Source organism: Terriglobales bacterium (assembly GCA_035651655.1).
In the GTDB taxonomy this organism is placed as follows: domain Bacteria; phylum Acidobacteriota; class Terriglobia; order Terriglobales; family Acidobacteriaceae; genus DASRFG01.
On sequence record DASRFG010000010.1, the window covers coordinates 57672 to 103457 of the forward strand.

Sequence of the window (45786 nt, forward strand, 5' to 3'; positions counted from 1 at the left end):
TGTTTCCGAACTCGCGGGATACGTTAAGAGGGTCCACCCACGGTTACCATTGGTCAGAGGCAGGTATGTATGTGTTGGGCGTTCCATGGAATCCATGAAATGCGAATACGAGTCAGCAAGGTTTTGATCCTTGGCCATCGCCTGCTTGCCGGTGCCAAAATAGTAACCATACGTGGTCGCCCCTGATAGAGGCCGTGTCATTTGCGTCAGGTAGGCATTGGATGGGTTCGAACCAATTGAAGACGGAGGATTGGAACCGTTGTCGTTGTAGAACCTATCAACAAAACTGAACGTAGTTGCTGGATTATTTCTCGGATCAACTGTCTGCACCAATTGTCCAGTGGTGTCGTAGAAATTAGTTGTGCTCAGAAATGTTGATCCCGTCAACCAGCGCTGGACCAACGTTACGTTTCCTCGAATGGTGTTCCCTGTCCCATAATTTGTATCGTCATGCTGGACAATGCCCGTCTTTGAGGTCAGAGCGGTGGAATCATAAGTATTTCTCGTTTGCGCAAGTTGGGTACTAGCGCCATCCTGCACAGTGAAGACTGCGACTTTATTCAGAATGTTCTTTGCCACGTACTGCGTATAATTCGTATAGCCAGAACCCGATACAAACGACCAAAAGTATTTCCTGTCCGGATTTGGCGGCTGGGTTCCGATGTAATATTTCCACTCAAGAACTGAGGTGATATTTCCGAACTGTGCGCTGTCGTAGGAATATGTCTTTCTAGTGTTGACGTTTCCTGCAGGCGTAGGCAGCATTACGACAGAACTGGTAAGCCGAATGAATGAGGGCTGGGACATATCGTAATTCAGAGTGGTGTCCCGAAGTACCGTTCCAGTGGGTGGGCCAGAGTATTCGACAGTGTGAGTGTTCCAGGCACCATAACTGTTAAGCGTGAAGGTATAGACAGTGGCATCGCCACTCGGCTTGGTAACAGTCACCTTTTGTTTGCAATTTTCCGTGCCCGGTGCACAGGTAGTGATCACGGCGGGAGTATAGGACCATGTGCCACCGGCAGCAATGTAGCCGGTAGCCCAACGATTTATGTTACCTTTTGCATCCTGGAAGTTCGTATAACTGAACGTAACCGTCCCTCCTGTGGGCAAAACCATACTAGTAAGCTCGCCGTAGGAGTCATAGTGAAACTGATAGCTTGTCCCATCAGGCAATGCGATCGATTGAGTCTGCGCTACTGTGCTTGAGCCTTCGGTAACTCCTGACTGTCCAAAATTAGTAGTGATGACAACGCTTGTGAATGGTTCCGAATAATCATTCGTCGTATTTTGTGAATTTGAAAGTGAGTAGGTGCATACACCGCTCAAGCAAACAGCAGGGTGTACGGGTTGCCGGTATAAGGTATCTATCACATAAGTAGTGCCATCGTTTGGGTCAAAGCTGATGAAGTTGCCATTGGCATCTCCCGTAATCGAGAATCCACTAATTGGATCTGGAGGCGTGAACTGGGTCCCATCGGGATAGTATACAGTTGAAGAAGTTGGACCAACCGAAATCATGAATCCAGACGAATCGTTTGCGTATGCGGTGGGAGTTGAAGGCGGAAGTGTGCAACCACTAGGGGGATTGCCGTCTTCCACAATCTGCGCGGCAAAGGTGTGCGTAGTGCCGTTTTCGTCTATCCAGGTGTAATTCGATAAGATATAGTACCCGGACGCGCCGCAGGGGACAAATGTTACCGAGTTGTTAACGGAAACGTCGGCGTAGCCATTGGAAAAGCGCCAGCCATCAGTACTCGCTCTCCAAATTTTAGAGGGACCGGAGCTATCGATGTACCATATGCGGCTGTTATATACGAACTTCTCCTGAAGTGTCCTGCCTCCCCGTTGAGGAAAACCCCTCACAGGAATCTCGATATGGAGGTTTCCATTGGCCACATTGATGACGCCATTCTTCACCGGCAAGGCTGTAGTGAATGTGGGAAGCCCCGTAGAGGAAAGATAGTTTTGAGAATGGGCGCTCGGCAATATCATACAAAGCGTAACCATGAGAACAACCAAGCGAATGTGTTGCTGACAAATCGTATTCATTGCCAATGTCCTTTCCACAAAACAATCTCAGAACGCTTAAAAGCGAAAGTCCGCATCAGTTAGTCCGGTGTTGAAGGTGACACTATTTAGCTGCAAGGACCAAGTGCGGTTTGTATCGAGCGTCTCGGCAATGGAGAACGGTACTAGGCTCCCGTTTACGACTCGGAAATCGGAGTAGTAGACGGCATGTGGAATATCCCGCGTCATCGTTTCGTTCGGGTGTGTCTGATTGTGAACAGCGACGATGGCGAAAGTGTTCGGGTCGATGAAGTAGTTCATGGCAGCAAGATGGCTCAGTTTGTTATCGGGAAGCTGCGGTTGGACAGCGACCTCGTGAAACTTCCCGCCGCGCATAGCGATTGTCTTGGCAGAGATCGTGAGGTTATGCCCGAGAGCCGCCTCCATCATTCTCAGCCCGGGAAACGTTAGCGCTCTTAGGCCTATGGCATTGTGATAAGGAATTTGCGAGATGGTACCGTCGATTTCTTTCACCTGACCGAAGTCATTGCTTACGGCCCAAGAACGCACTCCTCCAGCCACTTTGGCATCTAAGCGAAACTGGGCTGTGCCCCGGCCTCGGATTGTGGCCTCACCCTTTACCTCCTTGCCCGCCCAATAGTAGGTGATAGTGCCGACGCCCACGTAATCTCGGATTTGACTCAGCGCAGCGGTTCCTCCGGCGGCAGCTAAGCTTGCTTGTAGGACCTCGGCCGCTTGCGCACGGGTCATGGGCGTGGCTGAAAATGTGCTATGCGAGGATTTCTTTGCAGTCTGAGCAATTGCCAAGCTGGCAAAGGGCAAGAGAACCGCGAGCAGCCGTAAAGCTCTCATATTTTCACCTCAGATCAATCTGGCTACGCAGCCGCGATGGCTGCTTTGGTGTCGGGCAGGGGAACATTTGCCGTCGTGGGACTTGGAGACATAACCGGTGTGGCAGCGCCAGCCAGTACCTCCACGAGCGTCGCCAGCTCTTGCGGGTTCACCGGCTCGTCCAAATACAAGTCGGCATATGGGTCACCAGCCTGGAATGCCTCCGCCAATTTTCGTGAAATAACAACAACCGGCGCACTGCCGATCTGCTTCGCGGCACGGAGCACACGCAATCCATGCTTGTGTTTCGTGTTGTAGTCAGTGACGACAACATCGAAATGGTCGTTTCCGAGCTGCCTGATCGCCTCTCGTATGGAGTAACAGCCAGTCACTTGGTGATGAGCTGTCTGCAAAATGCGGGAGATCTGTGATACGTGACTCCGTTTTTCCGCGAAACAAAAGACCGTAGCCATCGAACTGCCTCCGGTTTAGCGCACACTCCAAGCGCGACGCGTGTTTGCTTTGGTTGCGTGGTCCCAGATCTGAATTAGGAACTCAAGCTTCTAGGCGGAGATTTGCTCGGGCGGACAACTGTGGAAGACAAATTGGAACGCAGATTACAGAAAGAGTTCTGGCGCTGAGCGTTCATTGGGACTGCCTCCAGGATTACGGGGGCCCGTTCGTTATGGCGGGGAGCGCGGCAGGGGAAGCCACAACCAGGTACTCTGGCGAGCAACTCTGGTTCCAACTGTTGGTGGATTTCAAAATACGTCGATATGTTATTTCTTCTTAACAACTTTCAGCACAAGTCGAATCGGTGACACTGGCATCCGGCGGGTCGTGCCTTCACACATTTGTGGCATGAAAGTGCTCATCTGTGGAATGCGTTCTGTTTGTAGAATTCTAATGTGTCTCACAAGAAGACGACAACAATGTGTACGCCTTTCTTATGCGGGGACCGACGGCGAACGGCGCTTGTCTATTTGCTGCTCCCAAAATTGGATCAACCCGCGGCCCGGCCCCAGATAGCGCTGTTTCGCCCAATCTAACGCCTGCGAGGTAGAATCGGTCTGATCGTCGTGCTTGCTTTTAGGGAACGTGGTTAGTTCATGAAGGTATTCAGCTAGCCAAACTGCTTTTGGAGGCAGGAACACAAATCCGTTCTCAATGGTGGCGGAGGCCGAGTGCAAGCGCATGATTTTGTCCATGGTGGGTGCGTAGCGAGTCACGCCATGCACCCGTTCGTAGACCAGCTCCTGAATCAATTGGGTTCCCGAGGCTTTGTCCTCAATTAAGACGTTGATGGGACGAAACTCTTCCGCTTGGGCATGCACAGCCCGTTTGAGTTCGGGATAATCCATGCGTTTGCGCAATACATGCAGGAGGTAAAGCTGTCTATTTTGCATTCCCCAAGTGGTACAGACGCTAAAATCGCTCAATTCAGTGTTCTTGTTTGCGGTATCCCAACTCTGAAAAACCAGCTCAAACGTGGGAGGCAGATCAGCGGGAGTGTAGTACTGGAACCAGGACTGTTTTATCATGCCCCCGCCGAGCGGAGCGGGCGCCTGCTGATACTGACCAGCAAAGTTGTATTCACCTTGGGTTTCGCGCAAATGCTGGAGTAGCTCTAATGGTTCCCGCTGGGGATGGAGTGCTTCTCCAAGCCTGCGTCGGACCGTTCGACTCTTGAACAGCGTAGGAATCACGTGGATCTCGTCTTCTTCCGCAATGGCTGGAAAGCAAAGCGATTCCCACGATTCTTGAGCTTTGACATGCCCCACCAGGTCATCTTCGTGGAGCCGCTGCATGATAAGAATGATGCAGCCGTTGCGCTTGTCGTTGAGGCGGCTGTAAAGGGTGTGATCGTACCAATCGTTTACCGCCGTGCGTTGAGACTCCGATAAAGCTTCATCGGGTTTGAGCGGATCATCGATAATGAGGAAATCTGCACCTCGACCCGTTAGCACGCCCCCGACAGAGGTCGCCAGTCGGAAGCCCTTCTCGGTAGTCATAAACTCCTGTACAGCCTGTCTTTGTGGGGAGAGTCGTGCCCCCGGAAAGAGCCGTTGGTACCAGTCGCTGGCCAGCAGGGCGCGGCAGTCAATGGCGTGCTTGTTGGCCAGATCTTGCGCATAACTGGCGCAGATCACCTGAGTGCTGGGGTTATGGCCGAGGAGCCAGGCTACGAAAGCGACCGATGCGCAGTGCGATTTTAGCGAGCGAGGCGGAACATTGATGATGAGCCGCCTGGTTTCGCCGCGACGGCAGGACTCCAATCCGGCGGCGATCTTCTCGATGTGCCAATTGGGCCAGAAAGTAGTTTGAGGATTCAGCTCATGGAAGCTGCGCTCCAGGAAGGTAAAGAAGTCCCGGCGCAGAATGACACGGTATTCCTCGGGGGTCACTTCAGGATTCATGCGTTCCGCCTTTTCCCTCGTCTTCTCGAGTGCTTACTAAGCGCTTGCGAACACCTTCCAGTACCTTTAAATCGGCATCTTCCATTGCAGCGGGTTCCGATTCTTGCCCCTGCGGAATTGGCATTTCCTCCGCCGATCTTTTTACTTGCAAAACCTGCATGATGGCCCGGAGATCGCCGGACGCCGCCTTATTGGTTAGTTGTTTGATTGTCGCTTCAAACTTGGTAATCCTCTTCCGTTGACCGTTTTCGTTGATGAGGACCCTTTCATTAAGCGTTTTGGTAAGCACTTTCGAGAGGTTATGCTTACCCTTGGGACGGCCTTGCGGGTTGCCCGACTTTCCTTTCTGGAAGCGGGTGTGCGTCGGAGGATTGCAGTAGCCGATAACTTCGGGGATCGAACCTTCCTTGCGCTTTGGAGCGGCAGTGCGGTCTTTGTTTTCTGGCCCGGATAGAGATTGTTCTTGTTGTCCACGCTGACGATCCGGGATCTGGCCTTCAATCTTTCTGGGCATTGTGTGACCTCCTGGGCAGCGGTTTCCTCCAATTCCGTGAAGCTCCGGCCCGAATGGCCGTGTAACGCGCTTTGTCCGCTGAAAGACTGCCAGCGACGAATAATGGCGTCGACGTAGACAGGGTCGAGTTCGATTCCGTAGCAAATGCGGCCGGTCCGTTCCGCTGCGATTACCGTGGTACCGCTACCCAGAAACGCGTCGAGAACGATCTCGCCCCTTGCTGAGCAATCCATGATGGCATCCGCTACTAAGGCGGCTGGTTTGACGGTGGGATGCAGGGCAAGCAGATTACCTTCCGAAGTTGATCGTGAGAAGGAGTTCACGCCCGGGTAGCGCCAGACATTGCTACGATAGCGACCGTACTGGCCCAGTTGGACATTGTTGCGGTGAGTCCCTATGCCGCTCTTGAATACGAACACCAGCTCATGCTGGCTGCGGTAAAGCGAACCCATCCCGGCATTGTTCTTGGCCCAGACACAAACGTTCTTGAGCTCAGAGTAGACCTGAGCGCCAGCACTGAGCAGCTCGCCCATATGCCGCCAGTCCATGCAGACAAAGTGAATCGAAGCATCAACGCTGTGGGCCGAGAGCAGTCCACAGGCCGCAGTCAGAAAATCCATGAACTCCGGCTGGGTCATTTCACCGGAGGCCATTTTGAAATTGGCGTGCTGAATGGCCCCCAGTCCGCTGGCGTGTCCTGCGATGGGTACGTTGTAGGGCGGATCCGTAAACACCATCGCAGCACGCTTGCTATTCATGAGATTCGCGTAGCTGCTTTGGTTGAGTGCGTTGCCGCAATAGACGCGGTGCGGTCCGAGTAGCCATAGATCTTCATGGTGGCTGACTTGGGCGCCTGCTTCGGGCAAGGAGTCGGCATTATCCATTCCACCCTCGACCGCCGGCTCGAGCCCCTCGATGAGTAGGTCGATCTCGCCCATCTCAAAGCCAGTTACATCGATGCTGAAATCGATGTCGGCTTCAGAAAGAGCCTTGAACTGCTCGGCCAAGAGACCGCCGTCCCAGTCGGCATTCTCGGTGAGCCGGTTATCGGCGATCAGGAAGGCCCTCGCTTGGGCTTCCGTCAGGTGTTCGAGACTGATGGTCGGCACTTGGGTGAGTTTAAGCAGCCTGCAAGCCTGAAGTCGGCCGTGACCTGCGATGACGCGCAGCTGGGCGTCGACTAGGACCGGAACATTGAAACCGAAGACTTCGATGCTGCGGGAAATTTGTCGGACTTGCTTATCGCTATGTAGTCGCGGGTTCTCAGGATTGGGCCTCAGATCTTTAATGGCACGATAGGTGATTGACAGCCGGTGATGAGAGTGTGAAGGGGATTTGAGCTGCTTGCGGGAAGCCATTGGCGCGGACATCGCAAATCCTTTCCGGATTCACATTTTCCGCGCCTTAAAAACTGGGGTGGACATAAATATAGAACTGCTTCTCCTCAGGCCACAAGAGCAATCCTCAAAAAAGATTGCTCAACATGGTTCAGGACCAACCAACAGCTAGTACCTGCGCTTGCCCCCCTGCACCGGGTGCGAGCCACATGTCGGGCCTCAAGACAACGCCCTCAGATTGGACTTGACTTCACCCGGAAAGGAAGCGGGAATGCTTGCCGGAGCTGCGCCCATGGCCGACAACACCATCCGACGCCTGTTGGAGTTAACACAGATGACCAACGCCGAACTGCGTGCCGTTTGGGGTGCACTTTTCGGTAAGCAGCCACCCCAGCATATGTCCAAGAGTCTCATGCTTCCGATTCTTTCCTATGGCATTCAGGTGCAAGCTTATGGCGGGCTTAGCGCCTCGGCTTCCCGACGCCTGCGCCAGATTGCTCACGCACTTGAAGCCGATCCCGATACTCCACTCTCACTCGCACCTCGGGTGAAGCCAGGCACCCGTCTGCTTCGCGAGTGGAGGGGAGAGACCCACACGGTTACGGTTGAGGACGATGGTTATGAATACAAGGGCGCGTGCTACTCGAGCCTGTCGGAAATCGCTCGCCTGATTACGGGGACCCGTTGGTCCGGTCCACTCTTCTTTGGCTTGAAGATCAAAGAAAATAATGTGAACAAAGCGGAACGTACCCCATGAGTGCGGGGCGCAAATCGACCGTACGCTGTGCGATCTACACTCGCAAATCATCAGAGGAGGGTCTTGAGCAATCTTTCAACTCCCTCGACGCGCAGCGAGAAGCCTCTCAGGCGTTTGTCGTCAGCCAGCGACATGAGGGCTGGCGCGCTCTGGAAACTCATTACGATGATGGCGGGTACTCCGGCGGCAACATGGATCGCCCAGCGCTCCGGCGTCTCCTCGATGATGTTACGGCCCGCAAGATCGACACCGTGGTGGTCTACAAAGTCGACCGTCTGACCCGCAGCTTGGCCGACTTTGCCAAGATCATCGAAGCCTTTGACGCACACGGGGTCAGCTTCGTTTCCGTCACCCAGCAGTTCAACACCACGACCTCAATGGGAAGGCTGACCCTCAATGTATTGCTGTCGTTCGCGCAATTTGAACGGGAGCTCACCGGCGAACGCATTCGCGACAAAATCGCTGCCTCTAAAAGCAAAGGTATGTGGATGGGTGGCAGAGTGCCGCTCGGGTACGATCTGAAACAACGCAAACTTCTCGTTAATTTGGAAGAGGCAAAACTCATCCGCACCATCTATCAGACCTATCTTGAACTGGGATGTGTCTCAAAGCTCAAAGTTCATCTCGACCGTCAGGGGGTTCGGAGCAAGGTGCGAATCAGTGCATCTGGAACCAGGGCGGGAGGAGCCGTGTATTCGCGAGGTGCGCTCTATGCGCTCCTGCAAAATCAAATCTACTTGGGCGAGATAACTCATGGCGAACAAACCTATCCTGGCGAGCACGAAGCGATCGTCTCGCGGGAGGTGTGGGACAAAGTACAGACACAACTCAGGACCAATCATTACCCAAGACGAAACCGTCCCAATCTAAAATCATCAAACCTATTGACAGGGTTGCTGCAGGATGCCGCGGGCAATCGATTCACGCCATCGCACACTGTCAAAGCGGGCAAGCGTTACCGCTATTACGTTTGCCAGCAACATGTGAAGAACGCTGGTCGGCCACAAAGTGCGCCAGCTCGCATTCCGGCATACCACATTGAAAAACTGGTGTTGTCCCGGCTTCAGTCTTTCCTCCGATCAACAAGAGAAGTAGTCGACGGGTTAGGGACGGCTGAGGACCGTGCATCGGTGACTCAGGCACTCGTCGCCGCCGCATCTTCCATGGCCCATAAATGGTCTGACGGGTCGGCATATCAGATGCAAATCGTGGTAAGGAATATCATCGCGCGGGTGATCGTCTACGGAGAGAAGATCGAGCTGTTCCTCCAACAGAGAGCCCTTCGCGCCGTGCTGTTCGGTCAGACTGATGTCCACGCACTACCGGCAGTTAAGGAAAACAAGAGTGCCGAGAATCTGCTTCGGCTAGATATCGAAACTCGATTCGAGCGCCATGGCGGTGAGATCCGAGTGGTAGTTCCGCCTAAAGGGGAAGCGCCTGCAGAGGTGATCCCCTCCATGCTAAAGGCCGTTGCCCGCGCCCATCAATGGTACGAACGCATCATTCACGGTGAATCGTCGAGTATCCACGCGCTTTCCCGAGACATCAGGCTCAACGAACGTTATGTCAGTCGCGTGTTGCGATGCGCATTCCTCGCTCCTGATATCGTCGAGGCCATCCTCAATGGTCGGCAACCAGCGGATCTGAAACTGAGCCAATTGTTCCGACATCTGCCCCCGAACTGGAGTGAGCAGCGTCGGCAGCTTGGGTTCAGCCCAACAAATCGGTTCTAAAGACCCTGCAATGAACACGTATCAGTGAAAACGAATCCCTGATAATTCCCTGTTACGATTCCGCTATTGAAGCCGCCTCTCGCTCCGATGTAAAGCTAGAGCAACCACTTACGGCAGAATTACTGAGGCCCCCTCCCCAAAATACGGGGCTTTTCCCTGTTAAATTCCCTGTTAGCAGGGAGACAGGTTAGCGTGAGACTGCTACCTCCGCCATCGCCCCAAAGATTCCGTCTAGTCTTTCTCGTGATAGGTACCGAACTTCTGCGCCACTGGCTTTAACGTGGGATAGAACTGCACAAATGAGTGCTCCACCGCTGCGTGCTCCTCATGGCATTGCCAGCAGGCTTCTTTGGGGTTGGCTTTCGCGGCACGTCCCGTAGGGCCGAAATTAAAGTACGCCCATTTGTCGGGAAACTTGGCGTCCTTGACCTCAACTCCCATGCCCGCAAAATCGGTTTGGAAATGCCCGCTCTTATTAATAGAGCCCTTGGTCTGGGGTTCCCGTTCTTCTACCACGAACATGGTTTTGTCCGGCCATTTTCCGCTGCCCAGGAATTCGCGATAGGCCCACTGCGGAACGAAGACGTTCGTGAACAATTGATGGGAGCCGGGAGTCGCGGAATAGTTCATGCCTAAACCTGACGAGAGATAGACCCAGTCGCGGTAACTCTCCGGCCGGACTAGCTCGTTGTCTTTTGTGTACTGCGAATGGTCAGACGAACTGCTCTCAGGACCGGCGTTCAGGGCAGCGGTTATGTTTATGGCAATCACACCCAGGGCTACAGCACTGAGGACTTTCAATATTTGGGATCCCGTCATATGTAAGCTCCGTTTGGCGGCCGAGTGCTTGCCTCAAATATCAGCAGCGCTGATTGGCTGTTAGACGCGGGTCGGGTACAAATGTCTCGCCAAAAAAGCTAACCGGTTTCTTCAGGTCATGACCCGCAAGTTGGCAACTATTGACGAGCGAAATATTCCTTCTGTGTCGCGATGTGCGCATCCTGATGGTTAGCTCTCACCTGCAGCGAGTGCACGGCTCCGCCGACGTTCTGTGGCACTGAATAGGAGAGCGCATACGAGCCCTTCAGCCGATTGGCAATTGCCGCCACGGCATCGGAGAAATCCTTCTTGGGATTCAACCAAACTCCACCACCCGTTTCCACCCCCAGGCGCTCCACATTGTTACGTCCGGCGTTGTATTGTCGGTTACGCAACTTATCCATTTCCTGGTCGTAAACCCGTTCTTGTCCACCTTGACCGGTAAGCGTCGGAGCATAGGTTCGGCCCAAATCAGCCGGGGGCGGAGCCACACGTTCTTCCACTCCGATGACGTACAACGCCGCCCATATCTCTTGTGCGTCAGCGATAATTTTGTTGTGCCGGGCCTCTATGATCTCGTGAAATCTGCTGTCCAATCCCGGGCTGTGCCCCCACGGGTTACGAAACAGAACGATCGCCCGCCGCGCTGGCCTTAAGTCGGTGTCCATAAACTTCCAAATGAAATCGAACACATTCGGCCCGCCGCTGGCAATTTGCTGAATATTCATACGCGTGGTGGCAACGGAGTAATTGCTCAGGTCGAAGTTGAATGGGTCCGGCAGGCCAGAGTCCTTGTCTAGCGCGTGAATTGCCGCTTCAACCCGATCGGCGTCCGGCAACCATTCGAGCTGTGAAGTACCCCCCTTTTCGCCTCCCGCCGCGAGCACAAATGCTTTATCAACATTGGGACGCAACACCTTATGAGCCAGGTCAATGGCAGCCTTCTGTTCTTGTGCGAAATGGGTTTTCGAGCATAGAAGAACCATACCCAGATGAAGCGGCAGCTCGGTTGCATTGCGAACCTCCTGCACCGTTCCTGGCTGATTGTTATCTACCACCGAAACCTGGTCCTTGGTCAGGCTCTGCAGCGGGTTGCCGCCACGATCGACTGCGCTCACGAAAATTGTGACTTGCCTCTGGGCAGAAACAGCAGGCGTAGCTGGGGGTCCGGGCACTTGAGAAAAAGCTGCCAAAGAACTTAATAGGAACCCCACTGTGATTGGCGATTTCATCGTATGTTCTCCCACCGGAACTGATGCTCATCAGCGAATGCATCTTTAGCTAACCTTTGTCCCGTTGCAAGCAAAAACTTAACTTTTGTTCTGAATTTCGAAATGGCCGTAGGCGTAATTACCTAGAAGGATCCAGCTTTTGACCTCATATATACGAGGGCTTGCGATCTGGGTATCAGTTAATGTAATATAACTAACTGGTTAATTAGGAGTATTCCTTGCCCACGCTCACCCACAAAACCAGCCGCAAGCCCCGCCTCGGTACTCGCGGCCAGCCGGAGCAGACGCGCGCCGCCATTCTCGATGCGGCGATGCGCGAGTTCGCGGAGGAGGGCGTGGCCGGCGCGCGTACTGACGCCATAGCCAGGGCGGCCGCGGTCAATAAAGCGCTGCTCTACTACTATTTCAAAGACAAAGAAACGCTATACGGCGCGGTGCTGGACCATGTTTTCGCAGGACTCGCCGAGCGCGTCCTCAACGTCCTGAAACACCATCTGCCGCCGAAAGAGAAGTACCTGGCCTACGTCGGTGCGCACTTCGATTACCTGGCTAGCAACCCGCAGCTGCCGCGCATTGTGCAGCGTGAGTTCATGCGTGCGGGACGCACCGCTTCGCCGCATCTGCGCCGCATCGCGGACCGGTACCTGCGACCGATCTTCACGGGAGTTTCCAGCGTACTTAGAGAAGGAATCGAGCGCGGAGATTTTCGCCCGGTTGATCCCGCGCAATTCATTTCCTCAACCGTCGCCCTCATCGTTTTTTATTTCAGCAGCAGCATGGTTTTTGCTCGCATGGTGCCCGGCGACCCACTTTCTCCGGAACGCGTTGCTGCCCGCCGGGCGGCCGTGCTCGACTTTGTTTCCGCGGCCCTGTTTCAAAATTCGCAGTCGTCCGAAGGCCAGGCCGAGAAGCGAAGTCAGAAAGGTAGCCAGCCGTGAGTGCGCGTAATAAAGTTCTCATACTTCTTGTGGTCATCTTTGTAGGCGCGGGTCTTTATTACGCTTTCTCCACCAACCGCACCAAAGATCTGGAACTCATCGGCGTGGTGGACGCGAATCAGGTAATCGTGAGCGCCCGCATCCAGGGCCGCATTGATAAGTTGCTGGTCGAAGAAGGCACGCAGGTCAAAGCCGGGGATGTGATTGCACTGCTCGATCCCGCCGAATTGCAGCAGCAAGAGCGCGCCCTTGCCGCCACCACAAAGGGGATGCGCTCCAAGGTGGCCCAGACCGAAGCCACGGAAGCCGCTACTAAAGGAACTACGTACAGCGATGTCGGCATGGCGGAAGCCAAGCTGCAGTCAGTGCGCTCACAGCTCGCGCAAGCCGAAGCCGATCTAGATCGAATCCGCGCCGACCGCGACCGCATCGTTTCGTTGGCTGATCAAGGCGTGGCTTCGCAACAGGACCGCGATCATGCCGAGTTACAACTGAAGGCTGAGCAAGCCGCGGTCAGAGCTCTGCAAGACCAGGTCCGGGCTGCACAAGCGGATTTGAAGTCAACCGTGGCCCGCACTCACCAGGCGCGAGCGGCCGCCAGCACCGTTGCCGCCACCCGTGCGGACATGCTCAGTGCTGTGGCGCAACGTCAGCAGGCGGAAGTCCGCCTGGGCTACACGCGCATTGTTGCCCCGGTGAGCGGCACCGTCTCGGTGCGTGCCGCGCGCGAAGGTGAAGTCGTCAATCCGGGACAAGCCATCGTCACCATCGTGGACCTGAACGACTCCTGGGTCCGCGCCGCCATCCCGGAAACCTACGCCGATCACATTGCTTTGGGAGATACCTTCAACATCCGGATGCCCAGCGGCCAGGTTATTCCAGGAAAGGTTTACTTCAAGGCCGTGGAAGGCGATTTCGCCACGCAGCGCGACGTCAGCCGCCGTAAGCGCGACATCAAGACCGTCGCCCTGAAGCTTCGCATCGCGAATCCTAGCGAACTGTACGTTCCCGGCATGACAGCCGACGTGCTGGTGCCGTACGCGCATCTTGAATCTGCACGCGCGGGCACGGGGCCGCACTTCCAGCCTGCACAGTCACCACAAGCAGGCTCTGGACAACAACCATGATTGCGGACTCCCAATCCGGCAACGGCAACACTGGCTTCTCGACTGTTGATGCCAGCGGCGCTCCTCTGCCCAAAGCCATAGAAGTAGACCACATCGTCAAAAAGTACGGCGATTTCACTGCGGTGGACGATGTCTCTTTTACCGTCTATGAGGGCGAGACCTTCGGGCTATTGGGGCCGAACGGTGCCGGCAAATCCACGCTGATCCGCATGATGACGACCCTCCTACCAATTACCGCCGGCGCGGCGCGCATTGCCGGCCACGACGTGAGCCGCGAGCCTGATGCAGCCCGCCGCTGCATCGGCGTGATTCCGCAGGCCCTCACCAGCGACCTCGATCTTTCGGTGGAAGAAAACCTCAATATTTACGCCAAGCTCTACGACGTTCCTGCCAAAGATCGGAAGCGCAACATTGACGAACTGCTTGAGCTGGTTGATCTCACCAAGTGGCGTGCCGCGCAAACCAAAACTCTTTCCGGTGGCATGCGTCGGAGGTTGGAGATCGCTCGCGGCCTCGTCCACAGTCCCAAAATGTTCTTTCTCGACGAGCCTACCACCGGCCTTGACCCGGTCTCGCGCGTTGCCGTCTGGGAGATGCTGGGTAACATAAAAAGCCGGCGTCGCCTGACCATTCTGATTACTACCCACTACATGGACGAGGCGGATCGCTTGTGCGACCGCATCGCCATCGTGGATCACGGCAAGCTGGTCGCTCTCGACACTCCCAAGGCACTCAAGGACAGCGTACCCGGCTCCAACGTAATCGAGGCCCAGTTTTCCAGTCCGCCTGCGGATTGGGAACAGCGTCTCCGCAGTTTGCCGGAGGTGAATTCCGTGCAGCCCGAAGGTGGGAATATGTACCGCGTCCTCACCAGCAATGGGTCGCGTACCACCATGGAATTGGTGGAGCTGGCGGTCAAATCGGGAGTAGAAATCCGCTCCCTCACAGTGCAAAACACCACGTTGGACGACGTCTTCGTTCATTACACCGGACGGCAATTACGCGACGAGGCGGTCAAAGCCTACGGCTTCGTCATGCCGGAGCGGCCAGGGTTACGCCCATGAATCGAATGCTGGCAATCGTTGAACGCGAACTCCGCAAATTCGTGCGCTCGCCTGCTCTGATGATGGTCGCCATGGTCTTTCCCCTGGTGCAGCTCATCGTGCTTGGAAATGCTTTCGGGGGCAAGATCCGCGACGCTCGCCTGGGGGTTGTGGACCAGGACAACGGCACCCAGTCCATAAAGATTCGCGAGGCTTTCAATGCCGTGCAAGCCAACTTGCGCACCTTTGCTCCCGTGTATTACCAGAGCGAGAGCCAGGCCGTCGAGGATGTGCGTAATGGCCAAATCCAGGGCGCAGTGATAATCCCGCCGGAATATTCCCGCCGTGTTTACGAGCAGAACCATCCCCGCATCGCGCTGGTCGTGGACAACAGCGACAATTTCATGAGCTCGACATTGGAGCAATCGCTTACAACCTTAACCAATGCGCTCAACCAGCCCGATATTGAACCCCGAGTGCTGCAGAAGACGGTGCTCGACGTTGTGGAACTCTATCCCTATATCGAGTACATGAAATATCTTTTACCCGGCTCCATCGCCCTGGCCATGTTTGTGTCGGTGATGATCGGCGGCGGCATGCTCTACATTGACGACAAAGCACGCGGTGTTCACGAGGGATATCTGGTGACGCCGATTACCAAGACCGAGTTGGTGCTGGGCCTGAATGTGGCCGGCGCGTTGAAGGCGATTGCCTCCGGCATTGTCATTACTGTGGTGGGCGCCATGCTGGCCGGAGTGGGCACGATCTTCGATCCCATGACCATTCTCTGGCTCTTCGTGCTGATTACCCTGACCTCGCTGGCCTTTAACGGAATGATGTTTCTGCTGATGGTGCGCGTCGAGGATCCCCTTGTGCCTCGCGCCATCTTCGGCATTCTTAACACTCTGCTGTTTTTTCCTAGTGGCTCAATTTACCCGATCCAGGCCTTCCCATGGTGGCTGCGAGGGATCGCGCGCGTGGATCCCTTCACCTATGCCGTTCACGGTTTCAAATCCTTGCTGCTAAAAGAAGCTGGAATCGTAGCCATCTGGCCAGATTTTGCTTACCTCATCCTATTCGCCATCACCACCCTGAGCATTGCTACCCCGCTGTTCAAGCGCACCCTCTAGGTTGAACCATATGGTTCGAATTAGTTCTCTCTAAGGTGACCCACCGATTGTCTCGCCTGCAGTTCTGCCGGATGATTCCTGAAACTCATGTACCGGCGATTACTAACAATACTTCTGGCGGGGATCTGTGTCACAGCCTCCGCCCAAGCCACATCTTTTCCAGGTGCGGCTTTTCAAGGTTCGGCTCCGTTTTCTCGTGCCAGCGCTCTGCTCGGGCTCGCGGCCAGCGGTTGCTCCCGCGGTGTGGGAATGTTGTCCTCCTCTTTATGGGGCGGCTTTAGCCTGCGCATTGCTCCTGCGAGCAGCCAGCAACAAGCTGAGCTCGCGCCTTGTCAGGCAGAAATCCGCGACTCCCACGGTCGCGTGGTTTTTCAGACTGGCAACTGGGCGGTGCGGCTCCATCCCATCACCGGTTCGGACCTCAACCACGACGGCTCACCCGATGTCGTTCTCGAAGCGTACTCGGGTGGGGTCCACTGTTGTTGGACGTATTCTTTTGTGTCGCTCAGCAATCCGCCGCGGCTTCTAGCGGAGGTGATGAACGAGGCGCGCTTTGATTTTCGGCGCGGGACAAAGAGTACCGAGGTTTGGACCCGCGACGGTGGCTTCGATTATTTCGAAACCTCTCATGTCTTTAGTCCGATGCCCCGGCTTGTAGTCCACCTGCGCGGTCGCCAGTGGTTCAATGCCAGCAGTGCACACTTGCGCGATTATGACCGCCAAATTTTGGAAGCTCGCCGTCGCCTCACGCCGCAAATGATTCGTGAATTTCAAAATTATAAGGCTGGGAATTTATTCGCGCCGGAGTTCGACCGCACCAAGGGTCTGGTTTTGAGCATTGTCGTGGCCTATCTGTACAGTGGCCGCGAAGCCCTGGCCTGGGCGGAGTTGCAAAATATGTGGCCCATCGCCGACCGGGCCAGAATCAAAGCCGCTATCCTTCAGGCTCGCGATCACGGGCTGCTTTCCCGGTTGCATCCACCTGCCCACCGCTCCGCTCTCCGGGCAGAGTGGCTGCAGTTGGCGCCGCAACGTGCGCCCGCAGCTTCGCAATCATCGCCTTTCGGCCGCTAATTCCCACCAAGCCTCCTCCGGACTATAATGAAAACCTGTTTCCGACCGCTGCGACCTGGGCATACCTTGGCTGCGGTGGCGGCGCCTTCTTCAGCGAAGAAGGCCGAGGGTGCTGGTGGAAACGCCCGCGCCTCCCGTGCTTCGTGAGAAGCCTTTGGAAAGGAAACGAGCGGGGCATCTCCTGCCTTGTTTCTATTTCTCTTCCCACGAACCCAAGACTTTGATGAATTTGACCGACAAATTCGGCCGGCCTATCACTGATCTCAGGATTTCCGTCACCGATCGCTGCAATTACAAGTGTGTCTATTGCCGCACCGGCAATCAGGGCGCGATATATGCGGATCTGCCCTTCTCTGATTACTTTCGCATGGCCCGGATTTTCGCCAGTCTGGGGATTAAGAAGGTCCGCATCACCGGTGGTGAGCCTCTGCTGCGCAAGGGTCTGGTAGATTTCGTGCGCGACCTGTCTTGGGTTCGAAACAGCGACGGGGAACCGCTCGATCTGGCGATCACTACCAACGGTCATTTGCTGGCCGAGATGGCACAGCCACTCAAGGACGCCGGTCTTAACCGCGTAACCGTCAGCATGGATGCGGTTGATGCTGAGCGCTTTGCACGGATTACGCGCGTGCATGACGGTTTTGAAAACGTGATTGCCGGCATCCGCGCGGCGCAACGCGCCGGTCTCTCGCCAGTAAAAGTTAATTGCGTTCTTCTGCGTGGTTTCAACGACGATCAGATTCCCGCGTTCGGCCGCTTCGCCCGTGAAGAAGGGGTAGTGCTCCGCTTCATCGAATTCATGCCGCTCGAGGAAGACCGCGTGTGGTCCCCGGAGATCGTGGTCACTTTGCCCGAAATCCTGGAGCGTATGGCTGCCTTTCACCCGCTGGTAGAGATTCCGCATCAACGCAGCGAGACGGCACGCCGTTACCGCTTTGCCGATGGCATCGGCGAGATTGGCATTATTGCCCCGGTTTCGCACCCCTTCTGCGGCCAGTGCAGCCGCGTGCGCCTGACCTCTGATGGCAAGATCCGAACCTGCCTCTTCTCCGTCTGGGACCATGACCTCGCCGGTCTCATGCACCGTGGCGCCTCGGATGATGAACTGGTCGAATTTATACGCGGCGTGATTCAACGCAAAGAAGAGCGCCACCACATCGGCGAGCCCGACTTTGTTCCCGCCTCGCGCACCATGGTCCACATCGGCGGCTGATCCAGGACGAGATTAGTGAACTCACGTGGGGACAGCCGCCCCTGTCCGGGCGAGCCCTGCTCGCCAGCCCTGCGTTTCCATGCAGCGCTAGACAGGACTTTAGCCCCTGAGCTGCCGACCCTAATACAATGTCCACGAATGCGGACTTCTTCTGTGCCCTCCCCACCACAGACCATTGAGGCACTTTCTACCGGCCGGCAATACTTCCCTGCCATTTCCATAACTGCCATCACCGTTTCGGCAGCCGTTTTGCGATTGCTCTACCTCACCCGCAAGAGCTTCTGGCTTGATGAAGGCGTCAGCGTGATGATCTCCCGGCTTGACTGGCCCAACCTGCTGCACATTCTGTGGCGCCGCGAGGCCAACATGGCCTTCTACTACGGTCTGCTGCGTATTTGGCTTCACTTCGGCCAGGGTGAGTTTTTTGTGCGCAGCCTCTCGGCGATTTTCTCGGTCGCCGCTATTCCAGTCATCTACCTGCTGGGAAAAGATCTTTTGGGTCAACGCCCGGGACTCATCGCCGCGGCCCTGCTGGCGGTGCACGCCTGGCACATTCGTTATGCCCAGGAAGCCCGCAGCTACAGTCTTTTTTTCTTGCTCGCGCTGCTCTCGTCGGTGTTCTATTTGCGCGGACTCCGGTCCTCCACGCAAGGGAACTGGGTGTCATACGTCATCTTCAGCGCGCTTGCGATCTACAGTCATTTTTTCGCGGTATTACTGGTCATTGCCCAGTGGCTGGCTGCGTATTTTTTCCCTCGTCCGGCCGCACGTGCGGATTTTTCGCGAAGCCTCAAGATCATCGGGGTGCTCGTGCTTCCGCTCGGTGTATTTATTGCCTCGCGCGGTCTTGGTCCGCTGAATTGGATACCCCGCCCTGGCTCCGCCGACCTGCATCGCTTCGCCCTCCACCTGACTGGCAATGGCGGTAACCTCCTGCTGCTTATTTATGTTGCCAGTTGTGGGGTCGCGATTGCGTCTGGGCTGACGTCGTGGTCTGTCGTAGCGACCACGGTTGATGTTCTCACCCGCAACGCGGCGGCAGGTCGGGCTTTCTCACGCCAGACATTTGCGCGTCAGAAGTCTTGGGAAAGCACATGGCCGTATTTGTTTCTGCTCAGCTGGTTGCTGTTGCCGGTGGTTCTGACGCTAGGATTTTCCTTGATCAAATCGGTTTTTCTGCCCCGCTACATGTTCCCGTGTGTTGCGCCTTTAGTATTGTTGGCAGCAGATGGCGTCGCTCGTTTGCGCCCCCGACTTCTAGCCGTCGGAGTTTTGTTGGCGCTGCTGGCCTTCTCGATTCGCGGTACCCTCGCTTATTACCACGCTGATTTCGATCTCGCCAGGGAGGACTGGCGTAGCGCTACTTCTTATGTTCTTGCTAACGCTCTCCCCAGCGATGGCGTAATCTTCCACTCCGCCCAGGCACGCATGCCCTTTGAGTATTACGCGGTCAGCAGTCCTGCCCGCCAGCGGATACAGATGACCTTTCCATCCTCTGGCGAAAAACTTACGGCACAGGATTTCCTGGCAAACGCGAAAAATGCCGATCTCAGCGATCTTTCGTCGCATTACCAGCGCGTTTGGCTCGTGCTTGCGCACAACCGGTTGAAATATGGAGAGCCGGACAAAACCACAGAAGTTGTTCAGAATGTTTTGAAGAAAAACTTCACACAGGTAATGGGGAAGGAGTTTCCCGGCGGGATTGTGGTTACCCTCTACCGCCGAGAGCATTGATCAAATCTCAGACGCTACGCCCGCCCGATCGCACCATTCGTCTTTTCTGCTACCCACTCCCAAACACGCTTACCGTGCTGGTTGAGCAATGAACGCGCTTCACCGTATTCCACTAAGCGGTTGAGCACCGTGGTGACGGAGGCCAGCGGGTCCTTGTGATTCAGCAGCACACCTGAGAACTTTTGGTGCAAATGTTCACAGATTTCTCTGGCGGTCAGTGGGCGCTTGGCCTCCAGCAGCACCATGCGACAAGCGCGCGTGAACCCCGACTGACGACCGTTGCTCCTGCGCTCCACCAGGCTGAGCAGTTCGTCATCAAGCATCTCGTCGCCAAACAGGTTTGCTAAGCCGATGATGGTCTGCTTCACCGTGCCGATTCGCTTCATGATCTCCGCACGTTGCTGCAACAGGTCTCGCAGTTCCTGGTGTGCCGCGCGGATCACTTCCTGCACCGGAGGTTGTACCTCACGGTTTACCTGAACGTTTTCCATGGACTTCTTGCCCTCGCTGCCAGCCATTGCTGACCCTTAAAACTGGAGCGGATCGTTTGCCTTCCTTGCCGAACTACCTGGTTTCGCAGGCGTGCATGACCTTAGACTTTCATCCCCGAACATCAGTGACGACTTTTCTTGCTCAATTTGTGGAAAAGACATTGTGGCGGCGTGATGGTTAGGTATTAGCGCTGCAAACGTATAATCCCGACCGCGCTCCTTTTATTTCATTCATTTCAAGATTATTTAACGGTTACGCGGCGTCATGTCAGGAGACGAACCTGGATATAATTGCTTGACTAATGCAACTAGTTAGGCTATGATTTCCTCATGACCCAGGACCCCACTGCAATCTGGGCGGTCGAGTTGGAGCGCCTGGCGCGCTGTTTGGGACGCGTCGGTCCGGACGAGATCTGCTGCGAAGGCTTGACCTCGCGCCAATGCAGCATCCTGCGCACTTTGGCGGAGCAGGAGGGCGCCCGTATATCCGGACTTGCGTCCGCCGCCGGAATCACCCCCAGCGCCATGACCAGGGTCCTTGAGAAGCTTGAGGCCCACGATTTGGTGAAACGGGTACGCGGCAATGGAAGCGATGGCCGCGCTGCCAAGGTTGCGATCACCGCCCGCGGCCAGGAAGTACGCGCCAGCATTGACCGGCTAATCAAGACCCGTACGGAAACGATTCTTTCGGCTGTACCGGAGGGCTTGCGTCCGCAGTTGCTGGCAGCGGTTCGCGTCCTCAATCAAGTGCTCGAGCCGGGCGGTTGTTGCCAGATCACAGGTGAATGGCCCCACGTCGCCGTGAGTTGTGGTCTGGCGGAAAAACCGGCAAAAGCGAAAGGAAGGAAAAGCCATGCCCAGCAAGAATGCGGAAATTGTTGATGCCGTACGTGAGCGCTACGGCGCGATCGCGCGTGAAGCAGCTACGAGCAAAAAGACGCCAGGCTGTGGTTGCGGTGCATCGAGCGATGTAGGCCACGTGATCGGCTACTCCGAGGATGAGCTCCGGCTCGGCGAGGGTTCCAACCTCAGCTTGGGCTGCGGGAATCCGCTGGCTCTCGCAGGCATAGAGCCAGGTATGACGGTACTCGATCTGGGTAGCGGCGCCGGGTTCGACGCGTTCCTCGCCTGGCGAAAAGTGGGTGCCAGCGGCCGCGTTATTGGCGTGGACATGACGGACGACATGCTGGCACTTGCCCGTAAGAATGCAGCTCAACTCGGGGCCACCAATGTGGAATTCCGCAAAGGCAGAATCGAACAGCTGCCGGCGGAGTCCAGTTCCGTGGACCTGGTGATCAGCAACTGTGTTATCAACCTGAGCACCGACAAACCTGGCGTCTTCCGCGAGATCCATCGCGTGCTTAAGCCGGGTGGCCGCTTCGCAGTAAGCGATCTGGTGCTGCTGCGTCCTCTGCCAGCCTCGGTCGCCTCCGACGTGAACGCCTACGTCGGCTGCATTGCCGGCGCCAGCCTGGTCACCGATTACATCCGTATGGCGTTCGATGCTGGCCTGGAGAATCTTTCTTTGCCGCAAATCACTGTTGCCGAGAAACTTCTGACGGCTTACGAAGCTAATAAGTCGCAACCCACCAGCTGCTGCGGCTCAAACTCTTTTACGGAAGCCGCCTCCGCTGTGGTATCAGCCAACCTCCATGGTCGCAAACCGCTGTAGTATTCCTGCGGAGAACGCACATGAAGCTACGCATTGTGCCTGTTGCCACAACATGCCTGGCCTTGATAACCGTTGCGCTTCCCTTGACGGCGCGCGACAAGGTCACCCACATTCAAAAATACATCGCCGGCCTGGAAGACAGATGGGCGGAGGCCCAGCGCGACGGCAAGGCCGACATAGTCGCTCCCATTCTGGCCGAAAGTTTCGTCAACACCGACGCCGATGGTGTGACTTACGGTAAGAAGAAATTACTCGCTAACCTGAAGGGTGGGAAATGGGAACACAACGCCATCAGCGATGTGAAGGTCAGCGTCTATGGGAATAGCGCTATTGCGACCGGCCGGTGGACAGGAAAGGGAATTGATGGCGACGGCACAAAAATTGATCGTAGCGAGCGCTGGACTGACACCTGGGTGAGAATGCCCACTCGCGGATGGCAGTGCGTGGCCAGTCAGCAGACCTCAATCTCAAAACCCTAGGAGCGAGCCCCTACTCCGCCGCTTTTCCTTTCACCACAATTCCAATCAGCAGTGGATCGCCGGATTGCATTTTCAACTTTCCCACAAAAATCGTATGCGCCTGGTCGTCTTTGATCACCGCCGGTGCGGTGTCGCTTTCCGGCTGCGCCAGATTGATGGGGCCCGGATGTCGCGTTCCGGTCGCCTTGCGGCTGAGTTCTACCAGGTCATTGAACTTGAAGGTAGCGCTCGGATCCGGATCATCGGCCGCACGAACCAGCAGTACAAAGTCGCGGCTGTTGGCCACACCCAGATGGTTGCCGTCGTTGGGCAGAAGCTCATAGCGCATGGTGTAAACGCCCGGCTTGAGGCCCTGTCCTCTAAAATCCGTAGCTCCGGTTTTAGCAAACGAAATCACGCCAATCAGGGTGGACTCGGCCAATTGAGGAAAAAGCGCACCCTCCACATCACTCTTGCCGCTCGCTGGCACGCTATCTCGTAGCCAGATCTTGCACCATTCGCTCCCGTCTTCAAGCGTGATTCGGTAGCCCTTCGGTTCCAGGGCCTTTTTCAGAGCGTCTGGCAAGCCTGGTTCATCGGATGCCCCTATCTGTTCAACTTTGGGAGCGGTTGCGGCATGGATTGGTGCACCTGACAATACGAGGCCTGACAATATGAGGAGAGCAATAATCGCCATCCGACGGGTTTGCAACTTTTCCTCCCATCCAAAGAAAAACGCCGGGGAGCAGCATACCCCGGCGTCAAATTCGAACTCAACAGCCTGTTACTGACCGGCCTCAACCGCCGCCATAGTCTGCGCTTCACTAGTTGCAAAGCTGCCCACAAATGCGCTGCGTTTGCCGTGCGACTCCCAGGAGGTGCCCAGACCCGGTCCTTGATATTCATCAGTCACGGCTACGACGGGCATGGCATGTGTGGTTTGGGTTAATGGAGGATAAAAGGTGTACTCGTTGCCGCAGATGTGATCTTTGCCGCCGAGGGGCCGGGTCTCTACCGTGGCAAACTGACCTGCGCGCAGCAACGCAGTTCCGTGGTGCTGCGCCTCATGCCCTAATTCCAATGCTACCGGTGCAGCAATCACCCGCTCCACGTGGGCCAGCAATTCGCCGCCCATGTGATGAGCAAACGCTTCGAGGGCCGTGCGCTGTTCCGGCGTCGCCTGGTCGTCCACGATCAGCACCGATTTCGCGGGATACGGCTTCCCGTACGGATCACCGAGCGTCGCCCGTGCACGCACCGCGGCCACTACACTTAATCCGTCCAAACGCACTCCGTCCCATGCGCCATTCTGCACCCGCCAGCCCAGGATCGCCTCGTTGCCGACCAGACCCACTTCTCCATTAGCAAAGCATTGACCGGTGTAAATGTCGGCGCTACGGGTTTCAATATAATCACCGCTAATCTGCGAAGTATTGCTCTGCTGCGCCGCCATACTGCCCGCCAGCAGCAGGACCAGTCCACTCAATATTGCTGCAAAGATACGCGTCTTCATCTCTGACTCCTTAAAGCCTACTCTCTACTTTGACGCACGATAACACTATTTTGACGCAGAAAACGGTAATGAGCAAAGGCCGCAGTCAATGGACAGGCACAATCTGGACACGCTATCCTCCCATTGCCCCGAATTCCGTTACCGCATGTCTGCTGAGTCCCTGAACACCCTCGAGAGCGCGCGTGTCGAAACCGTCCCGCAGCCAGCAACTCGCGATCAGCGAAGTTCCTTGGTGAGCAGGTTCAGTTATCTGGTTTCACCCTGGGGTTTGGCCATCCTGGGTATCGCGCTTCGCCTGCGGCAGTACCTGTTCAATCGGTCTCTCTGGCTCGATGAAGCCATGATGGCGATCAACATAACCCACCGTTCTTTTAGCGAGCTCACTAAAACCATGGAGTACTACCTGGTCGCGCCGTGGTTTTGGCTTTTTACGGAGAAGGCCTCCAACCTGCTGTTCGGCAATCATGAACTGGCACTCCGGCTGCCGGTCTTTCTCTGGGGTTCGGCCGCCATGCTGATCCTGATTCCATTGGCGAAGCTCATCCTTTCCCAGCGCGCCGTTCCCATCGCGGTGGCTTTCTTTGCGCTCTCTCCCGCTCTGATTTATTACTCTTCGGAACTCAAACCTTACGGCAGCGATCCGGGAGTGGCATGCCTGGTTTGGCTCACCGGCGCATGGCTCATCCACCGCGGTCCTTCTCCGTGGAGACTCGTGCTGCTCGCCCTGTGCGGAGCGTTGGCTCCGTGGTTTTCACATCCTGCGATTTTCGTATTGGCTGCAGTGGCAGTAGCGATCGTTTGGCAATGCCTGGCTGCTCACGACCGGCATCGCCTTGCAGCATATTCGCCGGCGTTTTTTCTATGGATCGCAAGTTTTGCGCTCAATTATGTGTTTGCGATTCGCGTTCGTAGCCACGACCCGCATCTCACCGGCTCTTATCCGTTTCTCGGATTTCCCCCCGTTCGCCACTTCGCAGATGTCGAGAACATCCTGCAGACGGTTTTTCTGTTGCAGCAGAACACCGCGAGCTTGCTGATGGGGGTTGCGGTTTTTGCCGCGATTGTGGGCTGCCTGTACTACTGGCGTCGAGATCGGATCACGCTTTGCCTATTACTCTCTCCGTTGTTGTTTGCTTTGGCGGCTTCCAGTTTGCATCTTTATCCGATTGTCGGACGCTTCTATTGTTTCTTCGCTCCTGCGCTGGCCATCTTGGTGGCCGCAGGCGCTTATCAGCTTTGGGTGGCCACACATTCCTCGGCTATGCCGGTCGGAGCAGCACTCTTGGTGGTCCTCTTTTTACAGCCCGTAGCCGCCTGTTTCAGGATTGCTCGCCATCCCATGCAGACCCACGAACTCCGGCCCGTTCTGCAATATGTGCAGCAGCACGCTAAGCCGGGAGATGTCTGGTACATCTACACATACGCCCAACCTGCCTATCGTTATTACTCGGAGGCTTACGGTCTAAAAGGCGATTATGTTGTCTTCGGCAGCAGATTTCGTAACGGCATTGTCAATGGTGTCTTTCAACACAATTGGGAATTCTTTCAGAATGATTTCATTAAACTGCGCGGCAAGCGTGTGTGGTTAATTTTTTCCCATAACTGGGCGGGCGACGGAATCAACGAGCAGGTTTACGGATTACAAGTTGCGGACAGGAATGGACGTCGAGAAGACACTTACCAACAGACTGACGCGGCCGTCTTCTTGTATGAATTCAATCCACCACTGGCCTCGACCGTGCGCCCCTGACCCGCTTACGTGGGCACAGGCGCCCTCGCCTGTGCGGGCGAGCAACGCTCGCCAATTTCAATCGCACTGCCCTGTCCCGTGGCATTTCCTCCGCATTGACGAGCAGTTTCCCGGCTCGGCAACCTTCCCGTCGGGCCCAATGCAGGTCTGGGTGTGCACGCACCAGTAATTTCCGTCATTCGAGCGCGGCACGGTGGGATCGTGCTCTACTCCGACGAACTGCCCCTTCCACCTCAACGACGAGCAAAGATTGGGATGCTTGGTGTTGAAACGCTGCTCTTCGCTGATCATCATTCCCCACCTCCCGCGATCGCTGCCGATTCCGTGCCTACCGCGCGCGGCCGTCCTGCTGAGCTGGCGTGCGCTGCCTGCAGGATGGCGCGCTTCACCGCTACGCGCGCGAGCTGGATTTTGTAGCCGTTTTTGCCCAGGCTCTTCGCGTTCGCTACTGCGGCTTTGCCCGCCGCATCGGCGGTTTCCTCGCTGATGCTCTTGCCCACCAGCGCCTGCTCTGCCTCTGCCGACACCCAGGGCACTGGCGCAACGTAGCCCATTACTATCCGCGCCGAGCGCACTGTATTGCCATTCATGCTGAGCGCCACCGCGGCTAGTGCCAGCGGCCAGTCAAATGCTTCTTTCTGCCGCAGCTCATAATGTGCGCTCTTTGCGCTCCCTGCGGGCGGTACCAGAACTTCGGTCACAATCTCGTTTGGCCGCAGATCGTGCTCCCGCTCGCCCTCATTTTTCGGAATCACATAGAACTTCTCCAGCGGAACCTCGCGCGTGCCCTTCGGCCCGGCAATGCGGATCTTCGCCCCATAGGCAATCAGCGCCGGCACGATGCTCGAGGGGCTGACAAAATAAGCCGGCCCATCATTTCCAAGAATTGCGTGGTAGCGATTGTCGCCCTGCAGCACTAGCGATTTTCCCTGCTCATCTTTCGGCAGCAATCCAAATCCCGACCGGAAGTACCAGCAGCGTGGCCGCTGGCACAAATTGCCGCCCAGCGTTGCCATATTGCGGATCTGCTGGCTTGCCGCCTCGAGCAACGCCTGGTTCAGCGCCGGATACTGCTGCCGCACCTGTGCGTTGTCAGCCAGATCCCCGAGCGTGGTCAGGGCGCCGATGCGCAACCCCCGCGCACCAAGCGTGACGCCGGTGAGATCTTTTACTCCCTTGATGTTGACCACACGCTTGGGTGCGACCACGTCGTCTTTCATCAGTGACAGTAAATCGGTGCCGCCCGCCAGAACGGCAGTCTGCTCCCAGTTTCCGGCGAGCAGATGCACCACCTGATCCGTACTCTTCGGACTTGCGTAATCGAACGGTCGCATTAGGCGCCTGCCTTCTGCTGCTCGAGCGCAGCTAACACGCGGTCAGGAGTTAGCGGCAAGAACGGCACTCGCACTCCGATTGCATTGGCTACGGCATTGGAGATCGCCGCTCCCGGCGAGACCACCGGCGGCTCGCCTAGGCCGACGACTCCGCGGCTGTCATTCTTGGGATCGGTCATCATATGCACGACCAGCTCGCCAATATCGCGAAGACCCGCCAGCCGATAGAACTCCATGTTGGCGTTCAGCATTCTGCCAGTCGTCGGATCCATCACCTTCTCTTCGTAGAGCGCGTAAGTGATGCCCATGATCAGCGCGCCCAGGCATTGGCTTTCGGCGGTTTTTGGATTCACCACCAGGCCGCAGTCCTGTACTGCGACCATTTTGTTTACCTTCACGATGCCGGTTTCGGTGTCCACGGAGACATCGGCCATCTGCACGCCACCTACGCCGCTATTAGTCAGATTGCCCGGCCCTGGATTTTTTCCGCGGACCGTCAGCGGCATAGCACCGAGCTTCGCGCAGGCCTGCTTCCAGTTGAGGCTGCGACTGGGGTCGCTCTTCACCCGTACCGTGCCTTTCACCGCCTCCAAATCGCCGGGTTGTGCGTTCAGTGATGGTGCTACTTTGGTGAACAATCCATCCAGCGCCAGCAAGGCGCCGCGCCGCGTGGATGAGCTCACGCCGCCAATCGTGGTACTGCCACCCGACCCGCCGGACGGCGGATACATGGTGTCGCCAATCTGCAGCGTAACCTGTTCCATGGGAATGCCGAGCGAATCCGCGGCCACCATCATGATGCAGGTTCGCGTCCCCGTTCCCAGATCCTGCGAGCCCATCTTGATGTCCACTGAACCGTCAGGATGGATGGTGAAATCGCAATCGCTGGCGTGACCGCGCCCACCCCAGGTATGAATGGAAACCCCTACTCCGCGCTTCATGTGGCCAGCAGTCTTGTCGCCGCGCGGATGGAATTTTTCTTTCCACCCCATCAATTCCATTGCGATCGGAAATTCTCCGCGGTAAATATCCGCGCGCGGTCCGGTCATATCTATGTTCTTCAGGAAGAACTCCACCGGATCCATGTTGAGCTTGGCAGCAAGATCATCCAGCGCCGCCATCGTGATCAACGCCGCCTGCGGATGATTGGGCGCACGCCAGGCGCGTGACGGTCCTTCATGTGTGCGGATCGCCGTATGCTGTTTGCGCTGATTGGGGATGTCGAACACGTAGGGAAGTGGAGGTGATCCTCCGCCACCCGGCCCGCCCGTGCCCCAGGAGTTCGATTGCCAGGCGACCAGCGTGCCGTCTTTCTTGGCTGCGACTTTTACCCGCGCGTAGGCCGACGGCCTTGCCCCCGCAACTTCGAGTTCGTGGTCGCGCTCCAGCATGAACTTCACCGGCTTGCCGCCGGCTTTCCTGGAGAGCTCCGCGGTAGCGATCCCCCAGCGGTCGGGAGAGAACTTGCTGCCGAACCCGCCGCCGATGTTGTCCTGGTGCGCGCGGACATTGGTCGCTGGGATCTTCAGCGGCTCCGCATATTGTCCTGGGATTCCGGAAATGCCTTGCGTCGAAATGTGCACCAGCAGTTTGTCCGGCTCCGGCCACTCCGCGGCGGAGCCATGGGTTTCCAGGCAACAATGCGCGATCACCGGAATTCCATACAGCCCTTCGGAGACTGTCTCCGCCGACGCGAATGCCTGGTCGGGTTCGCCGGTGACCTGTTCCGCCGTCTTTTGGTAATTCGACTTGGGCCGGGATGTCTGCTCCGTATGCACCGGCGCCGTCTTTACCGTTTCCAGAACTGAATCCGGCACACCATCTTCTTTGGCTGCCGCCAGCATTTTTTCGTCGGGCTGAAAGGTGATTCCGTATTGTTTGATCTGCTCGTTGATCTGCCGCTCCGGCACCTGGTTATCGAGCATGTCGCCGATATCATCGATGCTCAGCGGCCCCGGCGCTTCACCGGCGCCCGCCGGCGGCTCCGCGTCGGAGACATTGTGCGGCAGCCGCTGGTATTCCACCTTGATGGCACGGACCGCGTCTTCCGCGGTAGGCTCATCAACCGCAGCCACTCCGACAATCTCATCTCCGGCCCAGTGAATCTCTTTGCCCGGCCCCTGGATGATGGTGACTGCCTTTACTCCCGGCATCTTCTCCGCCGCACTGGTATCAATGCTGACCACCTTTGCGTGCGGGTAGGGGCAGCGAACGCTTTTTCCAAACAGCAGTCCCTGCGGATTGTAGTCGTAGGTGTATTTCGCGCGGCCCTGGACTTTCACCGGACCGTCCACGCGCAGGTGAGGCTTGCCAAGAACTGTGCGCTGCTCTGGCGCTGGCCACTTGAATTCAGCCATGATTTACGCTCCCTTCCCCGCGACCTGCGCGATGGCTTTACGGATACCCGCATAGGTCCCACAGCGGCACAGGTTGCCGCTCAATCCGTAGCGGATTTGTTCTTCTGTGGGACGCGGATATTTGTCGAGAAACGCCTTACACGCCACGATGAACCCGGGAGTGCAGAAGCCGCACTGTTGTGCGTCGTTTTCTACAAAAGCCTGCTGGACTGGATGCAGCCGGTCTCCCTGGCTCAGCGATTCCACGGTCGCGATCTGCCGGTTCTGCGCCTCGATGGCCAATACCGTGCACGAGTACACCGGTTTGTTGTCCAGCAGCACGGTGCAGGCGCCGCACTCGCCGCGGTCACAGACGCGCTTCGCACCGGTCAGGTCGAAGTTGTCGCGCAGCGCGTCAAGAAGCGTCACTCGTGGCTCCAATTGCGCGCTATATTTTTTGCCGTTGATGCTGAAGCTCATCGGCGTCTTGCCGGGGCCGTGAACAGCCACGTCCTCGCCCCCAGCTCGCACCATCTTCGGCCCAGCCACCAGCGGCACGGCCGCTGACAATCCGGAGATCTTCAGGAATTCGCGTCGCGATACTCCCGACGCATTTTTCTCCTGGTCCTCGATTTCTTGATTTTTCTTGGGAGAATCCTCAGGCATCATCGCCTCCACCGCGGTACTCGACCGGAAAGTCGCGAGCTGTGTTGACCAGAGTTGCTGTTAATAGACGATGCGAGCTACCCAAAGTCACAGGGCCAAAAAGTATAACTCCCAAGGAAGCATTTTGTCCGCGCAGGCATAGAATCAAACCATGTTCGCCCGCAGAATCCGCGTGGAATACGAGCTCGATGGCCGCCGCCAACCCTGTCCGCAAAAATGGCTGGACAACTTCAGCATGCGCAGTTTCACCAATGCCTCGATTTTCGACGACACTCTGCCTATCGCCGATGGTCTGATGGAAGTCGGCTCGCGCGTCCCTCTGCCCGAACTCAAAGCTGCCATGGAAGATTGGTTCCGCAGAAAAAGCTACTTGAAGAAAGATCAGACGCTAAATATTTCAGAGGCGAAGTAATGAATCATGGTATTGCGAGCGGCTTTAGCCGCTAAGGTTACTTGTCATAGTGCAGCAGCGAGAACACATCATATCCTTGCAACTTGTCCCGGCCTTTTAAGAAATCCAACTCCACTACAAACGCCAGGCCGGCAATCTGCGCGCCGAGCGACTTCGCTAATTGCACCGTCGCGCCCGCGGTCCCACCCGTTGCCAGCAGATCGTCCACGATAATCACTCTCTGCCCGGGCTGAATTGCATCGCGGTGGATCTCGAGCGTGTTTTTGCCGTATTCCAGCTCATAGTCCCAACGCGCCGTCTGCGCGGGTAATTTACCGGGCTTGCGCACCGGGACAAAGCCCGCGTTCAAGCGATACGCGAGGGCGGGCCCAAAAATAAATCCTCGCGCTTCGATCCCCAAAACCAGGTGTGGTTTTTTGTCGAGGTAGTATTCAGAAAGCGCATCGATCAGGGTGGCAAATCCGAGCCGGTCCTTTAGCAGGGTGGTGATGTCATAGAACAAAATGCCTTTGACGGGGAAATCAGGAACCTCGCGGATGAGTTTTTTCAGGTGATCACAACTGCCGCTACGCGGCTGGTTCATTTACCAGGCTCCCTCGATGCGAAATGTCTTCAGATCCGCGACGGGCTGGGCTTGCGATTCATCCACCGCGTCCACTCGCGCCGCCCGCGGCCCCTGCCGCAAGCGCGATCTCAGTCCCGCCAGCTGCTCGCGCGTGCCCATGGCCAGCACTTCTACGCTGCCATCGGGATTGTTGCGCACCCAGCCAAAAACTCCCAGTATGTGCGCCTCGCGTTCCACAAACCAGCGGAACCCCACTCCCTGCACGCGCCCGCGCACCAGAAAGCGGGTTGCTTCGATGTTGGTATTAGCCACAGTGAGAAATCCGAATTGAATGGTTCCATCTCTCACGCCCTCGAGAGATACGCCCCTTCCGAGGTGTCCACGCGAATTTTCTCGCCCTCATTGATGAACGGCGGCACCTGGACCACCAGCCCCGTCTCGGTCTTGGCAGGCTTGGTTACGCTGCTGGCGGTGGCGCTCTTCAGCCCTGGCTCGGTCTCTATCACCGTCAGATCCACGGTTTGCGGCAACTCAATCCCCACTGCTTTACCATCGAAGAACTCCACCTGGATCTGCAGATTGGAAATCAGGTAGTCCACGGCATCGCCAAGCACGTCTTTGCCGAGATGGGTTTGCTCGTAATTTTCCGTGTTCATGAAGTAGTAGTTGTCGCCATCGTTGTAGAGGTACTCCATCTGTACCTCATCAACCTGAATTCTCTCGATAGGGTCGCTGGAGCGGAACCGGTGCTCGAACATTGCCCCGGTACGGAGGTTCCGCAGCTTGGCCTGGATAAACGCGCGTAGATTGCCCGGGGTGCGGTGCTCGACGCTGAAGACCGAGTGCAGATCATTGTTGTGCTTGATGATCATCCCGGGACGCATTTGGGTTGCGGGTATTGCCATACTGAGGTGACTCTCCTTGCATGAATTTTCAGGTGGCGGTGCCTGCGGATGCCGCCCGGAGACCGTCCGAATAGGCGGCCAAACTACTCAGTTTACACGCTGGATCGCGAGTTTGGGAATTGCTGCCGCTCCCGACTTTCTGGTGCAGCGAAATTGTTACAACTCATAATCTCTATCCAGCGCTGCTGACGCGGATTCAGCTCTGGATATCCATTAATAGTGGGCAACATCTCCCCCGACTAGCTTTTCTAACCAACTTGACCTGGGCCGTCGTCACGGCGCAGTACCAGCCGTGCTCAACAGAAATCCGAAGGCGGGATGCGATTCTGCCGCTGGTTCGCGCTACTAACATCGTCCAATTTTGAAAGAGGTGAAAACTGATGACTGACTACGAGCGCATTGGGGAATCTCAAGCGTCATCCCGCCGTGGTGCGGGGTTGGCGATTACCTTCCTGCTTATCGGACTGGGTGCGGGTGCACTCGCCGCTCTGCTGTTTGCTCCGGATGAGGGCAAGAAAACCCGCCGGGCCCTGCGCCGTAAGTACGAAGACGCGCTGGACACCTTCGCCGAGTGGAAAGAGAGCGCAGAAGATCTCATCGAGAGAGGCAGCGATTTCGCCGACTCTGCCCGCGAGAAAGCAAGGGGAAAGGTTGAGCCTCTCCGTCGCGTGGTGCGGCGATAGCAAGGGCTCTCTTTGAGGCAGGATCGTGTGGTGCGGGAAGGCCGTGAAGTGAATTCAGGTGGGATAGGTGTGTGGTCTTACCCACTGAATCCGGGCACAAACTCCTCTATTTTTAAGCGCAACACCGCTCTGCAATTGCCGCACAAAAGCAAACCTTCCCCTGCACTGATGACTGCAACCTTCAGACTGTCGCAGTTTGCGCAACCGGTCGTCGGGTCCCCTGACAAAGGCTCTTCGGGCTGAATCGGATTCTCCTGGTCAAAGCTGCCCGTTTTTTCTGTGTTGATCTCAAACGTGCTGCGGCAGTCGGGGCAAACATGATTGAAGCAGCACTTGGGCTCGCAGGAGTAGACGATGTCACTCCCGCCGCACTGTGGACATTTGATGATTTCCTTCAGGCTTACTGGGGGCACGGAACAATTCTAAATCGGAGCAGTCACGCGAGGGATTATCCACGCCCTGAGAAATGGCAACTGACACCTGAGAGCCGCCCTTCCAAGCGAACAAATAGCGAAACAGGTGTTATACTAACAGAATGTCCGCGCTCCCCCAGGATGCTCTGAATTGGGCCCACCCCCTCGTCCGCGAGTGGTTCGTCGAGCGATTTGGTACGCCCACCGAGCCCCAGGAGCAGGGCTGGCCGCACATTCTGGCGGGCCGCACCACCCTGATTTCCGCCCCCACTGGCTCCGGCAAAACCCTCGCCGCGTTTCTCGCCTGCATTGATCGCCTGGTGCGCAAGGCGCTTGCCGGCGATCTCCAGGACCGCACGGAAGTTCTCTATGTTTCGCCGCTCAAGGCGCTCGGAAATGACATTCAGAAAAATCTGGAAATCCCCCTAGGCGAAATTCTGCAGAAAGCCGGCGAGCGCGGCTTGCTTATGCCGGAAATCCGCACCGCCGTCCGCACCGGCGACACTCTCGCCCACGAGCGCCGGGCCATGCTCAAGCGGCCGCCGCATATTCTGGTAACCACGCCCGAGTCGCTCTACATCCTGCTCACCGCCGAGAGAAGCCGCGCGATTTTGCGCGATGTACAAACCGTGATCGTAGACGAGATCCACGCCGTTGCCGACGACAAACGCGGGGCACATCTCGCCCTTTCTCTGGAACGGTTGGAAGCGCTCACCTACAAGCCGCCGGTGCGCATCGGACTTTCCGCAACGCAGAAACCTATTGAAGACATCGCTCACTTCCTGACCGGCAATGATCGGCCCGCCCCAGCGGTCGTCAACATCGGCCACAAGCGCCATCTTGATCTCGCGATCGAAGTTCCCGCGAGCCCGCTCGGTCCGGTGAGCTCCAACGAGCAGTGGGACGAAATTTACGACCGCATCGCCGAATTGGTGCGGCAGCACCGCTCCACTCTGGTCTTCGTCAATACCCGGCGTTTGGCCGAGCGGGTCGCGCATCATCTGGCTGAGCGCCTGGGTGAAGACGTTGTGGCAGCGCACCATGGCAGTCTTTCACGCAAGCTGCGCCTCGCAGCCGAAAGAAAACTAAAGACCGGCGAGGCCCGGGTGCTGGTCGCCACGGCTTCTCTCGAACTTGGAATTGATATCGGCTTCGTGGATCTGGTCTGCCACATCGGCTCGCCGCGAGCGATAGCGGTGGCGCTGCAGCGCATCGGGCGCGCCGGCCACTGGCGCGGTGCTGTTCCCAAAGGCCGCGTGTATGCGACCACGCGCGATGAGCTTATCGAGTGCGCCGCCCTGGTCCGCGCCATTCAACTGGGCGACCTGGACCGCATCATGATTCCGGACTCGCCGCTCGACGTGCTCGCACAGCAGATCGTCGCCACTTGTGCGGCCGAAGAGTGGAATGAAGATGACCTCTTTGCGCTGGTTCGCCGGGCGATGCCGTATCGCGATCTCTCGCGCGAGACCTACGAATCAATAATCGAAATGTTGTCGGAAGGCATTGCCGCGCGCCGTGGCCGCTACGGTGCTTATCTGTATCGCGATCGCGTGCAACGAAGGCTGCGCGCCCGTCGCGGTAGCCGGCTAGCGGCGATAACTAGCGGTGGCGCAATCCCTGAAAACGCGCTGTACACGGTGATCGCCGAGCCGGACGGCGCCATTGTCGGCACTGTGGATGAAGATTTCGCAGTGGAGAGCAATCGCGGCGACATCATTCTGCTCGGCAACACCTCCTGGCAGATTCGCCGCGTAGAGGGCGCCGCCGGACGTATGCTCGTCGAAGATGCGCACGGCGCGCCACCCAGTGTTCCCTTCTGGCGCGGCGAGGCTCCGGCGCGAACTGCCGAGCTTTCTGCCCACGTCGGCGAGTTGCGCGAGAAGATCAGCGCCATGCTGCCCAAGACTTCGCCGCTGGGAATTTCGCAGCACCATCCCGAAGTGGCCGAAGCCGTGAAATGGTTGAAGCAGGAATGCGCACTCGATGACTCCGGCGCCGAGCAGGCGATCGAATACATCGTGCAAGGTCGCACGGTTCTGGGCGCTGTTCCCACGCAGGGCACAATCATTGCCGAGCGCTTCTTCGATGAGGCCGGCGGCATGCAGCTCATCATTCACGCTCCCTTCGGTGCCCGCATCAACAAGGCGTGGGGGCTGGCGCTGCGCAAACGCTTCTGCCGCAGCTTCAACTTCGAACTCCAGGCAGCCGCCACCGACAACGGCCTGAATATCGCGCTCGCCGAGCAGCACAGCTTCCCGCTTGCCGATGTTTTCAATTTTCTGCAGGCTGAAACTGTGCAGTCAGTTCTCGAGCAAGCCGTCCTCACCGGCTCCCCAATCTTTGGCACACGCTGGCGCTGGGATGCAGGACGCGCATTGGCGCTGTTGCGCTTCCAGGGTGGAAAGAAGATCCCGCTGCAGATTCAGCGCATGCGGTCGGACGACCTGCTGGCCTCGGTGTTTCCTGATGTAGCTGCCTGCCAGGAAAACATTTCCGGCGACATTCAGATTCCGGATCATCCGCTGATCCATGAGGTCATGAAGGATGTCCTCACCGAGGCCATGGACATTGACGGCTTGCGTGACGTGCTGCGCGGCATTGCCGACGGCCGCATTCGCTGTATCGCCGTGGATACACCAGTACCCTCCCAGTTCTCGCATGAAATCCTGAACGCAAACCCGTATGCGTACCTCGACGACGCTCCGCTCGAGGAGCGTCGTGCCCGTGCCGTCGAGATGCGCCGCGTGCTGCCCGAGTCAGTGCTGCAGGAAGTCGGCCGCTTGGATCCCGCCGCCATTGCCCAAGTGCGCGAAGAAGCCTGGCCCGATGTGCGCGATGCGGACGAACTTCACGACGTGCTGCAAACGCTCATTGCCTTGCCCGAACAGTTGCCTGTGCTTTCGCAGCCCGCGCCGGCTGCTACCTGGAGCTACCATTTCGAACAATTGCAGGCCGTGGGACGCGCGACCCGCGCACGGCACGGTGACATCACTTTCTGGCTGGCCGCCGAACGCGCCAAGAGTTTTGCGCAAATTTTCCCTAATGCAATTTTTGAAGCCCAGCTTGCGGACGTACAAGTCGCTGTTCCCTCCCCTGACGACGCGCTGCTCGCATTGGTGACCGGCTGGATGGGCCATATCGGACCAACTACGTCGGCAGAGCTCGGCCAGACTTTGGGCTTGCCCGCGAGAGAAATCGAGAAGACTTTGCTGCGCCTGGAGTCCACTGGCGCGATTCTGCGCGGCAACTTTACGAGCAGCCCCGCCAGGCCTGAAGAAAATCGGCAGGATGCCGGCGCCACGACTACCGAATGGTGTGAGCGCCGCCTTTTGGCCCGCATTCATCGCCTCACCCTGGGCACACTACGCAAGCAAATCGAGCCCGTCACCGCCGCGCAATTCATGCGCTGGCTGTTGCGGTGGCAGCATGTCGCCCCGGGCACTCAAGTTTCGGGCGAGCGGGGCACGTTGGAAGTCCTTCGCCAGCTCCAGGGTTTCGAGGTTCCCGCCAGCGCATGGGAGCGGCAAGTGCTCGCGCGGCGTATCGCCGATTACGATCCCAAGCACCTCGACCAGCTTTGCCTTACGGGCGCCGTCGGTTGGGGACGCCTCTCGCCTCATCCCGCAACCTTGGAGGACTCCGCCGAGGGCCGACGGCGCGTGGTCCCAACCAGCGTAGCGCCCATAACGTTCTATATTCGCGAAGAGTCCGACTGGATGTCGCCCCGCCACCCCGAACACCAGGACGGACGCGGGTTGAGTGCCAGTGCTCGCCAGGTAATGGAATTTCTACGCCAGCGCGGCGCATCGTTCTTTACGGACATCGTACGTGGCACCGAGAAATTGAAAGCTGAAATTGAGACCGCTCTCTGGGAGTTGGTTGCTGCCGGAATCGTTACCGCCGACGGCTTCGACAACCTGCGTGCACTGATTGATCCCAAACGCCGCGCCGGGCAAGGACACGGCCGCTTGGCTCGTCCTCGCCATAGTGCCGGACGCTGGGCGCTGCTCTATGCTGGCGAACCGGCGGAACACACGCGCAAGGTCGAGGCCGCCTGCTGGATGCTGCTGCGCCGCTACGGCGTGGTGTTCCGCGACCTGTTGGCGCGAGAAGCCATGCTTCCCAAGTGGCGCGAGTTGCTCATGGCTTTCCGTCGGCTCGAAGATCGGGGCGAGGTCCGTGGCGGCCGCTTCATCAGCGGATTTCTGGGCGAGCAGTTCGCATTGCCGGTAGCCGTCGAATCGCTACGCGCATTGCGCAATGAAACATCCCGCAATGCCGCGCCGCCGGGCGAGGCCATCACGCTCTCCGCCGCCGATCCACTCAATCTTGTTGGGGTGATCGTGCCCGGTGAACGCGTGCCCGCGATTTCCGGCAAGACCGTTACGTTTCGTGATGGCGTGGCGGTCACGCCCGAGCCTACCGCTATTCACGCAGCGACCGGCGACTGAATTTTCTGCCTGAGCAGTGGCGAATTGGGAACGATCACACTTTGGTAATTTGAGCTGCCGCGAACACCCGCATAACATTCCCATGCCATGCTCAAGGCGACCCCCGCAGACCCCGTCATTTATTTGCCCGCTCGACGCTGGACCCGTAATCGGGTTGACGTTCCCATCCGCATCATCATGCAAAAGGCGGGCAATAGCCGAATAGTGAATGGACGTGGTAAAGAGATCAGCGAGGGCGGCATGGCAGTGTTTGTCGGCGAGGAAATCGCCACCGGAGAGAAAATCCAGGTGGAGTTCACGCCGCCTTATGGTCATCCGATCCGGGTGGACGGCATCGTCCGCAACCGCCTCGGCTATCGTTATGGTATGGAATTTCTGTTCGTCAACGAGCAAGAAGAGGCCAACGTAAAAAAGCTTCGCGCCTTTCTTCGCAGCGCCGCCGGACTGGAGAAGTAACCAATTGCTATCGCTTCAGCAGAGATGAACCTCGCTTCGTCCCACTGCTCTCCGTAATCTCACTCTTGAAGGTATAATTTTCCGCCGTCTTCTCGACCAACATTCAAGATCGGAGCTGCGATGCGTTCTATTCTTATTGTTTGCATTTTGGTTTCTGCCCTCGGCGTGGCCGCCCAACAAAAGAATCCCCCAAAAGCGCAAGTTGAAAAAACGCCGCAGCAGAAACCGGCTGAACAGCCTCAGCCCACCCCGGCGCAGGAAACAGCCCCTAAACCACCGGAAGCGCCCAAGCCGCAGGCAGCCGCGCCGCAACCGTCCGAAGGCGAAGAACGCTATGACATGACGGAGATACCACCCGTCGTTACCCATCACCAGATCACGCTAAACGGCAAGGTCCTCCACTACACCGCCACCACTGGACGGCTGCCCATCAAACGCGCTGACCAGACCGCCATTGAGGCCGAGATGTTCTTCGTGGCCTATACGCTTGACGGTCAGGACATCAACCGGCGCCCGCTTACCTTCGCATTCAACGGCGGCCCTGGCTCCGCTTCGGTCTGGCTGCACATGGGAGCGCTCGGCCCCAAACGCGTCGTGCTGCAGCCGGAAGGCTTTATGCCTCCAGCGCCCTACCGCTTGATGGATAATCCGCAGACCTCGCTCGACCGCACCGACCTGGTGCTGGTGGACGCGATCGGAACCGGCTGGAGCCGCGCTGCCGACGCGAAGGCGCTGAAGAAGTTTCTCGGCGTCAAAGGCGACATCGAGTCTTACAGCGAGTTCATTCGCCTCTATCTCGCTCGTTACGACCGCTGGAGTTCACCCTTGTTTCTTTTTGGCGAGAGTTATGGCACCACCCGTGCCGCGGGTATCGCAGGCTATCTGGCTGATCGAGGCATCACCTTTAACGGCTTGGTGCTTATGTCGATGGCACTCGACTTTGGAACGCTGGAGTTCACCAAAGGCAACGATTTGCCCTACATTTTGATCCTGCCGTCGTACACCATGGCGGCCGCTTATCATCACAAGCTCCCTCCTGAACTCACCCAGGACCTCGCCAAAACCCTGCAGGAGGTCGCGAACTGGGCCTCAACCGGCTACGCGCAGGCATTGGCGAAAGGTGATGCGCTTACCCCACAGCAGCGCCAGGCAACAATTGATCAACTCGCGCGTTACACCGGCCTTACGAAACAGCTGATTGACAACGCCAACCTGCGCATTGACGTCAGACAATTCACCCACAATCTGTTGCTTGACCAAAAACTCCGCGTCGGCCGCCTGGATACGCGTTTCACCGGCCCCGATCCGGAGGGTCTGCTGGACACCGATTTCTACGATCCCACGGGTTCGGCCATCGTTCCGCCTTTCACGGCCATGTTCAACAATTATGTGCGCACCGACCTCGGGTATCGGACTGATATGCCGTATAACGTCTTCTCCTATCGCACCGTGGAGGCATTTTCGAAATGGGACTGGGGCTCGGCGGCAGAGGGATTTCCAAACACTTCCACGGCCTTGCGCCAGGGCATAACCAAGAATCCCTACCTCAGAATTTTAGTCATGGAAGGCTATTACGATCTGGCAACACCGTTCTATGCGGCTGACTACACCATGGACCATCTCGATCTCACCGCCAACCTGCGCAAGAATGTCTCTTATGCGACTTACGATTGTGGCCACATGGTGTATCTGCGGATGGAAACGCTAGCCAAAATGAAGCGTGACTTTTCCGGATTTATAGATCAATCCATTCCGGCGCAGTGAGAAATTGTTTTATGAATCATTGACTCAATTCTGAAGGCGGTCACTTCAAGGGGCAACATCGTTCAGAGGAGGACCGTCAGCGGTGGCGGTCACGCCCAACTGGATGCGGCTGGCACGCTGCATTTCGTGGATCAGCCCGTCCGAAGCATCGTGAATGTCGCCGGCCATCACCGATCCAGCCGCCAGCGTAAACTTCAAAGCGTCACTGGGGCTCTCAAAGTAGAGGATCACTTTCTTTGACGCCATTGGGACTCCTCCCCGAAAACGGTCGGACCGAGCTGTGCGTGCAAACCTGATTGTCGGGAATTTTCTGCTGCCCGGTAAGTGACCCTCTTGGTACGACGTGGGTCCAGATTAGCGGCCTGGGGCACCTGGGGAATACGAGTTTTTACGTTGTCTAATCCGGCAAAGCCCGAACAGCAGGTTCCGCTAAGTTGTTGAAGGAGTGGTGGACCTGGTCGGGATCGAACCGACGACCTCTTCATGCCATGCAGAAAGAATGGCAGCCGGTGATTGTTTTTCAAGCACTTAGTAACCGGAACATCGGGCAGAAACGGCGCATTCGGCGTTATTTCCAGCCAATTTCCGGCCAAAGTTGTCAAACGAAAGTCAGACGGGCTGCATGGGCGGGGGCTCAGGAGTCCTAGTTACAAATCGGAACGAATCGTTCGCGGATATCGGGTGATCAGAATACGTGGCGGTCGGCGGGGTGGCTATTCATTTGAATGGGCGGCCGAAATATGTCAATAGCCAAAGCGCAATGGGTAAACATTGATTAAGGATTGCCAGCCCGCCATGACTCGTTTTAGATCATATTGAGTCCGGGTTGGCAGCCGCAGCCATCGTCCGAAGCCGCGAAGATCCAGACTTCCAAAATCTGCATGTCTTAAGCTTGCGTGACTCAGGTCGCCTATTCGGAGACGTGGCAACCGATAGTTCTCGTAAACAGCCCTTCTGATTACGTGCTGGGTTGGCTAGGATTGTGAAGCGGAAACAGGTCTATAATTCAGGTGGTCCGCGAATTAATCATTGCCCCATGCGGAGGGTGCAGCTTGAGCCTTTTCCGATTCACAGTCACGAGCACTACTATTGAAGTGACCCATCAGGCACGTCCCGCCCAATACACAAATTGGTTATTGGACCTTAATGGCTACGACCATACCGCCCACAGAGAGATAAAGCGGGCCATGCATGCTTATCTGGACAATAACAGGACTGCCACGGCCCGTGACATCGCGGTGGAAGGTCCCGGCGACATGTGGTATCCCGTATTTTGGCCCATCCACGATTGCTTGGATTATGGTGGAGATCCGCAAGAGGTTCGCCGCAATGCCGGAAAGTTTCTCGGACTTATTCTGTGGGAAGTGATGCTTGCGCGGAATGACGAGTGGCAATTCACGAAATACCCGAAGGATATGGAAAACGAAGATTTCTACGTTACCCACTACTACTCCATCCCCCGCTACATCCATGCCGCGATTGGAGAGCGGCAGCACCAGAATCGCTTACGGCACGGCAGAACCAGCCCAGGGCCCGAAGAACTGGCCCGGCAGCTGACCCAGAAATGGCGACATGGTTGAGTCCGCCGCCTAGTGGGAACCGGCTTCGAAAGTGATGTTCCCAAAAGCCAACTGCTTCCGGCTATTAAGGTTTATATTGGTCTCATGAATATCCTCTATTTTCTCTGCAGAAGATTACATTTGGTCAGCCAGCTGTACGACGAATCCACGAAACCTTTTCGAGAAGCGGTGCAAAAGATTGAAGCCGGGGAGCCACCGTACGTCGACAACCGCAACCCGGAAGATGACGATGTGAGTGAACCAGCCTTCCTTGAAGAGGCGCTGCGGGCCTTGGAATCCATTTAGGTGATCGGACATTGGTCACTTTGCATGGTCCAGGGTTCCCTGAAAGCCTATTTGTCAGAGTACGTCCATGAAATGGACAGGACTTTTCGAGGTCTTGGGAGATTCGATGCAATTACTTAGCTTATTGGAGGGCCATTACCGCTGAAAGACCCCATGCATCATGAACCTAAAAATAGGGGAGATTGCTCGTGTGACTTCGACCGTACTCAGCAACGGGTTGGCTGTTTCTTATGGCTGTTGAGGGGGACTATCCTGTTGTGAATTTGATCGGGCCTGTCCTGAATCCTCGTTCGCTCGGAATCTGCCATTGCGCACGATCCTTGTAGGAACACCATCTACCTTAGAGGGAATTTCTTCAATCGTCGCTTTTGAGGCCGACTTGTCAACGTACACTACAAGAATAGGGAGATTTGAATCGGACTTCGTCCGGCCAACGCCGACTCCAAGGATCGATGGGTTTGATAAGAACTTATTCCAAAGTTTATTCTTGGCTGCCTCCACCCGCGAGGGATCGGCGGTCGAAATTGTGCTCTTCTTACCGGAATCCGAGGTCTTCTTGCCTTCTTGTGTACAGCCAGGCAATGAACTCGCGAAAACTAGAAAGCACAGTGCACAACTGACGTGCTTCAAGCTGGCCATCATAAGGACACTTCCATACCCTCTTACATGATATACCCCCCCTCAAGAGCTAATGTCTCGGTGATCAATGGCAAGACTCCGGACGTTCGATTTCATTCCACCCGTATGCTCTAAAGGGTTCGGTTTCAATGATTTTAGTCGCTACACCGTGGTATTCGGTACCGCCCTGAGCTGAGAAGGTGATGCCAGCGGCACCAGTTGCGGCCGTCGCCTTTCCTCGCTCGACGTAAACAATCAGCACTGGGTTTCGTTGGTCCTCCGTACGTTTGGCGACCCCAACACCTAAAATAGCCGGATTCGATAATATGCGTTCTGAAAGTTGATTCATCGCAGACGTCGCCTGGGTGTTCTGCGGAGCGGCAGCGTTTTCGGACTGCACTTGTATACTCGCCTGTTTACTCCCCAAGAAGGTCAAGGGGTGACCATATACTTTCGACAGCTCGTTCAAGACCGGACCAATTGGAGTGGCAAGGGTAAGGCTGTCGTTACCTGCGAACAGCAATCCGACCGGAGAATGAGACGTTTCTGTTACCACCAGCGAGCCAGAATCACCGCCAGCGCTGAAGGCGCTCGACTTGCCCTCGATGACCATCAAATCTGTGAACGGAGCGTCTGATGGCCCCTCGCTCTTACAACCACCACTGTAGTCCACCTTTAAGTTTGTCGGATACGTTTGGATTGACCCCGCCGTCAGGCCGGTCGTGCGACCGCTCTTGAGAACCGACAAGCCAGCCACGGGAGCAACGGTTGAGTTCGATGGTTGACCAATGCTCAGGATTTTCCCCTCTGAATCCATTTTGCCCTCGAGAATCTCGGCAATAGCCGCATCCACGTTGCTCGACAATGGCGGGGCAGCAGTAAATTTGGCCACAGCCCGCGGTGTGGCACATGCCGTGTCTATAAGTCCGGGCTGGGAGATTGGGTCGCCCGGGGTGGCCTTCCCAAGTAAACCTAGGACATGATTGTTGCTGAGGATGAACTTCTTGGTGCCGTCAGTCAACAGGGAGCCAAGTGTTCCTGAGCAGCACTTGTCCGACGTGGAATCTTTGATGTTTCCGCCTGAGCTCCCAAAATAATCCGTTTGTTGTCTTTGGGGATTGGTGTTTTGCGCGGCGGCCACTACCCAAAGGCAGAGCACACTTGTCAATAACCCATGAAACAGCTTCGAAGGCATATTCACTCTCCCCTTTGTTTATTAGTTACTTATTGGCTGGCTTTACCAGTGCCTGACTGCCCCTGCGAAGTTGAGTTCTTGTTTAGTAAATTCCAACCTTTCAAAGTTAACGCCAGTGCGAAACGAGCGGTCGTGCGGTGGATTGGATCCAGCTTGCCAGTGAAAGTCGCTGGTATCGTTTGGCCCGCTGCAGTGAATCCGGGCGGAAAACCAGAAAACTGTCCGATATGCACGGCCGGAGTAGCGTAGAAATATCTCCACAGATGAAACGAAAAGCCTGCCAAAAATCCAATGCGGGTAGCGCCTTGGTTTCCCGAACCCAATTCAAATGCCGGCCCGAGGGATATGGCGCACCCAAAAGTTGTATCGTCCGGCAGACACACCTTGTCGAGCCCACGTAGGCTAGGTATCTTTATGTCGATCAAGGTGGCAAATGCTGTGCGCACGGGACCACCGTTGTTGACAGCGAGTACGGCGTTCGCGCTCTGCGGCACATTTCGGCGCTCATAGGTACGCGATGGCAACATCGTAATAAGATAGCCACCAGAAGCAGCAACAATTGTAGACACCGGTTTGTATGTCACTTCGCATTCCACCCCAACGGATTTTCCGGAGCTGTCTTTGTTGACGCATGCGTCGGTGGTAACGCCGTTGTATTGCTCCAGCAGAAAAATCGAGTAATCGTTGAGTGGTTCCAGAGTCGTCGAGAACGAAAAGTTGTGAGATTTATTTTCAGCGGAATCCCACTGCGATTTCAGGCCTTCGTAATACTTTACCCGACCAAGGAGAGCAGCGTCGCTGCAGGCTCCCTTCTTCGTCTCGAGCTGACTGATCGAATCCTTCACAGCGTCGTAAGCAGCGATTGTTGCCGCAAGCTCGATATGGTGCGGAGGTGTCGCGTTATTGGCGGTAGGCTTTAACTCCGGTTTATCGAAAGCGTCATCCAGTTGTTTGATTGCGGATGACAGATCCGTGCATTCTGGCGATCTGTTTAACGTTCCGCCACTAGCAACAATGCCCGGAGCGAGGTCGGATGCAGAACGTGCATGAGCTGCTACGCGGGCTGAATACGTATATAGCATGTCATTGACACGGATCACTGTAACGGTGACAGGGGTGGACTTATCGACGGTGATGGGGGGACTCGTAGGTTGTTTTGTTATCCAGTCGATTGTAACGACTTGTTGTGCCACGGATGGGACGCTGAGGATAACTACGGCAATCCAGCAGTGACGCAACAGTCGTTTATTCATGGCATCCACTTTCAATCGAGGCTATGACGGAGGGGGTGAATTTTATGCAAAAGGACGGCGTCTGCTATCGGGCACCTTGGATTTGTTCGTTATTCAGAACGATTCACAATAAGAACAGAGTGGGTGGAGGAACATTAAGGCATTGGTATCAGTTACATACATCGATAGCGCTGGCATCTAGTCGCTCTACGATTCCCCCAACTATTTTGGTTCATTGTAATACGATTATTCCTGTTTGTGGAACAACGTAATACGATTATTCTTGTTTTTGGAACAACCGCTGTCTTGCGAAGCCGCTTAATGTGGCGCGATTGGTCCAGCTTGGCCGCACGAATCTCGTTCATCGGCAATGAAACGGGCTCCAGGTCATTGGATTTCTCCGCTTGCGTTATGCGGAGAAACCAGCCAAAATAGCTTTGGGTTCTGAGGCGTGGGTCACTCCGCGCTTTGGATTAGCCCCGGCAAAGGTAGCAACCGATGCCGGGGCTGTGTTAGCGGCTATGGTCTAAGGTGGAACAACGGAAACATCCACCGTGGGGCCGTGAGGAGTGAAGCGAATCTTAACGATAATGGTCATTGCTCGTTCCTTTCTCTCGCCGCCCAGTGTCTGACTCACGCGTTTAAGACAGTACCAGAGTTACGTCCGTATGGACGTCCGGTGCCACGTCAGCCGTCACATGTTGGAACGTTACAGCCATGTGCGAATGGAAGCAAAGCGGACTGCCCTTGAAGTTCTGGCCGTAAGCACCAAAAGGGCGGGTTATGACACAAACTACGACACAAACGCGTTGGCCGTGAATACTCGCCCTCTCTAACATGTTGAGGGATTTGGTGGACCTGGTCGGGATCGAACCGACGACCTCTTCCATGCCATGGAAGCGCGCTCCCAGCTGCGCCACAGGCCCACGCGCCATCGAATGGGGCTGGTGGGATAGGCAAAGCCCCTAATTCATTCTCGCCCACGAGTTCGGGATAGTCAATCTGCCGTCCCCGCTTTCCCAAATGATGGCAAAGGATTTATCCTGCTGTGATAGGCGGCACGTCTTGTCCGGT

General features: G+C 56.5%; 41 protein-coding genes, 1 tRNA gene and 1 riboswitch (1 of these 43 cut by a window edge). Of the genes, 20 read left to right on the forward strand and 22 right to left on the reverse strand.

The features are described 5' to 3' along the window. From VFA76_04765 to VFA76_04790, 6 genes are all read right to left on the reverse strand, one after another. Positions 1-2010: the 5' end (the start) of an RHS repeat-associated core domain-containing protein gene (locus VFA76_04765; GenBank protein HZR31147.1), read on the reverse strand. The gene continues 2802 nt to the left of window position 1, outside the view; 2010 of the gene's 4812 nt are visible here — the first part of the coding sequence; it begins with the start codon at positions 2008-2010; its stop codon lies off the left edge, out of view. A gap of 78 nt (positions 2011-2088) precedes the next feature. Further along, positions 2089-2883, reverse strand: coding sequence for a hypothetical protein (locus VFA76_04770; GenBank protein ID HZR31148.1), 795 nt, complete (start codon positions 2881-2883; stop codon positions 2089-2091). A 23-nt stretch (positions 2884-2906) separates the two neighbouring features. Then, on the reverse strand, positions 2907-3335 hold the full coding sequence (locus VFA76_04775) for a response regulator (protein ID HZR31149.1): 429 nt from the start codon (positions 3333-3335) through the stop codon (positions 2907-2909). A 474-nt stretch (positions 3336-3809) separates the two neighbouring features. Beyond that, positions 3810-5279 carry a phage terminase large subunit gene (gene terL / locus VFA76_04780; GenBank protein HZR31150.1) on the reverse strand — a complete coding sequence of 490 codons (1470 nt, stop codon included), beginning with the start codon at positions 5277-5279 and terminating at the stop codon, positions 3810-3812. Continuing rightward, a complete protein-coding gene (locus tag VFA76_04785; GenBank protein ID HZR31151.1) occupies positions 5269-5403 on the reverse strand; it encodes a hypothetical protein in 135 nt (44 codons plus the stop codon). The genes terL and VFA76_04785 overlap by 11 nt, the downstream gene beginning before the upstream one ends. Positions 5404-5474: 71 nt before the next feature. Further along, a complete protein-coding gene (locus VFA76_04790; GenBank protein HZR31152.1) occupies positions 5475-7151 on the reverse strand; it encodes a DNA methyltransferase in 1677 nt (558 codons plus the stop codon). A gap of 250 nt (positions 7152-7401) precedes the next feature. On the opposite strand from VFA76_04790, the gene VFA76_04795 reads away from it, so the two are divergent. Beyond that, positions 7402-7887: a DUF2924 domain-containing protein gene (locus tag VFA76_04795; protein ID HZR31153.1), complete on the forward strand. Its 486-nt coding sequence runs from the start codon at positions 7402-7404 to the stop codon at positions 7885-7887. Further along, complete coding sequence (locus VFA76_04800; GenBank protein HZR31154.1) at positions 7884-9620, forward strand: recombinase family protein; 1737 nt, start codon at positions 7884-7886, stop codon at positions 9618-9620. Before VFA76_04795 ends, VFA76_04800 begins: the two co-directional genes overlap by 4 nt. 231 nt (positions 9621-9851) lie before the next feature. Here the strand turns inward: VFA76_04800 and VFA76_04805 are convergent, their stop codons facing one another. Further along, entirely contained in the window at positions 9852-10439 is a 588-nt protein-coding gene (locus VFA76_04805) for a cytochrome P460 family protein (GenBank protein ID HZR31155.1), read from the reverse strand. Positions 10440-10576: 137 nt separating this feature from the next. Then, entirely contained in the window at positions 10577-11557 is a 981-nt protein-coding gene (locus VFA76_04810) for a hypothetical protein (GenBank protein ID HZR31156.1), read from the reverse strand. A gap of 332 nt (positions 11558-11889) precedes the next feature. Between VFA76_04810 and VFA76_04815 the strand changes: the two genes are divergently transcribed. From VFA76_04815 to VFA76_04845, 7 genes are all read left to right on the forward strand, one after another. Continuing rightward, positions 11890-12609 (forward strand): TetR/AcrR family transcriptional regulator, encoded by a 720-nt coding sequence (locus VFA76_04815; GenBank protein HZR31157.1) that lies wholly within the window; start codon positions 11890-11892, stop codon positions 12607-12609. Beyond that, entirely contained in the window at positions 12606-13736 is a 1131-nt protein-coding gene (locus VFA76_04820; GenBank protein ID HZR31158.1) for an efflux RND transporter periplasmic adaptor subunit, read from the forward strand. Before VFA76_04815 ends, VFA76_04820 begins: the two co-directional genes overlap by 4 nt. Further along, positions 13733-14800 (forward strand): ATP-binding cassette domain-containing protein, encoded by a 1068-nt coding sequence (locus VFA76_04825; GenBank protein ID HZR31159.1) that lies wholly within the window; start codon positions 13733-13735, stop codon positions 14798-14800. Before VFA76_04820 ends, VFA76_04825 begins: the two co-directional genes overlap by 4 nt. Before the next feature lie 5 nt (positions 14801-14805). Next, positions 14806-15909 (forward strand): ABC transporter permease, encoded by a 1104-nt coding sequence (locus VFA76_04830; protein HZR31160.1) that lies wholly within the window; start codon positions 14806-14808, stop codon positions 15907-15909. 249 nt (positions 15910-16158) lie between these two features. Continuing rightward, positions 16159-16983, forward strand: a complete 825-nt coding sequence (locus VFA76_04835; GenBank protein HZR31161.1) for a hypothetical protein — start codon at positions 16159-16161, stop codon at positions 16981-16983. A gap of 27 nt (positions 16984-17010) precedes the next feature. Continuing rightward, a riboswitch (molybdenum cofactor riboswitch) is annotated at positions 17011-17164 on the forward strand. 42 nt (positions 17165-17206) lie between these two features. Beyond that, complete coding sequence (gene moaA, locus VFA76_04840; GenBank protein HZR31162.1) at positions 17207-18196, forward strand: GTP 3',8-cyclase MoaA; 990 nt, start codon at positions 17207-17209, stop codon at positions 18194-18196. 138 nt (positions 18197-18334) lie between these two features. Next, positions 18335-19930, forward strand: coding sequence for a glycosyltransferase family 39 protein (locus VFA76_04845; GenBank protein HZR31163.1), 1596 nt, complete (start codon positions 18335-18337; stop codon positions 19928-19930). Between the two features lie 14 nt (positions 19931-19944). Here VFA76_04845 and VFA76_04850 read toward each other — a convergent pair whose 3' ends face one another. Beyond that, positions 19945-20448 (reverse strand): hypothetical protein, encoded by a 504-nt coding sequence (locus tag VFA76_04850; protein HZR31164.1) that lies wholly within the window; start codon positions 20446-20448, stop codon positions 19945-19947. A 303-nt stretch (positions 20449-20751) separates the two neighbouring features. On the opposite strand from VFA76_04850, the gene VFA76_04855 reads away from it, so the two are divergent. The 3 genes from VFA76_04855 to VFA76_04865 are packed head-to-tail and all read left to right on the forward strand — an operon-like array spanning position 20752 to position 22572. After that, positions 20752-21303, forward strand: coding sequence for a MarR family transcriptional regulator (locus VFA76_04855; protein ID HZR31165.1), 552 nt, complete (start codon positions 20752-20754; stop codon positions 21301-21303). Continuing rightward, complete coding sequence (gene arsM, locus VFA76_04860) at positions 21275-22093, forward strand: arsenite methyltransferase (GenBank protein HZR31166.1); 819 nt, start codon at positions 21275-21277, stop codon at positions 22091-22093. Before VFA76_04855 ends, arsM begins: the two co-directional genes overlap by 29 nt. A gap of 20 nt (positions 22094-22113) precedes the next feature. Then, the gene (locus VFA76_04865; GenBank protein ID HZR31167.1) at positions 22114-22572 is read left to right on the forward strand and encodes a nuclear transport factor 2 family protein; all 459 of its coding nucleotides are present in this window, start codon (positions 22114-22116) and stop codon (positions 22570-22572) included. 10 nt (positions 22573-22582) lie between these two features. Here VFA76_04865 and VFA76_04870 read toward each other — a convergent pair whose 3' ends face one another. Together VFA76_04870 and VFA76_04875 are read right to left on the reverse strand one after the other, a co-directional pair. Next, positions 22583-23209 carry a hypothetical protein gene (locus tag VFA76_04870; protein HZR31168.1) on the reverse strand — a complete coding sequence of 209 codons (627 nt, stop codon included), beginning with the start codon at positions 23207-23209 and terminating at the stop codon, positions 22583-22585. A gap of 126 nt (positions 23210-23335) precedes the next feature. Beyond that, positions 23336-24064, reverse strand: a complete 729-nt coding sequence (locus VFA76_04875) for a DUF1326 domain-containing protein (GenBank protein HZR31169.1) — start codon at positions 24062-24064, stop codon at positions 23336-23338. Positions 24065-24209: 145 nt separating this feature from the next. On the opposite strand from VFA76_04875, the gene VFA76_04880 reads away from it, so the two are divergent. Then, positions 24210-25814, forward strand: a complete 1605-nt coding sequence (locus VFA76_04880) for a hypothetical protein (protein HZR31170.1) — start codon at positions 24210-24212, stop codon at positions 25812-25814. A 57-nt stretch (positions 25815-25871) separates the two neighbouring features. On the opposite strand, the gene VFA76_04885 is transcribed toward VFA76_04880, so the two are convergent. Genes VFA76_04885 through VFA76_04900 form a run of 4 tightly spaced genes read right to left on the reverse strand, consistent with a single transcriptional unit; the run spans position 25872 to position 30153 of the window. Continuing rightward, positions 25872-26108 carry a hypothetical protein gene (locus VFA76_04885; GenBank protein ID HZR31171.1) on the reverse strand — a complete coding sequence of 79 codons (237 nt, stop codon included), beginning with the start codon at positions 26106-26108 and terminating at the stop codon, positions 25872-25874. Next, on the reverse strand, positions 26105-27148 hold the full coding sequence (locus VFA76_04890; protein ID HZR31172.1) for a xanthine dehydrogenase family protein subunit M: 1044 nt from the start codon (positions 27146-27148) through the stop codon (positions 26105-26107). Before VFA76_04890 ends, VFA76_04885 begins: the two co-directional genes overlap by 4 nt. Further along, positions 27148-29505 carry a xanthine dehydrogenase family protein molybdopterin-binding subunit gene (locus VFA76_04895; GenBank protein HZR31173.1) on the reverse strand — a complete coding sequence of 786 codons (2358 nt, stop codon included), beginning with the start codon at positions 29503-29505 and terminating at the stop codon, positions 27148-27150. Before VFA76_04895 ends, VFA76_04890 begins: the two co-directional genes overlap by 1 nt. A 3-nt stretch (positions 29506-29508) precedes the next feature. Then, complete coding sequence (locus VFA76_04900) at positions 29509-30153, reverse strand: (2Fe-2S)-binding protein (GenBank protein HZR31174.1); 645 nt, start codon at positions 30151-30153, stop codon at positions 29509-29511. 148 nt (positions 30154-30301) lie between these two features. Here VFA76_04900 and VFA76_04905 point away from each other — a divergent pair, with 148 nt between their 5' ends. Next, positions 30302-30562, forward strand: a complete 261-nt coding sequence (locus VFA76_04905; protein ID HZR31175.1) for a hypothetical protein — start codon at positions 30302-30304, stop codon at positions 30560-30562. Between the two features lie 37 nt (positions 30563-30599). On the opposite strand, the gene VFA76_04910 is transcribed toward VFA76_04905, so the two are convergent. From VFA76_04910 to efp, 3 genes are read right to left on the reverse strand one after another with little or no spacing between them, the layout of a single operon-like run. After that, positions 30600-31145: an adenine phosphoribosyltransferase gene (locus tag VFA76_04910; GenBank protein ID HZR31176.1), complete on the reverse strand. Its 546-nt coding sequence runs from the start codon at positions 31143-31145 to the stop codon at positions 30600-30602. Beyond that, positions 31146-31439: an acylphosphatase gene (locus VFA76_04915; GenBank protein ID HZR31177.1), complete on the reverse strand. Its 294-nt coding sequence runs from the start codon at positions 31437-31439 to the stop codon at positions 31146-31148. It abuts the gene before it with no gap. 32 nt (positions 31440-31471) lie between these two features. After that, on the reverse strand, positions 31472-32032 hold the full coding sequence (gene efp / locus VFA76_04920) for an elongation factor P (GenBank protein ID HZR31178.1): 561 nt from the start codon (positions 32030-32032) through the stop codon (positions 31472-31474). A 380-nt stretch (positions 32033-32412) separates the two neighbouring features. Here efp and VFA76_04925 point away from each other — a divergent pair, with 380 nt between their 5' ends. From VFA76_04925 to VFA76_04940, 4 genes are all read left to right on the forward strand, one after another. Continuing rightward, positions 32413-32715, forward strand: a complete 303-nt coding sequence (locus VFA76_04925; protein HZR31179.1) for a YtxH domain-containing protein — start codon at positions 32413-32415, stop codon at positions 32713-32715. A gap of 535 nt (positions 32716-33250) precedes the next feature. Continuing rightward, on the forward strand, positions 33251-37582 hold the full coding sequence (locus VFA76_04930; protein HZR31180.1) for a DEAD/DEAH box helicase: 4332 nt from the start codon (positions 33251-33253) through the stop codon (positions 37580-37582). Between the two features lie 87 nt (positions 37583-37669). After that, a complete protein-coding gene (locus tag VFA76_04935; protein ID HZR31181.1) occupies positions 37670-38038 on the forward strand; it encodes a PilZ domain-containing protein in 369 nt (122 codons plus the stop codon). Positions 38039-38158: 120 nt separating this feature from the next. Further along, the gene (locus VFA76_04940) at positions 38159-39802 is read left to right on the forward strand and encodes a peptidase S10 (protein HZR31182.1); all 1644 of its coding nucleotides are present in this window, start codon (positions 38159-38161) and stop codon (positions 39800-39802) included. 45 nt (positions 39803-39847) lie between these two features. On the opposite strand, the gene VFA76_04945 is transcribed toward VFA76_04940, so the two are convergent. Continuing rightward, positions 39848-40048: a hypothetical protein gene (locus VFA76_04945; GenBank protein ID HZR31183.1), complete on the reverse strand. Its 201-nt coding sequence runs from the start codon at positions 40046-40048 to the stop codon at positions 39848-39850. An 806-nt stretch (positions 40049-40854) separates the two neighbouring features. On the opposite strand from VFA76_04945, the gene VFA76_04950 reads away from it, so the two are divergent. Both VFA76_04950 and VFA76_04955 read left to right on the forward strand, forming a co-directional pair. Beyond that, a complete protein-coding gene (locus tag VFA76_04950) occupies positions 40855-41382 on the forward strand; it encodes a hypothetical protein (GenBank protein HZR31184.1) in 528 nt (175 codons plus the stop codon). Between the two features lie 12 nt (positions 41383-41394). Continuing rightward, the gene (locus VFA76_04955) at positions 41395-41667 is read left to right on the forward strand and encodes a hypothetical protein (protein ID HZR31185.1); all 273 of its coding nucleotides are present in this window, start codon (positions 41395-41397) and stop codon (positions 41665-41667) included. A 703-nt stretch (positions 41668-42370) separates the two neighbouring features. On the opposite strand, the gene VFA76_04960 is transcribed toward VFA76_04955, so the two are convergent. The 3 genes from VFA76_04960 to VFA76_04970 all read right to left on the reverse strand — a co-directional run bounded on the left by VFA76_04960 (position 42371) and on the right by VFA76_04970 (position 45638). Further along, positions 42371-43426 (reverse strand): hypothetical protein, encoded by a 1056-nt coding sequence (locus VFA76_04960; GenBank protein ID HZR31186.1) that lies wholly within the window; start codon positions 43424-43426, stop codon positions 42371-42373. Between the two features lie 83 nt (positions 43427-43509). Beyond that, positions 43510-44733: a hypothetical protein gene (locus tag VFA76_04965; GenBank protein ID HZR31187.1), complete on the reverse strand. Its 1224-nt coding sequence runs from the start codon at positions 44731-44733 to the stop codon at positions 43510-43512. A gap of 829 nt (positions 44734-45562) precedes the next feature. After that, a tRNA-Ala gene (locus tag VFA76_04970) sits at positions 45563-45638 on the reverse strand. Between the last annotated feature and the right edge of the window lie 148 nt (positions 45639-45786).

What these genes read in the sequence shown, in the direction of transcription:
- VFA76_04770 (HZR31148.1), bottom strand. Translation starts at nt 2,883, where the DNA reads ATGAGAGCTTTACGGCTGCTCGCGGTTCTCTTGCCCTTTGCCAGCTTG.
- VFA76_04775 (HZR31149.1), bottom strand. Translation starts at nt 3,335, where the DNA reads ATGGCTACGGTCTTTTGTTTCGCGGAAAAACGGAGTCACGTATCACAG.
- terL (HZR31150.1), bottom strand. Translation starts at nt 5,279, where the DNA reads ATGAATCCTGAAGTGACCCCCGAGGAATACCGTGTCATTCTGCGCCGG.
- VFA76_04785 (HZR31151.1), bottom strand. Translation starts at nt 5,403, where the DNA reads ATGCCAATTCCGCAGGGGCAAGAATCGGAACCCGCTGCAATGGAAGAT.
- VFA76_04790 (HZR31152.1), bottom strand. Translation starts at nt 7,151, where the DNA reads ATGGCTTCCCGCAAGCAGCTCAAATCCCCTTCACACTCTCATCACCGG.
- VFA76_04795 (HZR31153.1), top strand. Translation starts at nt 7,402, where the DNA reads ATGCTTGCCGGAGCTGCGCCCATGGCCGACAACACCATCCGACGCCTG.
- VFA76_04800 (HZR31154.1), top strand. Translation starts at nt 7,884, where the DNA reads ATGAGTGCGGGGCGCAAATCGACCGTACGCTGTGCGATCTACACTCGC.
- VFA76_04805 (HZR31155.1), bottom strand. Translation starts at nt 10,439, where the DNA reads ATGACGGGATCCCAAATATTGAAAGTCCTCAGTGCTGTAGCCCTGGGT.
- VFA76_04825 (HZR31159.1), top strand. Translation starts at nt 13,733, where the DNA reads ATGATTGCGGACTCCCAATCCGGCAACGGCAACACTGGCTTCTCGACT.
- VFA76_04830 (HZR31160.1), top strand. Translation starts at nt 14,806, where the DNA reads ATGCTGGCAATCGTTGAACGCGAACTCCGCAAATTCGTGCGCTCGCCT.
- VFA76_04835 (HZR31161.1), top strand. Translation starts at nt 16,159, where the DNA reads ATGTTGTCCTCCTCTTTATGGGGCGGCTTTAGCCTGCGCATTGCTCCT.
- moaA (HZR31162.1), top strand. Translation starts at nt 17,207, where the DNA reads ATGAATTTGACCGACAAATTCGGCCGGCCTATCACTGATCTCAGGATT.
- VFA76_04845 (HZR31163.1), top strand. Translation starts at nt 18,335, where the DNA reads ATGCGGACTTCTTCTGTGCCCTCCCCACCACAGACCATTGAGGCACTT.
- VFA76_04850 (HZR31164.1), bottom strand. Translation starts at nt 20,448, where the DNA reads ATGGCTGGCAGCGAGGGCAAGAAGTCCATGGAAAACGTTCAGGTAAAC.
- VFA76_04855 (HZR31165.1), top strand. Translation starts at nt 20,752, where the DNA reads ATGACCCAGGACCCCACTGCAATCTGGGCGGTCGAGTTGGAGCGCCTG.
- arsM (HZR31166.1), top strand. Translation starts at nt 21,275, where the DNA reads ATGCCCAGCAAGAATGCGGAAATTGTTGATGCCGTACGTGAGCGCTAC.
- VFA76_04865 (HZR31167.1), top strand. Translation starts at nt 22,114, where the DNA reads ATGAAGCTACGCATTGTGCCTGTTGCCACAACATGCCTGGCCTTGATA.
- VFA76_04875 (HZR31169.1), bottom strand. Translation starts at nt 24,064, where the DNA reads ATGAAGACGCGTATCTTTGCAGCAATATTGAGTGGACTGGTCCTGCTG.
- VFA76_04880 (HZR31170.1), top strand. Translation starts at nt 24,210, where the DNA reads ATGTCTGCTGAGTCCCTGAACACCCTCGAGAGCGCGCGTGTCGAAACC.
- VFA76_04885 (HZR31171.1), bottom strand. Translation starts at nt 26,108, where the DNA reads ATGATGATCAGCGAAGAGCAGCGTTTCAACACCAAGCATCCCAATCTT.
- VFA76_04890 (HZR31172.1), bottom strand. Translation starts at nt 27,148, where the DNA reads ATGCGACCGTTCGATTACGCAAGTCCGAAGAGTACGGATCAGGTGGTG.
- VFA76_04895 (HZR31173.1), bottom strand. Translation starts at nt 29,505, where the DNA reads ATGGCTGAATTCAAGTGGCCAGCGCCAGAGCAGCGCACAGTTCTTGGC.
- VFA76_04900 (HZR31174.1), bottom strand. Translation starts at nt 30,153, where the DNA reads ATGATGCCTGAGGATTCTCCCAAGAAAAATCAAGAAATCGAGGACCAG.
- VFA76_04905 (HZR31175.1), top strand. Translation starts at nt 30,302, where the DNA reads ATGTTCGCCCGCAGAATCCGCGTGGAATACGAGCTCGATGGCCGCCGC.
- VFA76_04910 (HZR31176.1), bottom strand. Translation starts at nt 31,145, where the DNA reads ATGAACCAGCCGCGTAGCGGCAGTTGTGATCACCTGAAAAAACTCATC.
- efp (HZR31178.1), bottom strand. Translation starts at nt 32,032, where the DNA reads ATGGCAATACCCGCAACCCAAATGCGTCCCGGGATGATCATCAAGCAC.
- VFA76_04925 (HZR31179.1), top strand. Translation starts at nt 32,413, where the DNA reads ATGACTGACTACGAGCGCATTGGGGAATCTCAAGCGTCATCCCGCCGT.
- VFA76_04930 (HZR31180.1), top strand. Translation starts at nt 33,251, where the DNA reads ATGTCCGCGCTCCCCCAGGATGCTCTGAATTGGGCCCACCCCCTCGTC.
- VFA76_04935 (HZR31181.1), top strand. Translation starts at nt 37,670, where the DNA reads ATGCTCAAGGCGACCCCCGCAGACCCCGTCATTTATTTGCCCGCTCGA.
- VFA76_04940 (HZR31182.1), top strand. Translation starts at nt 38,159, where the DNA reads ATGCGTTCTATTCTTATTGTTTGCATTTTGGTTTCTGCCCTCGGCGTG.
- VFA76_04945 (HZR31183.1), bottom strand. Translation starts at nt 40,048, where the DNA reads ATGGCGTCAAAGAAAGTGATCCTCTACTTTGAGAGCCCCAGTGACGCT.
- VFA76_04965 (HZR31187.1), bottom strand. Translation starts at nt 44,733, where the DNA reads ATGAATAAACGACTGTTGCGTCACTGCTGGATTGCCGTAGTTATCCTC.